Source organism: Sphingomonas sp., from assembly GCF_036402235.1.
Lineage (GTDB): Bacteria > Pseudomonadota > Alphaproteobacteria > Sphingomonadales > Sphingomonadaceae > Sphingomonas.
Genome location: NZ_DASWTG010000086.1, coordinates 1 through 47,872 on the forward strand (window position 1 = coordinate 1; position 47,872 = coordinate 47,872).

The 47,872-nt window shown below is 67.1% G+C and carries 39 protein-coding genes and 1 tRNA gene; 15 read left to right on the forward strand and 25 right to left on the reverse strand.

Annotated features, from left to right (window positions below):
• Nucleotides 1-38: 38 nt before the first annotated feature.
• Nucleotides 39-2,126, forward strand: coding sequence for an acetate--CoA ligase family protein (locus VGD28_RS17145; RefSeq protein ID WP_331029570.1), 2,088 nt, complete (start codon nucleotides 39-41; stop codon nucleotides 2,124-2,126).
• A 29-nt stretch (nucleotides 2,127-2,155) separates the two neighbouring features.
• Here the strand turns inward: VGD28_RS17145 and VGD28_RS17150 are convergent, their stop codons facing one another.
• The 13 genes from VGD28_RS17150 to VGD28_RS17210 form a co-directional block, all read right to left on the reverse strand.
• Entirely contained in the window at nucleotides 2,156-2,605 is a 450-nt protein-coding gene (locus VGD28_RS17150; protein WP_331029571.1) for a MarR family winged helix-turn-helix transcriptional regulator, read from the reverse strand.
• Between the two features lie 57 nt (nucleotides 2,606-2,662).
• Nucleotides 2,663-4,993: a GH92 family glycosyl hydrolase gene (locus tag VGD28_RS17155; protein ID WP_331029607.1), complete on the reverse strand. Its 2,331-nt coding sequence runs from the start codon at nucleotides 4,991-4,993 to the stop codon at nucleotides 2,663-2,665.
• 78 nt (nucleotides 4,994-5,071) lie between these two features.
• Complete coding sequence (locus VGD28_RS17160; protein WP_331029572.1) at nucleotides 5,072-5,980, reverse strand: ROK family protein; 909 nt, start codon at nucleotides 5,978-5,980, stop codon at nucleotides 5,072-5,074.
• 102 nt (nucleotides 5,981-6,082) lie between these two features.
• Nucleotides 6,083-8,410 carry a GH92 family glycosyl hydrolase gene (locus VGD28_RS17165; protein ID WP_331029573.1) on the reverse strand — a complete coding sequence of 776 codons (2,328 nt, stop codon included), beginning with the start codon at nucleotides 8,408-8,410 and terminating at the stop codon, nucleotides 6,083-6,085.
• 16 nt (nucleotides 8,411-8,426) lie between these two features.
• A complete protein-coding gene (locus tag VGD28_RS17170; RefSeq protein WP_331029574.1) occupies nucleotides 8,427-9,860 on the reverse strand; it encodes a glycoside hydrolase family 125 protein in 1,434 nt (477 codons plus the stop codon).
• Between the two features lie 14 nt (nucleotides 9,861-9,874).
• On the reverse strand, nucleotides 9,875-12,196 hold the full coding sequence (locus VGD28_RS17175; protein ID WP_331029608.1) for a GH92 family glycosyl hydrolase: 2,322 nt from the start codon (nucleotides 12,194-12,196) through the stop codon (nucleotides 9,875-9,877).
• Between the two features lie 44 nt (nucleotides 12,197-12,240).
• Nucleotides 12,241-13,287, reverse strand: a complete 1,047-nt coding sequence (locus VGD28_RS17180; protein ID WP_331029575.1) for a glycoside hydrolase family 43 protein — start codon at nucleotides 13,285-13,287, stop codon at nucleotides 12,241-12,243.
• Between the two features lie 129 nt (nucleotides 13,288-13,416).
• Nucleotides 13,417-16,428 carry a TonB-dependent receptor gene (locus VGD28_RS17185; protein ID WP_331029576.1) on the reverse strand — a complete coding sequence of 1,004 codons (3,012 nt, stop codon included), beginning with the start codon at nucleotides 16,426-16,428 and terminating at the stop codon, nucleotides 13,417-13,419.
• Nucleotides 16,429-16,720: 292 nt separating this feature from the next.
• Nucleotides 16,721-18,670 carry a glycoside hydrolase family 2 protein gene (locus tag VGD28_RS17190; RefSeq protein WP_331029577.1) on the reverse strand — a complete coding sequence of 650 codons (1,950 nt, stop codon included), beginning with the start codon at nucleotides 18,668-18,670 and terminating at the stop codon, nucleotides 16,721-16,723.
• Between the two features lie 101 nt (nucleotides 18,671-18,771).
• Complete coding sequence (locus tag VGD28_RS17195) at nucleotides 18,772-21,072, reverse strand: GH92 family glycosyl hydrolase (RefSeq protein WP_331029578.1); 2,301 nt, start codon at nucleotides 21,070-21,072, stop codon at nucleotides 18,772-18,774.
• Nucleotides 21,073-21,167: 95 nt separating this feature from the next.
• Nucleotides 21,168-22,430, reverse strand: a complete 1,263-nt coding sequence (gene gluP / locus VGD28_RS17200; RefSeq protein ID WP_331029579.1) for a glucose/galactose MFS transporter — start codon at nucleotides 22,428-22,430, stop codon at nucleotides 21,168-21,170.
• Nucleotides 22,420-23,253 carry a class I mannose-6-phosphate isomerase gene (locus tag VGD28_RS17205; RefSeq protein WP_331029580.1) on the reverse strand — a complete coding sequence of 278 codons (834 nt, stop codon included), beginning with the start codon at nucleotides 23,251-23,253 and terminating at the stop codon, nucleotides 22,420-22,422. The genes gluP and VGD28_RS17205 overlap by 11 nt, the downstream gene beginning before the upstream one ends.
• 457 nt (nucleotides 23,254-23,710) lie before the next feature.
• Nucleotides 23,711-24,952 carry an ROK family transcriptional regulator gene (locus tag VGD28_RS17210; RefSeq protein WP_331029581.1) on the reverse strand — a complete coding sequence of 414 codons (1,242 nt, stop codon included), beginning with the start codon at nucleotides 24,950-24,952 and terminating at the stop codon, nucleotides 23,711-23,713.
• A 431-nt stretch (nucleotides 24,953-25,383) separates the two neighbouring features.
• Between VGD28_RS17210 and VGD28_RS17215 the strand changes: the two genes are divergently transcribed.
• Nucleotides 25,384-27,486 (forward strand): TonB-dependent siderophore receptor, encoded by a 2,103-nt coding sequence (locus tag VGD28_RS17215; RefSeq protein WP_331029582.1) that lies wholly within the window; start codon nucleotides 25,384-25,386, stop codon nucleotides 27,484-27,486.
• A gap of 176 nt (nucleotides 27,487-27,662) precedes the next feature.
• Here VGD28_RS17215 and VGD28_RS17220 read toward each other — a convergent pair.
• Nucleotides 27,663-27,738: transfer RNA gene (locus tag VGD28_RS17220), tRNA-Ala, on the reverse strand.
• Nucleotides 27,739-27,978: 240 nt separating this feature from the next.
• Here VGD28_RS17220 and VGD28_RS17225 point away from each other — a divergent pair.
• Nucleotides 27,979-28,902, forward strand: a complete 924-nt coding sequence (locus tag VGD28_RS17225; RefSeq protein WP_331029583.1) for a DUF2171 domain-containing protein — start codon at nucleotides 27,979-27,981, stop codon at nucleotides 28,900-28,902.
• Nucleotides 28,903-28,942: 40 nt separating this feature from the next.
• Here the strand turns inward: VGD28_RS17225 and VGD28_RS17230 are convergent, their stop codons facing one another.
• The gene (locus VGD28_RS17230) at nucleotides 28,943-29,416 is read right to left on the reverse strand and encodes a GreA/GreB family elongation factor (RefSeq protein WP_331029584.1); all 474 of its coding nucleotides are present in this window, start codon (nucleotides 29,414-29,416) and stop codon (nucleotides 28,943-28,945) included.
• Between the two features lie 16 nt (nucleotides 29,417-29,432).
• A complete protein-coding gene (gene ypfJ / locus VGD28_RS17235; protein ID WP_331029585.1) occupies nucleotides 29,433-30,320 on the reverse strand; it encodes a KPN_02809 family neutral zinc metallopeptidase in 888 nt (295 codons plus the stop codon).
• A gap of 115 nt (nucleotides 30,321-30,435) precedes the next feature.
• Here ypfJ and VGD28_RS17240 point away from each other — a divergent pair, with 115 nt between their 5' ends.
• The 4 genes from VGD28_RS17240 to VGD28_RS17255 all read left to right on the forward strand — a co-directional run bounded on the left by VGD28_RS17240 (nucleotide 30,436) and on the right by VGD28_RS17255 (nucleotide 34,382).
• Nucleotides 30,436-31,596: a patatin-like phospholipase family protein gene (locus tag VGD28_RS17240; protein ID WP_331029586.1), complete on the forward strand. Its 1,161-nt coding sequence runs from the start codon at nucleotides 30,436-30,438 to the stop codon at nucleotides 31,594-31,596.
• Nucleotides 31,597-31,604: 8 nt separating this feature from the next.
• Entirely contained in the window at nucleotides 31,605-32,390 is a 786-nt protein-coding gene (locus VGD28_RS17245; protein ID WP_331029587.1) for a 3-hydroxybutyrate dehydrogenase, read from the forward strand.
• A 1-nt stretch (nucleotide 32,391) separates the two neighbouring features.
• Nucleotides 32,392-33,006, forward strand: coding sequence for a DUF4893 domain-containing protein (locus tag VGD28_RS17250; protein WP_331029588.1), 615 nt, complete (start codon nucleotides 32,392-32,394; stop codon nucleotides 33,004-33,006).
• A gap of 62 nt (nucleotides 33,007-33,068) precedes the next feature.
• Complete coding sequence (locus VGD28_RS17255; RefSeq protein ID WP_331029589.1) at nucleotides 33,069-34,382, forward strand: amidohydrolase; 1,314 nt, start codon at nucleotides 33,069-33,071, stop codon at nucleotides 34,380-34,382.
• Nucleotides 34,383-34,385: 3 nt separating this feature from the next.
• On the opposite strand, the gene VGD28_RS17260 is transcribed toward VGD28_RS17255, so the two are convergent.
• Both VGD28_RS17260 and VGD28_RS17265 read right to left on the reverse strand, forming a co-directional pair.
• On the reverse strand, nucleotides 34,386-34,658 hold the full coding sequence (locus VGD28_RS17260) for a hypothetical protein (protein ID WP_331029590.1): 273 nt from the start codon (nucleotides 34,656-34,658) through the stop codon (nucleotides 34,386-34,388).
• A gap of 125 nt (nucleotides 34,659-34,783) precedes the next feature.
• Nucleotides 34,784-35,530, reverse strand: coding sequence for a Bax inhibitor-1/YccA family protein (locus VGD28_RS17265; protein ID WP_331029591.1), 747 nt, complete (start codon nucleotides 35,528-35,530; stop codon nucleotides 34,784-34,786).
• 118 nt (nucleotides 35,531-35,648) lie between these two features.
• Here VGD28_RS17265 and thpR point away from each other — a divergent pair, with 118 nt between their 5' ends.
• On the forward strand, nucleotides 35,649-36,191 hold the full coding sequence (gene thpR / locus VGD28_RS17270; protein WP_331029592.1) for an RNA 2',3'-cyclic phosphodiesterase: 543 nt from the start codon (nucleotides 35,649-35,651) through the stop codon (nucleotides 36,189-36,191).
• A gap of 9 nt (nucleotides 36,192-36,200) precedes the next feature.
• On the opposite strand, the gene VGD28_RS17275 is transcribed toward thpR, so the two are convergent.
• On the reverse strand, nucleotides 36,201-36,794 hold the full coding sequence (locus VGD28_RS17275; RefSeq protein ID WP_331029593.1) for a superoxide dismutase family protein: 594 nt from the start codon (nucleotides 36,792-36,794) through the stop codon (nucleotides 36,201-36,203).
• Nucleotides 36,795-36,866: 72 nt separating this feature from the next.
• Complete coding sequence (locus VGD28_RS17280) at nucleotides 36,867-37,766, reverse strand: tyrosine recombinase XerC (protein WP_331029594.1); 900 nt, start codon at nucleotides 37,764-37,766, stop codon at nucleotides 36,867-36,869.
• Between the two features lie 103 nt (nucleotides 37,767-37,869).
• Here VGD28_RS17280 and VGD28_RS17285 point away from each other — a divergent pair, with 103 nt between their 5' ends.
• The 5 genes from VGD28_RS17285 to gloB are packed head-to-tail and all read left to right on the forward strand — an operon-like array spanning nucleotide 37,870 to nucleotide 41,687.
• On the forward strand, nucleotides 37,870-38,613 hold the full coding sequence (locus VGD28_RS17285; RefSeq protein ID WP_331029595.1) for an alpha/beta hydrolase: 744 nt from the start codon (nucleotides 37,870-37,872) through the stop codon (nucleotides 38,611-38,613).
• On the forward strand, nucleotides 38,610-39,362 hold the full coding sequence (locus VGD28_RS17290) for a tetratricopeptide repeat protein (protein WP_331029596.1): 753 nt from the start codon (nucleotides 38,610-38,612) through the stop codon (nucleotides 39,360-39,362). The genes VGD28_RS17285 and VGD28_RS17290 overlap by 4 nt, the downstream gene beginning before the upstream one ends.
• 49 nt (nucleotides 39,363-39,411) lie before the next feature.
• On the forward strand, nucleotides 39,412-39,864 hold the full coding sequence (locus tag VGD28_RS17295) for a VOC family protein (RefSeq protein ID WP_331029597.1): 453 nt from the start codon (nucleotides 39,412-39,414) through the stop codon (nucleotides 39,862-39,864).
• A gap of 21 nt (nucleotides 39,865-39,885) precedes the next feature.
• The gene (locus VGD28_RS17300) at nucleotides 39,886-40,962 is read left to right on the forward strand and encodes a nitronate monooxygenase family protein (RefSeq protein ID WP_331029598.1); all 1,077 of its coding nucleotides are present in this window, start codon (nucleotides 39,886-39,888) and stop codon (nucleotides 40,960-40,962) included.
• A complete protein-coding gene (gene gloB / locus VGD28_RS17305; protein ID WP_331029599.1) occupies nucleotides 40,959-41,687 on the forward strand; it encodes a hydroxyacylglutathione hydrolase in 729 nt (242 codons plus the stop codon). Before VGD28_RS17300 ends, gloB begins: the two co-directional genes overlap by 4 nt.
• Here the strand turns inward: gloB and VGD28_RS17310 are convergent.
• The 4 genes from VGD28_RS17310 to rsmI form a co-directional block, all read right to left on the reverse strand.
• Entirely contained in the window at nucleotides 41,684-42,283 is a 600-nt protein-coding gene (locus VGD28_RS17310) for a DedA family protein (RefSeq protein ID WP_331029600.1), read from the reverse strand. The genes gloB and VGD28_RS17310 overlap by 4 nt on opposite strands.
• Before the next feature lie 33 nt (nucleotides 42,284-42,316).
• Entirely contained in the window at nucleotides 42,317-43,279 is a 963-nt protein-coding gene (gene gshB / locus VGD28_RS17315; RefSeq protein ID WP_331029601.1) for a glutathione synthase, read from the reverse strand.
• 124 nt (nucleotides 43,280-43,403) lie between these two features.
• Entirely contained in the window at nucleotides 43,404-43,760 is a 357-nt protein-coding gene (locus VGD28_RS17320; protein WP_331029602.1) for a YraN family protein, read from the reverse strand.
• Between the two features lie 154 nt (nucleotides 43,761-43,914).
• Nucleotides 43,915-44,751 carry a 16S rRNA (cytidine(1402)-2'-O)-methyltransferase gene (gene rsmI, locus VGD28_RS17325; RefSeq protein ID WP_331029603.1) on the reverse strand — a complete coding sequence of 279 codons (837 nt, stop codon included), beginning with the start codon at nucleotides 44,749-44,751 and terminating at the stop codon, nucleotides 43,915-43,917.
• Between the two features lie 11 nt (nucleotides 44,752-44,762).
• Here rsmI and VGD28_RS17330 point away from each other — a divergent pair, with 11 nt between their 5' ends.
• The gene (locus VGD28_RS17330; protein WP_331029604.1) at nucleotides 44,763-45,953 is read left to right on the forward strand and encodes a penicillin-binding protein activator; all 1,191 of its coding nucleotides are present in this window, start codon (nucleotides 44,763-44,765) and stop codon (nucleotides 45,951-45,953) included.
• Between the two features lie 163 nt (nucleotides 45,954-46,116).
• On the opposite strand, the gene hemW is transcribed toward VGD28_RS17330, so the two are convergent.
• Complete coding sequence (hemW, locus tag VGD28_RS17335; RefSeq protein WP_331029605.1) at nucleotides 46,117-47,253, reverse strand: radical SAM family heme chaperone HemW; 1,137 nt, start codon at nucleotides 47,251-47,253, stop codon at nucleotides 46,117-46,119.
• A gap of 39 nt (nucleotides 47,254-47,292) precedes the next feature.
• Here hemW and VGD28_RS17340 point away from each other — a divergent pair, with 39 nt between their 5' ends.
• Nucleotides 47,293-47,841 (forward strand): CAP domain-containing protein, encoded by a 549-nt coding sequence (locus VGD28_RS17340; protein ID WP_331029606.1) that lies wholly within the window; start codon nucleotides 47,293-47,295, stop codon nucleotides 47,839-47,841.
• Nucleotides 47,842-47,872: the final 31 nt, after the last annotated feature.

The window sequence follows — 47,872 nt, forward strand, 5'->3', positions numbered from 1 at the left end:
ACCCCTCCCCTGAAGGGGAGGGGCTTGAAAGAAGATAGATGCCCGACCTTTCCCGCCTGCTCACCCCGCGCTCGGTCGTCATCGTCGGCGCTTCGCCGACGCCGGGCGCGCTCGGCAATTCGGTGCTGCGCAATCTCGAGCGGCACGGCTATGCGGGCGCGATCCACCTGATCAATCCCAAGCGTGACGAGATCGACGGGCGCAAATGCCTGAAGTCGATCGACGCGCTTCCCGCGGGCGTGGACGCGGCGGTGCTCGCGATCCCCGGGCCGGCGGTGCTGCCCGCGGTGCAGGCGCTGGCGGCGCGCGGCGTGGGCGCAGCGATCATCTTCTCGGCAGGCTTCGCCGAAGGCGGCGAGGAAGGGCTGGCGGCGCAGGCCGAGGTCGCGCGGATTGCCGCCGAGCACGGCATGGTGATCGAAGGGCCGAATTGCCTCGGCATGGTCAACTATGCCGCCGGCGTGCCGCTGACCTTCGTGGAGGCGCCGGTGCTTGAGCTGGAAGGCAGGCCCGCGGTGGGCATCGTCAGCCAGTCCGGCGCGATGGCGGTGGTGCTGGGCACCACGCTGATGGGCAAGGGGCTGGGCATCACCGTCTCGGTCTCCACCGGCAACGAGGCCGCGTCGGGGGTCGAGGACTATGTCGAGCATCTGATCGCCGATCCCGCCACACCGGCGATCGGGATGATCGTCGAGCAGTTCCGCAAGCCCGCGCGCTTCCTGACGCTCGCCGAGCGCGCGCGCGCCGCGGGCAAGCATATCGTGCTGCTGCATCCCGGCACCTCGAGCGCCGCGCGCGAATCCGCCGCGACGCATACCGGCGCGATGGCCGGCGACTGGCAGCTGATGAAGGCCAAGGTCGAGCACGCGGGCGTGGTGCTGGTCGACAGCCTGGAAGCGCTGGGCGACGTGCTCGAACTGGCAGTGCGCAGCAAGCCGGTGCGCAGGGGCGGGACCGCGGTGCTCACCGAATCCGGCGCGTTCAAGGCGCTGACCCTTGATCTGGCCGAGCAGATCGGCCTCGCCCTTCCCTCGATGGCCGGGGAGACGGCGGATGCGATGCGGGCTTCGATCCCCGATTTCATCCCCGTCTCCAACCCGATGGACCTGACCGCGCAGGCGCTGGTCGATCCCGACCTGTACCGCCGCACGCTGATCCCGCTGCTCGCCGACGACAATTTCGCGGCTCTGGTGTTCGGCATCATCCAGACCGACGAGGCGACGAGCGCGCGCAAATTCCCGGCGATCATCGATGCGGTGACGGCGCTGGAGCCGCAAAAGCCGGTGATCTTCGCCGGGCTGGACGAGGGTGCGCCGGTGCCGCGCGAATATGTGGACGGGCTGCGCGCGATCGGCGTCCCCTACTTTCCCTCGCCCGACCGCGCCTTCCGCGCGCTGCGGCATCTGGGGCGGTTCGCCGAGCGCGATTTCGCGCGGGCAGGTGCGGTGCCCGTCGCGCTCGACCTGCCGTCGGGCGTGATCCCCGAATATCGCGCAAAGGAGCTGCTCGCGCCGGTCGGCATCCCCTTTCCCGCGGGCGGCTTCGCGGCGAGCGCGGAGGAGGCCAAGGCCGTCGCCGCGCGCGTGGGCTATCCGGTCGCGATCAAGGCGCAGGCGGCCGCGCTCAGCCACAAGAGCGATGCGGGCGGGGTGATCCTGAACATCACCGGCGATGCCGCGCTCGATGCGGCGTGGGGCAGGCTCTACGACAATGTCTCGGCCTATGACGCGGGAATCGCGCTCGACGGCGTGCAGGTCGAGGCGATGGGCAGGCGCGGCGTGGAGCTGATCATCGGCGCGCGCAACGATCCCGACTGGGGCCCGGTGATCCTCGCCGGGTTCGGCGGGGTCACGGCGGAACTGTTGCACGACGTCCGCCTGCTGCCGGTGGATCTCACCCACGATGCGATCGTTGCGGAACTGCGCCGGCTCAAGCAGGGCGCGCTGCTCGACGGCTATCGCGGATCGCCAGCGCTGGATGTCGATGCGGCGGCAAAGCTGATCGCGGACCTGGGCCGCGTGCTGGCGGGAACCCCATCGGTCCGCGAGATCGACCTCAACCCGGTCGTGGTCTATCCCAAAGGCGAGGGCGTGGTCGCGCTCGATGCGCTGATCCTCGCGCAATAGCAGGCATGGGCGGCTAGCCTCGACGCGATCTAGGCGGCGGTCGTCTCGCGCCGCTCGATCCGGCCGAGCAAGTCGAGCAGGGTCGCTCGCTCCGCGTCGGTGAAGCCGGCCAGCATCTTCCTCTCGTGCGCCTCGATCCGCGCGAGGCAATCGGCGAGCGTCGCGCCCCCGGCATCGGTGGTGCTGAGCGAGAAGGCGCGCCGGTCACCCGGATCGACCGCGCGGTCCAGCAATCCGGCGTCGACCAGCTCGTTGATCAGCGAGACCATGTTGGCGCGCTTGATCCCCAGCACCCGGCCGACCGCGCCCTGATTGATCCCCGGGCTGCCCGCGACCACCGCAAGGATGCCGACCAGCACCTGGCGCATCCCGGTCCCTTCCACCGCCGCGGCGAAATCGGCCGCGAACGCGCTGGACGCGCGGCGCAGATGATAGCCGACCAATGGCCCGAGCGCCCCGACACTGTGATCTCCTGTCATAAACCCAGCGAGAGACACATTTTTCCGGGCCTCGTCAATCCGCGCGCATCGATCGGGTCAGGGCGCACGGCGGGGCGCGGTCGACAACGAATAGGGCCGCGCATCGGGCGTTTTTCCCCATGCGGCGTCGGGCTTTGCCTGCATGGTGAAGCGCAGCGTGCCGCCGCCGCGTATCTCGGCATCGGAGATCCAGCTGCGCGTCAGTCGCCGGCCGTTGAGTTCGACCTTGCCGACATAGCGATTGGCATCCGAGAGACCCGTCGTCTCGATCGTGAAACGCTTTCCGTCGGGCAGCTTGAGCACCGCGCGATCGACGAACGGCCGGCCGACCACATACTGGTTCGATCCCGGCGCGACCGGATAGAAGCCCAGCGCGGTGAAGACGAGCCACGCCGACATCTGCCCAAGGTCATCATTGCCCGACAGGCCATCGGGACTCGGCTTGTACTGGCTGTCCACAATCTGCTTCAGCCGCTCCTGCGTGCGCCAAGGCGCACCGGCATAGGCGTAGAGATAGGCGACATGGTGGCTCGGCTCGTTGCCATGGATGTACTGGCCGATCAGCCCGGCGATATCCTCGGCATGGCTGTAGTCGAGCTTCGAGATGTCATAGTCGAACATCGCGTCGAGCTTGGCGATCGCCTTCGCGTCGCCGCCCAGGATGCGGAAGAGCGCGGCCTGATCCTGCGGCACGAACCAGCTATACTGCCAGGCATTGCCCTCGGTATAGTCCGAGCCATAGTTGATCGCGGTCGGATCGAACGGCGTGCGGAAGCTGCCGTCGGCCTTGCGCGCGCGAAGCCAGCCGGTCTTGGCGTCGAAGCTGTTCCGCCAATTGTCCGCGCGATTGTAGAAGCGGGCGGCGATGTCCTTGCGGCCCATCTTCTCGGCCATCCGCGCGATCGTCCAGTCGTCATAGGCATATTCGACCGTCTTGGACGCGGCCTCGGGCTCGCGGTCGATCGCGACATAGCCGAGCTTCATATAGTCGCCGAGCCCGCCATAGGCCGCGTATTCGGCGCTCGCGACCATCGCATCCAAGGCTTCGTTCGCATCGAAATCGCCCACGCCTTTGAGATAGGCATCGGCGATCACCGGAACGGCGTGATAGCCGATCATCGTCCACGTCTCGCGCCCGTGGAATTGCCACACGGGCAGGATGCCGTGCGGGCTGTGCCGGCGGCTCGCGAGAAGCGATTTGACGATGTCGGTGTTGGTCTTGCGTGGCTGGACGAGCGTCAGCAGCGGGTGTTGCGCGCGAAACGTGTCCCAAAGCGAAAAGGTCGAGCGGAAGGTGAAGTCCTTCGCGATATGCACCTGATCGTCGGGTCCGCGATAGCGCCCGTCGACATCGCTCCATACGCTCGGCGCGAGCAGGCTGTGGTAGAGCGCGGTGTAGAGGTTGGTGCGCATCGGCGCAGGCGCCTCGATCTCGAGCGCGCCGAGCGCCTTGCGCCATTCACCCTCGGTGCGTTCGCGAATGCTGTCGAAGTCCGCACTCTCGGCGTCGAGATTGGCGACCGCCCCCGCCTCGTCGACGCCCGACAGCGCGACACGAACTTCGAGCGGGCCGCCCAACTCACCGAAATCCAGCCGCGCCTGAAGCGCCTTGCCGAGCTTTTCGGCGAGCGCATCGCTACCGCGGCCGGGTGCCTGGAAACCCTTGTAGGCGATCTTGTCATCGCGATCGAGAAAGGCATGGGATTTGAGTGGCGCCGAGAAGCGCATCGCGAAGAAGAGCTTGCGCCCGGGCGCCCAGCCGCGCGTCTCGCGAAAGCCGGTGAGCGTGCCGTCGGGGCGAAGATGCAGCCCCGACCACAGGATCTTGCCCGGATAGTCGTAGAGCGACGAGCGGAGATCGAGCAGCAGGTGCGCGTCCTTGCCCGCGGGAAAGCTGTAGCGGTGCACGCCGATGCGCGTGCCCGCGGTGAGTTCGGCGCGGATGCCGCTGTCTGCCAGCGTGACGGCATAATAGCCGGGGCTCGCCTGTTCGGTCGCGTGATCGAAGCGCTGGCGATAACCCGAACCCGGCTTCTTGGGATCGCCCGGATCAAGCTTCACCTCACCAACCTGCGGCATGACGAGGATGTCACCGAGGTCCGAATGCCCGGCACCCGAGAAATGCGTGTGGCTGAACCCCTGAATCGTCGGGTCGTGATAGCTGTAGCCGGCGGCATGGTCGTAGCAGTCGCGGATCTGGCACGTCGTGTCGGTGTCGGGCGACAGCTGCACCATGCCGAAGGGGGCGGTAGCGCCGGGGAAGGTATGTCCTTCGGGGCCGGTGCCGATCATCGGATCGACGAAGCTCAGCGGGTCCGGTGCCGATGACTGGGCAAGCGACTGAACCGGCAGGAGCGCGAGCAGCGCGGCAGCGGTCAGGCGTTTCATCGCGCCCTTGTGCCGTCCGGCACCGACGCTGTCCAATATCGCGAGGAAAGGCTTCGGCATCGGCGGCATATCCCCTCTTCAAGCGGCATCGACGCAATCCATCGCCAGCGCGATTGCCCCAAGCGGCCCCGCCATCGTTCCGAGTTTCGGCGCGATGACATAGGCGCCGTCGCCGGGAACTCGCATATAGCCCGCAAGACTGACCTCGAGCTTCGCGTTGATGCGCGGCAGCAGTTGCGGCTGGCCCGCAAGCACGCCCCCGCCCATCGCGACACGCATCGGCCCGGTGGTGCAGGCCAGCGCATGCACCATCGACGCCAACGTATGCACGACCGGCTCCCAGACCGGATCGTCGGCGCCGACCTCCGCCAGCGGACGGCCGTCCAGGCGCGCGTTGAGCGCCGTGCCCGAGGCCAGCCCTTCGACGCAATCGTCGTGGAAACGGCAAACGCTCGCCATGTGGTCTCCCGCCAGGCGCGGGACGAGGATGTGACCGATCTCGCTGTGGCTGAAGCCGCGCGTCGGCCTGCCATGGACGATCAGCCCGACGCCGACGCCCGTGCCCACGGTGACATAGGCGAAATCGTCGAGACCATGGCCGCTGCCCCACCGGATCTCGGCAAGCGCCGCGCCGTTGACATCGGTGTCGAACCCGATCGGCACCGCGAAAGCCGATCGCAGCGGGCCGAGCAGGTCGGCGCCCTCCCAGTCGGGTTTGTTCGTCGCACCCACCCGTCCATATCCGTCAGCGCCGGGGTCGACCGTGATCGGGCCGAATGACGCGACGCCGAGGCCGCGGAACCCATGCGTGTGCCACCAGCCCTCCAGCACCGCCTGGATCGCCGGAAGCGTTTCCCACGGCGTGGCCGTCGCGATCACTTGCCGGTCGCGGATATCGTCCGGCCCCGTCGCAAGGATGCAGACACATTTGGTGCCGCCGAGTTCGACGCCGACGAACAGGCGCGTGCCTTCGTGACGATCGGCCATCAGCGCCGCCCCTGCCCACAACGGAGACGGGATCGGCAAGGCGGCGTTGGTACGCGACGATTCACGAGGGCATTCCAATCTTTTCTGACACTGTTGACGGCTCTAGCGGGGCGTTATGCCGAACGAGGGCGGCCGATCGGCCTTTGCGGTGCCGAACGATGATGGGTCGGGACCCATCTCGAAAACGAGTTCGCCACCCCTCACCAGATCGGCATGGGCGATCCAGTTGCGGGTCCATGGCTTGTCGTTCCAGCGCACCGACTGGACATAAGGCCGATCGGGGGCGTTGTCCTCCGCCCGGATCGTGAGCTTCCTGCCATTGCCAACCGTCACCTCTGCCAAATCGAACAGCGGCGATCCGAAGACGTAGACCGCGCTCACCGGATCGACCGGATAGAAGCCGAGCGCCGAGAGGATGAACCACGCGCTCATCTGCCCGCAATCGTCGTTGCCGATCACCCCGTCGGGATCGTTCCTGTACATTTCGACGAGCAACCGCCGGACCATCGCCTGCGTCTTCGCCGGCGCGCCGCAATAGGCGTACATATAGGCGACATGGTGGTTGGGCTCGTTGCCATGCGCATATTGGCCGACCAGCCCCGAAATGTCGGGCGGCGCATTGTCGGGCAGCGTCGACGGGGCATTGAACAGCGCATCGAGCTGCTTCTCGAACGCCGCGTCGCCGCCGAAATGCTCGATCAGGCCATAGACGTCGTGCTGGTTGAGGAAGGTCGCCTGCCAGCCATTCGCCTCGGTATAGTCGCGCCATTTCTTGACGTTGTGGCCGATCTGAATCGGGTCGTAATCCTTCCACCAGCTCCCATCCTTGAAGCGGGGCCGGGCGAAGCGGGTTTGGGGATCGATGACGCCGCGATAGTTCTGCGCACGCTTGCGCAAGGCCGCGGCATCGTCCTTCGCGCCGACCGCCTCGGCGAGATGCGCCATCGCCCAGTCGTCATAGGCATATTCCTGGGTCCGGCTGACCGATTCCCAAACTTCGTCGCACGGAATGTAGCCGAGGTCGTAATAGAAGCCGCGGCCGAGCGTGCTGTCGATATCCTTGAAATCGCGGTCGAAGGCGCGGCGGCGGATGTTTGGCCACGCCGCGGCATAGTCGGCCTCGATCCCCTTGGCATGCGCCTCGGCGAGCACCGACACGCCGTGCCAGCCGATCATGCACGCGGTCTCCACCCCCTGCAGCGGCCAGACCAGCGGGCCGGCCGGGCTTTGCGCGGTCTGGCGGCAAAGGTCGCGCGTCAGCAGCGCCGCGCGGCCGGGATCGATCAGCGTCAGCAGCGGGTGGAGCGCGCGATAGGTGTCCCATAGCGAATAGGTGCTGAACGCCTCCTCGCCCTTCACCGCGCGGTGCACCTGCCGGTCGAGCCCGACATAGCGGCCGTCGCGATCGGTGAAGAGCGTCGGCGCGAGCTGCGCGTGGTAGAGCGCGCTCGCCATGATCACGCGCTGCGCCTCGGTGCCGCCCGACACGCGAATGCCGCCCAGCGCCTTCGCCCAGACGCTGCGTGCTGCCTTCACCGCGCCGTCGAAGTCCCAGCCCTGCACCTCCTGCGCCAGCGCGTCGCGGGCGCCCTGGACATCGACCGCCGAGAGGCCCGTCTTGACGAGGATCGGCTCGCTTCCAGCCTCGTCGAAGAAGAAGGCGACCTTCAGCCGGTTGCCCTTGATCGACGCCGTGCCGTCGGGCGCGGGCTTGCCGTCGTCGCCGAAGAACTGCACGCGATCCGGCTTGCGCGACAGCTGCATCGCGAAATGGATGCGCCGGCCCTTGGCCCAGCGATTGACCTGGCGGCCGCCGGTCAGCGTGCCGTCGCGGTCGAGCTCCAGCGAAGCGTTCTCGACGACGATGCCCTTGTCCCAATCGTCCTCGATCGCATGCGCGAAGTCGATCAGGATATGCGCCGGGCCGGGCTCAAAGCGATAGCGATGCAACCCGCAGCGCTCGGTGACGGTGAGCTCGGCGAGCACGCCCGTCTCGAGCTTCACGCGATAATAGCCCGGCTCGGCATGCTCGTCGGAATAGCGCTGGCGATAGCCCTCCCCCGGCTTTTCGACCGTGCCGGGCACCAGCTTCAGCTCGCGCCGCGTCGGGACCACCAGGATATCGAGCATGTCGCCGATCCCGGTGCCCGACAGATGGGTATGGCTGAACCCCATGATCGAGCCATCCTTCTGGTGATAGCCCGAACAGGCATCCCAGCCGTGCGTGTTGGTGTCGGGGCTGAGCTGCGCCATCCCGAACGGCAGCGACGCGCCGGGGAAGGTATGGCCGTGCCCGCCGGTGCCGATGAAGAGGTTGGGTTTGCCCGCGGCCGGCGCCTGTTCCGTGCCCAGCGACCAGGCCGGCCTGGCGCCGCCGAGAAGGAGCAGACCGGTGGTCGTGAGAAGCTGGCGGCGGCTGGTCGCGATCATTCGTCCCCCTCCCCGGTCACAGCGGCCGCGAGAGCAGCGCGGGGCGCTTGTCGGCGACCTCGACGATCAGCTGGCCGAACAGCGCGTTGGCCCAGGCGAACCAGCTGCGCGTGAAGTTCGCCGGATCGTCCTTGTGGAAGCTCTCGTGCATGAAGCCGGTGCCGCCATGCGTCGTCTTGAGCCAGCGCAGGCACTGGAGGATCGTCGCATCATCCTCGGCGTTCATCGCCCGGGTGATGAGCGACATCGGCCAGATCATGTCGAGGCCGATATGCGGCCCGCCGATCCCCTCGGCTGCCTTGCCCTTGAAGAAATAGGGATTGCGGTCCGACCAAGCGAGCGCCTCGGTGCGGCGGAACAGCGGGTCGTTGCGGTCGACGACATCGATCAGCGGCAGGCCCGACAGGCTCGGCACATTGGCGTCGTCCATGAACACCCAGTTGCCGAAGCCGTCGATCTCATAGGCCCAGACCTGTCCGCCCTTGCCGTCGGGGATCAGCGCATGCGCCTTGAGCGCCGCTTCGACCTCGGCCGCGAGCGCCTCGGCATCGGCCGCCGCCTTGCCATCGCCCCGCCCCTCGCGGTGCACCGTGGCGATCTTGCGCAGCACCGACACCGCGAACAGGTTCGACGGGATCAGGAAGGGATAGAGGCACGCATCGTCAGATGGGCGGAACATCGAGTGGATCAGGCCGATCTTCCGCGTCGGCGCGCCATAGCCGCTCAGCATCACGCTGTCGGTGGGCTGGAGCGCGGGGCGCTGGAACCGGTACGGCCCCGGCCCGTCCTTGCGCTGCTGGACGCGGAAGGTGTCGACCGCGAGCTGCATCGCGCGCGACCAAGTCTCGTCGAACGGCGCCTTGTCGCGCGTGCGCGTCCAATATTCGTGGGACAGGCGCATCGGATAGCAGAGCGAGTCGATCTCCCACTTCCGCTCGGCGACGCCCGGCTTCATCTCGGTCTTGTCGGTGGTCGACCATTCGAGCTTCGAGGGCGCGGCCGGATCCTTGTCGAACGCGTTGGCATAGGGATCGATCAGGATGCAGCGCGCCTGGCGCTGGATCAGCCCCTGGAACAGCCGCTTGAGCTTCGCATCCTGCGCGACGAGATGGATATAGGGCTGCACCTGCGCCGAGCTGTCGCGCAGCCACATCGCCTCGATATCGCCGGTGATGACGAAGGTGTCGGGCCGCCCGTCGAGCGTGCCCGTCTGCACCGTGGTGTCGAGCGTGTTGGGGTAGCAATTCTCGAACAGCCAGGCGAGCTCGGGGTCGGCGATCTTCGCCTTGACCCGCGCAATCTCGGCCTCGATCGCCGGGCTGGTGAAGTTGCGCTTGCCGGGCGCGGGGCGCTTGCTGACGAACGGCACGGCGCGCGCGGCGCCGGGCAAGGCGGCAGCCAGCGCCAGCGCGCCAGCGCCGGCCATGATCTCGCGGCGGCTGGGGGTCATGCTCATCTCCGAAGTCACTTGGAAGGCGCGCTGATCGAGAAGGGCGCATCGGCGGGCGCGGTGCCCCACACCTTGTTGGGCGCCGCGCCCATCACGAAGTCGAGCGTGCCGCCCTGCGACAGCGCGCGGTGCGTGAGATAGGTCTTCGCATGCGCCTGCCCGTTCAGCGCCACCGACTGGAGATAGACGTTCGCCGCACTGTTGTTGCGCGCGTTGATCGTCAGCGTCTTGCCGTTGGGCAGCGTCAGCTCCGCTTTCTGGAACAGCGGGCTGCCGATCGCATATTCCCCCGTCGCCGAGGCGACCGGATAGAAGCCGAGCGCCGAGAAGACATACCAGGCCGAGGTCTGGCCGTTGTCCTCGTCGCCCGGATAGCCGTCGGGTGCCGACGAGTAGAGCTTGGCCATGATGTCGCGCACGTGATGCTGCGTCTTCCACGGCGCGCCCGCCCAATTGTAGAGATAGGGCATGTGCTGGATCGGCTGGTTGCCATGGGCATATTGGCCCATGTCGACGATCTGCATCTCGCGGATCTCGTGGATCACCTGGCCGTAATAGCTTTCGTCGAAGATCGGCGGCGTGGTGAAGATCGCGTCGAGCCGCTCGACGAACTTCTGCCGCCCGCCCATCAGCTCCATCAGGCCGTGGACGTCCTGCATCACAGCCCAGCTGTAATGGAGTGCATTGCCCTCGGTGAAGGCGTCGCCCCATTTGTAGGGGTTGAACGGCGTCGCCCAGGATCCGTCCTGGTTGCGGCCGCGGATCCAGCCGCTCTCCTTGTCGTAGAGCCTGCGATAGTTCAGCGCCTGAAGCGTGTATTTCCGCGCATCGGCGTCCTTGCCGAGCGCCTTGGCGAGCTGGGCGATCGAGAAGTCGGCGGTCGCATATTCGAGCGTGCGCGCGGCATTCTCGTTGATGCCGACGTCATAGGGCACATAGCCGAGCCGGTTGTAATATTCGACGCCCTCGCGCCCGACCGCGCCGATGACCTTGCCCTTCTTGTCCGTGGGCCGGCCCGCGCTGGTCGTCGCGTTCTTGATCATCGCTTCGTACAGCGTCTCGACGTCGAAGCCGCGCACGCCGTTGAAGTACGCGTCGGCGATCAGGTTCGCCGAGTTCGACCCGATCATCACGTTGCGATAGCCGGGGCTCGCCCATTCGGGCAGCCATCCGCCCTGCTTGTAGGTGTTGACCAGCCCTTGCATGATCTGGCTGTCGAGCTCGGGATACATCAGCGCGAAGAAGGGGAAGACCGCGCGCCACGTGTCCCAGAAGCCGTTGTCAGTGAACATGTAGCCGTCGTGCACCTTGCCGTCATAGGGGCTGTAGTGGACAATCTTCCCGGTCGCGTCCTTCTCGTAGAAGGTCCGCGGGAACTGAAGCATCCGGTACAGCGTCGAATAGAAGGTGCGGATCTTCTCGGGGTCAGGATCGGTCACACGGATGCGCGACAATTCCCTCTCCCATGCCGCCTTCGCCTTGGCCTGCGTGGTATCGAAGCTGTCGTTCCCGATCTCGCTGCGCAGGTTGCGCAGCGCCTGCTCCGGGCTGATGAACGAGGAGGCCACTTTGACGTGGACCTTGTCGCCCTTCTTCGTCTTGAAGCTCAGCACCGCGCCGACATGATCGCCCTCGCGCGCCAGCTCGCTGGTCGGCGCCTCCTCGCCCGCCCAGGTGCGGGCGAGCGTGAAGTCGCGGTCGAACTCGGCGACGAAATAATTGTGGAAATTATCCGGCACGCCGCCGTGATTGTTGCGGACATAGCCCGTGATCCGGCGGTTCTTGGCGTCGACCCTGACCATCGATCCGCCCGCCAGCCCATCGAGCAAAATGTGCGCGTCGTTGCTTTCGGGGAAGGTGAAACGGAACTGCGCCGCGCGGGTCGTCGGCGTGACCTCCGCGGTCACGTCGTAATCGGCGAGATACACCTTGTACGAATAGGGGCGCGCCACCTCCGCCTTGTGGCTGAACCAGCTGCCGCGCTCCTGCTGCTTGACCTTCACCGGCCCGGTCTCCGCCATCAGCGCGAAGGCGGCATAATCGTTCATCCACGGGCTCGGCTGGTGCGTCTGCTTGATCCCGCTGATCTTCTCGCCGCCATAGGTATATCCCCAGCCGCTTCCGGGCTCGCCGGTCACCGGCGTCCAGCTGTTCATGCCGAACGGCACCGCGACCGCGGGATAGGTGTTGCCGTAGGACAGGCGATAGCTCGAATCGGTGCCCATCAGCGGGTTGACGAGATCGGCGAGCGCGCCGGCTTCCACCGACGCCGGTTGCGCCAGCGGCGTCCCGAAGCTGGTCAGCACGAGCGCGGCCGCCGCGGCGCCGAGCGTCATCTGCCGGATCGTCTTCACCGTTCGCTTCTCCCCCTTTTTGCCGGTCATTGCGGCAGCGGGCGCGGCTGGACGCCCTCATTGGTCATCTTCACCGGCGCGATCGTGCCGTCTTCGTTGAAGATCATGCGGTCGATCGCGAGCTGGCGCCGCTCGCCCGCGGTCTCGCTGAGCGGGCGGCGGTGATAGGCGATGTACCAGTCGTCGGTGCCCGGCACGTTCACCACCGAATGGTGCCCCGCCCCGCGCGCGATCCGGAAATCCTGGCTCAGTATCTTGCCCATCGGCTTGAACGGGCCAACGGGCGACGGCCCCATCGCATAGGCCACCGAATAGTCGGGGCCGGTCCAGCCGCCTTCCGACCACATGAGATAATAGACGCCCTTGCGCTTCACGACGAAGGAACCCTCGACATAGCCGGGCGGCGTGATCTCCTTGAACCTGGTGCCGTCCGGAAAGGGCACGATCGACGTCAGATCGTCGCCGAGCCGCACGACGTTGCAATGGCCCCAGCCGCCATAATAGAGATAGTGCTGCCCATCATCGTCGCGGAACACGAACTGGTCGATCGGCTGCGCGCCATTGTGAAACGCGCCGATCAGCGGCTTGCCGATCGCATCCTTGAACGGCCCCGCGGGACTGTCGCTCACCGCCACCCCGATGCCGCCGAGCTGCTCGTCCGACTGGATGTCGTTGGCGCCGAAGAAGAGGTAATATTTGCCATCCTTCTCGATCGCCGAGGGCGCCCATACGGCATAGGCCGCCCAGGCGACATTCTCGACGTCGAGCACATGGCGGTGCCTGGTCCAGCGGACCAGGTCGGGCGACGAGAAGGCGTTGAAGAAGGTCTGGAAATGGTAGGAAGGCCGCACCGCCTTCTGGTCGCGCAGCTTCTTCTGCTTCTCGCTGAAACGCGGCGAAACGTCGGGCGTCTCGGCGTGATCCGAATAGGTCGGATAGATCCAGTAGCGGTTCCCGAAGATGCGGATCTCGGGGTCGGCATACCAGCCGGGCACGATCGGGTTCTGCGCCCGGGCCGCGCCGCCCGCCAGCAACGCCGCGCCCAGCGCCAGTGATCTCAACCAGACACGCACGCCATACCTCCCCATGTCACTCAGGACGCGTGGCGCCCGCCACGCCGGCCCTCGCTCCGCCGCGCCCCGCGAAAGAGGCGGGTTGCTCCGTTCGGAGCCACCCCAGGGGGAGGAACGATATGCGCCACATCAGAACTTATAGGACAGGCCGATATAGGCGCGCCGCCCGAAATAATTGCTCCGGACGAAACGGGCGTCGGTGTCGTTGCCGAGATGCTGGCGCTCCACCTCCTTGGTCAGGTTGATGACCGAAGCGGACAGCAGCAGGCCGTCCATCAGCTCGTAGGAGGCATTGAGGTCGATCTGCTGGTAGGGCGCGTCATAGATGTTCAGCCCCGAGGAGAGCCCCTGCACCCGCTCGCCGCGCCGGTTGTACGATGCGCGCAGCAGCAGCCTGTCATTCTCGTAGAACACCGACGCGTTGATCTGGGTCTTGGCGCTGCCGACCAGCGGGGAATTGCCGACCACCTGGCCATCGAGCGTGATCTCGGCCACCGAGGTGTCGTTGTAGGTGAAGTTCACCTGCGCACCCAGGCCGAACGGCAGCGTGTGCTGGGCATAGAGCTCGATGCCCTGCGACACCGCATTCGATCCGTTCGCGTTGGTCGAATAAGGCTGGATCAGCACTTGCTGGCCGGCCACCTCGCGCGTCACGTCGAGCACCAGCGGCACGATGAAGTCCGACACCTCCTTGCGGAACAGCGTCATGCCGATCACCGAACCGCGCTTGAAATACCATTCGATGCCGACATCGTACTGCCATGCCGAGAAGGGCTTCAATTCGGCATTGCCGCCTTCGCCCGACCAGCCTTCGAACTCGCCGAACTGGCCGCGGTCGAACGCCCATGCCTCCGAGCGATAGGTGAGCGAGCGCTGCCGCCCGAGCTCGTGGATCGACGGGCGGGCGATCACCTTCGCAACCGCACCGCGCACCAGCAGGTTGGGGGTGATCTCGTAGGAGACGTTCAGGCTCGGCAGCCAGTCGGTGTAGCTCTTGGACTGGTCGACAGGGGTGTTGACCAACCGGCGGCGCTGTTCGAGCGGGATGACCAGACAGTTGCCGTCGGGGCCGAGCGGCTTGTTGGGGTCGAAATCCCCGCCCGGACCGTCGACGCAATAATCGTCGAGATATTCCAGCCGGTCCGTGCTGACGCCCGATTGCTTGGTGTTGGCGACGCGCAGGCCGATATTGCCGCGAAAGCCGCCGCTTTCGAAATTGGCCTGGACGTAGCCGGCCCAGACGCGCTCGCTCAGATTGTACACATTCTCCGGCTCGGGCACGCGCACCGACGGGCCGTAGGTCGTGTTGATATGGGCGAGATAGCGTTCAAAATCGATGCCGGGGAATGAGCTCGCGCCCACGCCGCGGGGAATGTTGCCGATCGGGCTCTCGTAGAAATATTCCGGACGCGCGATCGCGCCTTCGGGCGTGTCCTGATAACGCAGCTCGGTTGCCGGATCGGCGTACCATTCGTTGCGGCCGCGTTCGCGGTGGACGTTCAGCTCGCGCCACTTGGCGCCGACCTGGATCGAGTTCAGGAAGCCGTCGAAACGGCGGGTGAGGTCAAGCTGCGCGTAGCGCTGTTCCAGCTCGCTGTTGGTGAAGCCCGAACCGGTCGATCCGATATCGATCTGCGCGATGCCGTTCCGCAAATTCTCCTGCAGTCCGGGCGAGAACTCCATATTGAGATCACCGCCGGTGAAGTCCCAGGCGCTGAGGAAATTGCCGTTCCGTTCGGCGCCGGTGGTCGTCAGCCGCGGCTTCGCCGCGACGTTGAACCGCATCGAAGGCCCACCGGTCGCCCGCGTCTTGCCGAACTTCGCGACCGCGTGGAAACGGTCGCCTTCATATTTGACCTCGGTCTCGAACGTGTTGGAGACCTGCTTCTCGCGGCTGTAGGTGCCGGCGAGCTGGGGCGTTTCCATGGTGCATGGCGGGGTATTGGCGAGGCATTCGGTTCCCGCCGCCGGGACCTCGAACCGCGCCGATTGGAAAATGGTGCCGCTGGGATCGAAGGTCGGGCCGGTGAAGAAATTCCCATAACCCCATTCGGGAATCTTCAGCACGTTGCTGGTGAAGTCGCTGCTATACTGGAACCGGAAATAGTTGGAGGTCACGGTCACATTGTCGAACGGCTTGACCTGAACCGTCGCCTGAACGCCCCAGCGCTCGCGCTCCTGATTGAACACCTCCGCATTCACCGATTGCGGCGCCCAGTACCCGGTATAATGCGTCCCGTCGCGGGCGGTGACCCCTTCGCCCGGCCAATAGGAGATGGCATCGTCATTGGCGTAGGGATTGCCGTTGATGTCGGTCGCGGGGGTCAGCACGTTGCCGTCCGCGTCGCGGTCGCTCCACCAGCGCCAGGTCTCGGTGGTGCCGCGCAGTTCGCGGTTGGAACGCTTCTGATAGACGCCGCCGACCAGGATGCCGAACGTCTCGGCCTCGTTCTTCCAGGAAACCTGCCCGGAGAGTTGCGGCTCGAACTTCTCGGTGGTGTCCGAATAGGTGCCTTCGACCGATGCGAAGCCCGACCAGGCCGGCAGGTCGAGCGGGCGCCGCGTGTTGAGGATGATCGTGCCGCCGACGCCGCCTTCCTCGAGCCGCGCCTCTGGCGACTTGTACACCTCCGTGCTTGCGATGAAGTCGGACGGCAGCAGCACATAGTTGAACGATCGCTGCGGATCGCCGCTGTCCGCGCCCGCCAGGAAATTGCCGTTGAGCAGCGTCAAGGTCAGCCCTTCCTGCAGGCCGCGAATGCTGACGCGGCTGCCCTCGCCGCCATCGCGTGAGATGATCACGCCCGGCACGCGCTGCAGCGCATCGGCGACGTTCTTGTCGGGGAACTTGCCGATATCCTCGGCGGTGATGACATCGACGAACGCATTTGCTTCGCGCTTCTGCTCGAGGCTCGCCTCGATCGACCGGCGATAGCCGGTGACGACGATTGCTTCATCCTCCTGCGCGGCATCGCCTGCCTGAGGGCTTGCCTGGGGCTGTGCATCGGCGGGGGCCGGCTGGTCCTGGGCGTATGCGGGGACGGCGGACAGGCCGACCACGACACCGGCGGTCAGCATCAGGTCGCGCACCAGCCGCTCACGGCCGCGCACCTCTGGCGAACGGATTTGCCCTGCCTTCATGTGATCACTCTCCCTGTTGGAGGGGCTTTGCCCCGCTCATTATCCGGCTCCGCAGGAACCGAACTCCGGCCCTGTCCAGTGCGCGCAGCCTCAATTCAGAATATAAAAAACAATTTGTCAAATAAATCTTTCCGGCACCTGCGGAGGCTCGGCGAAGTGAGCCTAAATCGCTATGGAACGGCGATTTTTCGAGGATCGGGAAACCTTCGGGCGTGAGCCGCAACCACCCTTCTCGCGACGGCCTGTGCACCGGCGAGCACGGGAGACGGTGGCGCGTTCCGCCTGCGGCGAGTCAGTCCTGCGTTTCGACTCGCCAGAGCGGAGCAGCGATGTCCGACAGGCTTTCCGGAGGCGCCTTCGGCACCGCCCGATCATAGGTCAGAAGGCCGTTGATCTCGTCTTCGACATCGGTGGTCTGCGTATAGACCGATGCGCTGAGCCCGGCCTCCCTGGCCTGTCGGACGACCTCTTCCATCTTGCGCCGGTAGCGCGCGAGATAGTCCTTCTCGTCCCGCGCGACCTGATAGCTCCAATTGCCCTTGCCCGGCCGCCAGATATGCCCTGCGATCGGAAAGCCGACGCCGCCATATTCGCCGAGTACGATCGCGCGGTTCGCCTGGAGCGGCGGCGTCTTTGGCACATCCTCATAGGTGTGGATGTCGAGCACGTCGGACGCATCGGGCGCGACGTCGAGCCAACCCGAATTGGCATTGACCAGCCGCGACGGATCGAGGCCCTTCACGAAGCGCGTAAGGGTCGCCGAATCATACTGGCCCCATCCCTCGTTGTTGACGACCCACATCACGATCGACGGGAAGGCGCGTAGCTCGCCGATCATCTCGGACAATTGCTTCTGCTGCTCGGCCATGGTCTCCGACGGAAACACCGCCTGATACCGGCTCGTGCCGGCGAGATACTGGTCCTCGCCGCCCCCCGACGGCATGTCCTGCCAGATCAGCATGCCCAGTTTGTCGGCATCGTAGTAGTAGCGCGCGGGTTCGATCTTGATGTGCTTGCGCAGCATGTTGAAGCCAGCCTTTTTGAGGAAGACGATGTCACTCTTCATCGCCGCTTCGGATGGTGGCGTATAAAGCCCATCCGGCCACCAGCCCTGGTCGAGCGTGCCGTTCTGGAAGAGGGGCTTGTTGTTGAGCAGGATCGCGGGCTGCCCCTGCACCCGGCCGGGTCCGATCGAGATCTTGCGCATCGCGAAATAGGCGTCGACGCTGTCGCGCGGCGCGCCGCTCACCTGCGCGCGCGAATAGACCTGCTGCTCGTGGAAGGTGAAGCGCGAGTCATAGGCCTTGCGGTCGCGTTCCTTCTCCCCCGCATAGGGGTCGCGCACCGTCACCAGCTCGGCCTTGAGATCGTAGAGATGGGGATCGTCGGGCGACCACAGGCGCGCGCCGGGGACCTTTAGCGTCGCGCGCCGGTTGGCGCGGATGATCGTCGAGGCGATGACCTTGCCGCCCGCGCTCGCGGTCAGCCGGACCGCATCGGTGTCGTTCGCCCAGCCGCTCAGCGCCACCGCGACGTCGAGCGTACCGCGGTCGATATCGGGGATCGCGCGGACCTCGGTGATATGGAGCTTGGGCACCGGCTCGAGCCACACGGTCTGCCAGATGCCGCTGACCGCGGTGTACCAGATGCCCGAAGGGTCGAGGATCTGCTTGCCGCGCGGCTGGGTGCCGGCGCTGGTCGGATCGGTCACCTCGACGACAAGCTCGTTCGCGCCGGGCTTCAGATAGGGCGTGATATCGAAGCCGAAGGCGTCGAACCCGCCCTTGTGCGATCCCACGACCGATCCGTTGACGCGCACCGTCGCCTCGTAATCGACCGCGCCGAAATTGAGCATGACGTGCTCACCCTGCCATGCCGCGGGCACGGTGAAGCTGCGGCGATACCAGATGCGATCGTCGGGCGTGACCTTGCGCGCGACGCGGGAGAGCTTCGATTCCACAGGGAATGGCACGAGGATCTTGCCGTCCATCGCCGCCGGCTGTCCGGCGGCCTTGGGCGCGATGGCATAGTCCCACAGGCCGTTGAGGTTGAGCCAGCGCTCGCGCACCATCTGCGGGCGCGGATAGAGGCGCCACGCATTCTCCGGCGTCACCTCCCTGCCCCAGCGCGTGACCAGGTTGCTGGTATAGACGGCATCCCCGGCCGGTGGCGGCGCGGCCTGGGCCTGCGCCGCCGCCGGCGCGAGGGCAAGAAACGATGCGGTGATCAAGAAGCTACGCATGGTGCCTGTCCTTGTTGGGATGGGGGAGCCCAGGACCCGCGGGGGGAATGGCAGGTCCTGGGCTCCCGCCCCCGCGGGGGCGGCGGGGGCGTGAGGGCCGACTAACGTTTTTGCGACATCGATGGCGGCGCGGCACCGGGCGCGGCGCCCCACGCCTTGTTCGGCTTCGGCCCCATGGTGAAGACGAAGGTCGCCCCGTCCTTCACATCGTCATGGCGGAACCACGGCTTGTTCCACGGCCTGCCATTGAGCGTCGCCGATTGGATATAGACATTCGTTGCGGAGTTGTTGCGCGCAACGATGCGCAGCCGCTTGCCGTTGCCCATCTCGAGGCTGGCATCGTCGAACACCGGGCTGCCGATGATATAGTCCTGGCTCGACGGATCGACCGGATAGAAGCCAAGCGCGGAGAGCGCGTACCACGAAGAGGTCGCCCCCTGATCGTCCATCCCCGGATAGCCGTAGCCCGCCGCGTCGGTGGCATAGGTCTTTTCGAGGATCTGCCGCACCAGCGCCTGCGTCTTCCACGGCTGGCCGCTCCAGTTGTAGTAATAGGGCGCCTGCTGGTCGGGCTGGTTGCCATGGACATATTGCCCGATCACGCCGGTGCAGTCGCGGCAGATGCCCTTGGGATTGTACGGCTTGGTGAAGAATTCATCGAGCTTGGCGTTGAACGCGTCGCGCCCGCCGAGCAGATCGATCAGCCCCTGAACGTCATGCGGCACCAGCCACAGCGTGGACCAGCCCGACGCCTCCTTCATCATGAAGTTGTAATAAGGCTCCTGCGGATCGAACGGCGCGATCCACTTGCCGTCGGCGGTGCGCCCGCGCATGAAGCCGATCGCCTTGTCGAAGACGTTCGCGTAATTGCCCGCGCGCTTCAGGAACATCCGGTAGTCGGCATCCTTGCCCAGCTTCTTCGCGTAGAGCGCGAGCGCATAATCGTCCCATGCATATTCGAGCGTCTTGTCCACGCCCGCCTTGCCCCCGGCATAGGGTGGGCTGGGATCATGATCGGGCACGATGTCCGAGATCCAGCCCTGCTTCATATATTCGGCGAGATAGTCGCGAGGCCCCTTGGGGTCGGTCGCGTTCTTGCGCAGATACTCGTACGCGGCCTCATAGTCGAACTCGATCCCGCGCTCCCACGCGCCGAGATAGAGGAACACCGCATTGTCGCCGTGGAAAGAGGTGTTCATGAACCCCTTCTCGCGCGCCATCGCGAGCTCGGACGCCATGATATTCTTCACTGTCGCCTGCTCCATCAGCTCGAGCAGCACGATCTGGTTCCGCCCGGTATCCCAGAACGGCACCGGACCGTAGCGGTCGTGCGTCGCCGTCTGCACCTTGCCGTTGGTGTCGGCGAACGGCTCGCCCTTGGCGGCGATCAGGCGCGGCGACGCGAAGGACTGGAACAGCGTCGAGTAAAAGAGCTTGCGCTGCTTCTCGGTGCCGCCCGACACGCGCACGCGATCGAGCAGCTGCGCCCAGGTGCCACGGGCGGCGGCATGGACGCCGTCGAAATCCCAGCCCGGAATCTCGGCGGCGAGCCGCTGCGCGGCTTGCTCATAGCTGGTGCCGTGCGCGATCTTCATCAGCACCTGCTCGCCGGCCTTGGTGTTGAAGGTCACATAGCTGCCGGCATAGCTGCCCGATATGCCGCGCCCGCCGGGTCGGACGTCGCTGATGCCAATGCCCCAGCCCTGATTGTCCCCGGGTGATTTCCGGAACGTACCGAGCGCGGAGAAGGGCTTAGAGAACTCAGCGACGAAATAGCTCCCGCCGGTCTTGCCCCTGTCGTTCGACCGCCCGCGCACGATGCGGTCGCCGACGACTTCCACGGCCCCGCCATGCCGCGGCAGGTTGACGATGACGTTCGACCGCGCGCTTTGGGGAAAGGTGAAGCGCATCACGCTCGCCCAGCGCGTCGCGGTCAGCTCGGCGCGCGTGCGGAAAGTGTCGAGATAGACCGAATAATAGCCCGGCGACGCCTTCTCCCGCGCCTTGTCGTACCAGGACTGGCTATAGGCGGGCGGTGGCGACCAGTCCCCAACCACCGGCATGACGATCGGCTGGGCACCACCACCGTAAGTCGATCCCCCGCCGCCGGTGAAGCCGATCATCGTCGGGTTGGTGTAGTAATAGGGAACGGGGACGCCGTTCGGGTAGAGCAGCTCGATATTGTTGTTGACCGGCGCGGCCTCGACCGCACCGTGCGGCAGCCGCGCGCCCGGCGAGGTCTGCCCCGAATAGACCGGCTCGCCCGGCGGCGGGGCATTGCCGATCACCACCGGATCGTCGAGGGGCGCGGTGCCGACGAGCGGGTCGGCAAGCTCGACGGGCGCCGGGCCCTGCTGCGCCGCTGCGGAGGAAAAGAACAGCGCGAGCGGCAGCGCCGCCACAGAAGACGCAGCGGACGTCCTCCACCTTCGCGGGCTGCGCCTGCCAGGCAAAGGGTTCGCGATGACATTGTCTCTCATCAACATTTTGCGCCCCTTCAATGCGGTGAGATTTGCTGAGTCTCGATCTGCGCCGCCGGCACCCGCGCCGCGCGCCAGCCGAAGACCGCGATGACGAGGTAACAGGCCATCGGCACCAGGAACGCGAGGAAGCGGCTGCCGCTGGCATCGGCGATCTGTGCGAACAGCAACGGCACCAGCGCCCCGCCGACGATCGCCATGCACAGCAGCCCGGACGTCGCCGAAGCCAGCGCGGTCGAACGCTCGATCGTCAGCGAGAAGATCACGGGGAACATGATCGAGTTGAACAGCCCGACCGAGATGGCGAGCACGCCCGCTACCGGCCCGCTGATCTGGCTGACGGTCAGGCACAGCAGGGCGGCGGCGATCGCCGCCGCCGCGAGCAGCGGCCCCGCAGGCAGCTTGTAGAGCAGGCCCGAGCCCACGAATCGCCCGATCATCGCGCCCAGCCAGTAGAGGCTGACCAGCCCGCCCGCCTCCACCGCGCTGATCGCGAACACGTCGGGCTGCTCGAGGAAATTGACCATCGCGCTGCCGATCGCGACCTCGGCGCCGACATAGAGGAAGATCGACAGCGCCCCGGCGAGCGCCCAAGGCGAGGAGAATGCGCTGGCGACGCTGGCGCTCTTCTCGAGCGGCGGCGCCGCTGCGGTGATGTCGTGGCGGACCCGGTAGAGGAAGGTCGCGAGGACTGCGATCACCACGGCGATGAAGACATAGGCGACGTCGATCCGGCCTAGCGAATAGGCGATCTTGGCGTCGGTCACCGGCCCGCCATCGAACAATCCGCCCTGCAGCAGCGTCCGCGCGGCGAGGTACGGCGCAACGACCGTGCCGAACGAGTTGAACGCCTGGCTCAGCACCAGCCGGAAATGCGACCGCTCGGGCCGCCCGAGCGACGCCGACAGCGGATTGGCCGCGACCTGCAGCAACGTGATCCCCGATGCGATCACGAACAGGCCGACGAGCACGATCGGATAGGCGCGCACCACGGTGGCGATCGGCATGATCAGACAGCCCAGGATCATCGTCGCCAGCGCGAGGATGATCGAATTGGCCGCCCCGATCCGCCCCATGATCGCCGCGGCGGGCAAAGACACGACGCCATAGGCCATGAAGAAAGCGAACTGGGTCAGAAAGCTCTCGGTATCGGTGAGCGCGAAGATCGCCTTCACCGCCGGGATCAGGATGTCGTTGACCGCGGTTACCGCCCCCCACACGAAGAACAGCATCGTGACATAGGCGAACGTCCAGGCGGTGCCCGGCCGGCTATCGGTCATTTGATTGTCCTTCTTCGGGATATGCAAGCAGCAGATCGGCATCGGCATCGGCGGCGACGTGCACCGCACCGGTGAGCGCGAGGCATTCGCCCGCCTTGAAGGCGACGCCATCGGCCAGGCCCTTGCCCGCAATCGGGATCAGCCAGGCGGTGTCGCCGTCGGGGAGCGCGACCGTCCACCCGCCGCCGCTGAACCGCTCAAGCACGAACTTGGGTCCGTCGACCAGGACCACGCTGCCGTCATCGACGCGACCCGGCGGCGGCTGAGGCTCGTACGGCCGCGTATCGGCAACGGCGATGCCATCGTCCAGGTGCAGCTCGCGCGGGCGGCCATAGTCGTAGAGCCGGTAGGTCGTCTCGCTGTTCTGCTGCACCTCGATCAGCGTCAGCCCCGCGCCGAGCGCGTGCACCGTGCCCGAGGGGACGTAGAAGAAGTCGCCTGCCTTGACCGGCTTCCAGTCGAGCAGCTGCTCGATGCTGCCGTCCAGCGCCGCCGCGCGCAACGCCGCCTTGTCGACCGGCTCCTTCGTACCGAGCGCCATGGTCGCGCCGGGTTCGGCGCCGAGGATCAGCCAGCATTCGTCCTTGCCGCGGGGCAGCCCGCGGGCGTGCGCCTGCGCATCGTCCGGATGCACTTGAACCGACAGCTTCTCGCTGGTGAACAGATATTTGATCAACAGGTCGGGCGCCGCATTGCCGGGGGTCTGAAACCAGATCTCGCCCACGGGTCCACCGTCCACAGCACCGTCGTCGAACGGCGCCTGCAACCGACGCCGGCCCCAAGGCTTCTCCACCCGATGAGTCGCAAGCAACGTCGCCGGCACCATCCCCTCCTTCAAACCGCGTCCGCCGTTGCGGATCGGGTTTCACGGACGCGATCACACAGGGTGACACCGCCCGATTGCTTGCAACCTGCCCCGGCTCGGTCGAAGACGTCAAGATAATAATGAAAATTAATTTATTTGATTGGCGCCAGCTTCGTATCACATCTGTGCGTGATGCGCGCGCGACGCTCTGGCAAAAGAGATGGGATGGCTGGCGCGGTTCACGCTCGGCGCGGCACCCTCGCGGCGAAGATCGGCACGGCGCACTCACGGGACTCTGCTCCGCTGGCACCGCGGCCACGCTCCCGGTCGTGGTGGCCTGGTCGCCCGCTGCCCCCTCATGTTCGTCGCGACAATGATCCCGCAAGTCATCGTCGTGGCGGCGGTCTTCCCGGAAACCCGCGGCATCGACCTCGATAAGATGGACCATCGGATCCAGGGAAACGAGTCGCCGCGCCTACCGCCCGGCCTGCATCAGGATCGATTCCGACGGCAACAGCTGGTCAAGAAAGGGAATGATCGCCGCCCCGATTGCCGATGCATCGTCGGATGCACCCGCGCGCTGCACCGGCGCCACGACAGGAAGTTTGTGCCCCGCCATCCGGCGATTGAGCCGCTCGACCAAGCCATCGACCAATTTGCCCGGCAACCGTCCACCGATCAGGACGGCGGCGGGATTGATCAGACAGTTCACGGCAATCAGCGGCTGAACCAGCGTATCGGCGGCATCGTCGAGCCATTTGAGGATCACCGCCTCTTGCCCCGCCGGACCATCGATCAATGCTTCGGGACAATCCACCTGGTGCCCGTGCGCCTCCATCCGGGCATAGAGCGCCGACAGCGACACCGTGTCCTGCACATTCGCGCCTTCCCCGCGTTCGGGGTCGGGCATCGCCCAGATCTCGCCCGAGCGGGAATTCGCGCCGCGAACATAGCTTCGATCGATGACCAGACCACCGCCCAGGCCCGCGCTGATCAGCAGGTAGAAGAAGCTGGGATGCGCAATGCCGTTGCCGAGATGCACTTCACCGAGCGCGGCCGAGGCGGCGTCATTGTCAGCGTGAAGCGGCCAGGGCAGCACATCGCGAAGCAATACGCCAAGATCGATATCGTCCCAGGCATCATAGTCCTTGGGCCGGTGTGGCAGCGAAATGCGCCCAAGATCGTCGGGAAGCGCGACTCCGACACCAAGGATACGCGCCCGGTCGATCCCGCCTTCATCGAGCAACCGGGGCAGCATCTCGCGAACGTAGCCGACCACCGTTTCGGGAAGCGCAAACGCGATCTCGCGCGTGTGGCGGCTGCGGATCCTGCCCGCGAGATCGAGCGTCACCAGTGTGATGTGATCGCGATCGATGTTGAGCCCGATCGCGAAGGCGCCGTCGGGATCGATCACGATCCGCATCGCCGGCTGCCCGCGTTTGCCCTGCAGCCGCCCGGCCGGTTTGACAAGGCCAAGGTCGATCAGCCGCTTGGTGATGTTGACGATCGTCGGCGGCGTAAGACCGGTCACGCGCGCGAGTTCGCTTCGCGTCGTCTCGTCGGTCAGGCGGATAGCCTGGAGCACGATCCGCTGGTTATAGTCGCCCGCCCGTTCTAGATTGGTGCCCGAAAGACTAAGGGTCAGCCGGGCATCCCGCGCCTCGATTCCGCTCTTTGCCGTTTGCCGCTGATCAAAAGCCGGGAGACGGGGGGGCATCAGCGGGATCATCTCCGAATTGTCCATATGCCCGATAGCAGAGCACGGGCCGCAGCCCATAAGGATGAACGCTTTAATAAAGCGATTTTAGATAAAGCGCAGCGGAATATGCGTGTCAACGCCGGGTTGACCTGCTCCGTATCAGACCAAATGCTGCCCAGCGTCAGGCTGTCGTCGGCGGTTAGCTGAGTGACCGCTATTGGGACGTGTAGCGGAAGCAGCCCGACGCATAGACCGGGCGCCGGCAGCGGCCAGTGCCTACTTTGAGCCACGCGCCGTGGCGTTCCTGGCGCCTGTGGCGCGGTCGTGCTTCGCCATCGACACGCCGGGAACGGTTGATAATAGGCATTGCCGCAACGAAATGCTATTGATAATCCTTCTCAATTATATAGTAGGCGCCGCAAATCGAGCTAGATGCGAGGGCGGGAAGAATGGCCAAATTGATCATGGCGGCGGGCCTTGCGAGCGTGCTGCTGAGCCAGGCCGCGCATGCGGACGACAATGCGCCGGCAGCGCAGGATGAGGAGATCGTCGTCACCGGCTCGAATGCGGGCACCAAGACGGAAACCCCGCTGACCGAACTGCCCCAGCCGCTCACCGTCATTCCAGCGGAGCAGTATCTCGCTCAGGGGGCGATCAGCATCAGCGATACGGTAAAATATGCCGCCGGCGTGCTCGCCAACCCCTATGGGCGCGACACCCGCGTCGACGGTTTCAACGTGCGTGGAATCGATGCGCTTCAGTTCCGCGACGGCATGCGGGACATCTTCTCCTATTATGCCAGCATCACCTCCGATCCCTATAATTTCTCCCGGGTAGAGATCGTCCGCGGCCCCGCCTCGGTGCTGTTCGGCCAGGGCTCGATCGGCGGCCTCGTCAACCTCGTCTCCAAGACGCCGGAGTTCCGGACGGGCGGCGAGCTGAACCTCGTCTACGGCAGCTATGACCGCAAGGAAGCGCTCGGCGACGTCAATCTCGCGCTGACCAGCAGCCTGGCGATCCGGGCGGTGGCACGCGTGCGAGATGCCGACACCTATGTCGATCATGTCCCCGACGATCGCGTGATGTTCGCCCCCTCGATCCGCTGGCAGCCGACGGCGAGCACGGACATCATCCTGACCGGCCTCTATCAGGAGGACGATACCGGCTCGACCTCGCAGTTCCTGCCGATCGTCGGCACCTTCCGGCCGAACCCCGGCAATCCCGAGGGCCGGCTCGATCCCTATACCTTTGTCGGCAAGGCTGGCTGGGACCGCTATGCCGGGCGCTTGCTGCAGGGGGGCGGGTCGGTGGTCCACCGTTTCTCCGACAATGTCCGGATCAGCCTCAAGGCGCGCTACATCGATAGCGACCTGGAATATTTCACGCATTACGCGGACAGCTACACCAACCCGGCCGATCCGTTCGCGGTGTATGGCACGGACGGCCGCACGATCGGCCTCTATGCCGATGCGAGCGACGCGCGGATGAACGTCTTCTCGACCGACAACAATGTGCAGCTCAAGTTCAACACCGGCGCCGATGTCGAGCACACGCTGCTGGTCGGCCTCGACTATAGCTGGAACAAGGTCGGCAAGCGCTATGCCGCCACGACGATCGAGACGGTCGATCTCTACGACATCGATTACGATGCGCTGCAGACCTATGATCCGAGCGGCCCGTTCGCCTATGACTCGCAGAAGCAGCTCGGCGTCTATGTGCAGGATCAGGTCCGCTTCTTCGACCGCGTGTCGGTGATCGTCGGCGCGCGCCGCGACCATGTCACCAACTCGGCCGGCCAGACCGACAATGCCACAACGTTCCGCGCCGGCATCATCGGCGAGATCGGCGCCGGCTTCTCGCCCTTCTTCAGCTACACCGAGAGCTTCCTGCCGATCGCGGGCAGGCTGACCGGCCCGGGCGGCGCGCCGGGCGCTCCCTTCACCCCGCAGACCGGCACGCAATATGAGGTCGGCGTGAAGTGGCAGCCGAGTCCCGCGACGCTGGTCACCGTGACCGGCTTCCACATCAAGGAGCGCAATCGCGTCCTCTACCTCGCCAATGACGTGACGACCCAGTCTGGCGAGCTGACAACCAGGGGCATCGAGTTCGAGGCGAGCCACATCCTGCCCGGCAATTTCGAGCTGCTGCTCAACTATGGCTACAACGAGCTCAAGTCCGAGGTGAACACAAGCCTCGACTATATGCCGCGCCACACGGCGTCACTGTGGTCGACCAAGGTCTTCGGCCTCGCGAGCGGGCCGCAGCTCAAGCTTGGCGCTGGCGTGGTCTATAGCGGGGAGAGCAAGTCGACGGGACCGCTCGATCCCTATGGCCTCAATCCGTCGATCCCGGCCGGAACGCTCTACGCGCTCGTCACGCCGTCGCGCACCACGGTCGATGCGCTGGCGGAAATCAGCTGGGACAAGTGGCGATTGGCGATCAATGCGACCAACCTGCTGAACGAACGGGCCTTCGCCTCCTGCCTGGCGCGCGGCGATTGCTTCATGGCCGCACCGCGCAACGTGATGGCGACGGTGGGCTTCCGGTTCTGAGCCGGTTGAAGCCAGCCAAGTGGCGATGGCGCTCATGACCATGATAATCGGAGCATGGGATCCCCTCGAACGCACGGCACGGATCAGGTCGCCGACACGCCGTGCGAAGCCTTTGGGTTAGCTTTGCCCGCCTTTTGCCGGGCAAATCATGCAGGCGGACATGGGCTCATAGCGGCTGGTGGAGCTGAGGGGAATCGAACCCCTGACCTCTGCAGTGCGATTGCAGCGCTCTCCCATCTGAGCTACAGCCCCGCTCCACCCCGGCATTGCCGGAAGGCGGTTCCTCTAGCTTCCCTCCTGCCCCGATGCAACGGCCTGATGCGCTTTTTGCCGGTCGGCGCGCGCTTTTCCGGCCCGGCGGCGGATTGCTTCCCTTCACCGCAAGCCGTTCCCGATCCGCCGGAACAAATGCCCCTCCCGATCCTTCTTTCATCCGTGGGGGCGCGGGGCCGCTCCCGCGCCCGGAATTCCGATGAAAGAGGAGGATTTCCAATGGGCTACGAACCTTACCCCAATCACGGCAATGACGATGTCTGGGGCACGCGCGACCAGGAAGCGTCGCGCCGCTACGGCTATGGCTACGACCCCGACCGCGATCGCTATCGTTCGAGCGCGCGCGAATATGCCGCATCGGGCGAGCTGGATCGCGGGCGCGAAGCGTGGCGCAATCGCGACGATTACGGATCGGGTTACGGTCGCGACGAAAGCCGCCCATTCTACGGCGGGCGCGACTGGCGCGACGACCGCAGCGAAGCGCGTGGCTATCGCGGCTATGGCAGTGGCGGTTATGGCCGGCAGGCCGAACCGCGGAGCGACCGCGCCCGCCGGCCGGAAGGCTATTCCTATCAGGACCGCGACTTCTTCAGCCGCGCGGGCGACGAGGTCCGCTCGTGGTTCGGCGACGAGGAGGCCGAGCGGCGCCGGGCTGCGGATGCGCGCTATGACGAGCGCTACGGCAATCGCTGGAACCGCGACGACGACTATCAGGGCTGGCGCCGCCGCCAGATCGAGGAGCTCGACCGCGATTATGACGAGTATCGCCGCGAGAATGCGACGCGTTTCGAGAACGAATTCGGCAGCTGGCGCAGCGAACGCCAGACCCAGCGCGGCGCGCTCGCCCGCGTGACCGAGCATATGGAGGTGCTCGGCTCCGACGGTCAGCATGTCGGCACCGTCGACAAGGTACGCGGCGACCGCATCATCCTGACCAAAAGCGATCCCGATGCCGGCGGCCATCACCATTCGATCCCGTCGCGCTGGATCGATACGGTCGACGACAAGGTGACGATCCGCAAGACCGCGGACGAAGCCCAGGCCGCGTGGCGCGACGAGGAGCGCAGCGGCGCGCTGTTCGGCGAGCGCGACGACAATCGCGGCGCGCATTATCTCAACCGGAGCTTCTCGGGCACTTATTGAGCGGCTGAAGGCAAGGCCCGGACGGGTCGTCCGCGCCTTGCTATTCCGTTTCCGGGATAGCCTGCGTCGCGATCACCTCGATCGCCTCGGGCTTTCCGTTGAAATCCACCCGCTCGCCCGGCTCCGCGCCGATCAGCGTGGCGGCGAGCGGCGCCTGAAAGGCGATGCGGCCGGCGGCCGGATCGGCCTCGTCCGCACCGACGATGTCGATCCGCCGCTCGCGCCCGTTCAGGCGAAAGCGCACGCGCGATCCGATCGCAACGGCATCGCCGCCTGGCACCGGCGCCAGCTCGGCGGTGGTCTGGCGCGTGTGCCAGTAGCGCAGGTCGCGGCGCAACGCCTCACGCGCCGCATCGTCCGGCTCCGCCGCGACCGCCGCTTCCAGCTCGGCGACGCGCGCGTCGATCAGCTTCAGCCCACGCACCGTGACCAGATTGGGGCCGGGCGGGATCGGCAGCTCGAAGCGCGGTTCCTTGTGCTCCTCGTCGCTCTCCCTTCGGAACGCGACGCTCATGGCAGAGGATGCGACATCAGATCGCGCCGCTGAACGTATCGCACTGCGCGGGATCGCCCGTCTCCAGCCCGCGCCGCAGCCACTGCATGCGCTGCGCCGAGGTGCCGTGGGTGAAGCTCTCGGGCACCACCGTGCCCTGCGCCTGTTTCTGGAGCGTGTCGTCGCCGATCGCGTTGGCGGCGCGCATGCCTTCCTCGATATCGCCGGCCTCGAGCCGGTCCTTGTTTCGCGCGGCCCACACGCCGGCATAGCAATCGGCCTGAAGCTCGACGCGCACCGACATCTGGTTGCCCTGCGCGCGGCTCATCCGCGCCTGCGCGGCGCGCACCTTCTCCATCGTGCCGGTGATGTTCTGGATGTGATGCCCCACCTCGTGCGCGATCACATAGTAGCGGGCGAAATCACCCGCCGCGCCGAACCGGTTCTCGAGCTCGCGGAAGAAGCTGGTGTCGAGATAGACTCCCTGATCCGCCGGGCAATAGAAAGGCCCTGCCGCAGACGAGGCGTTGCCGCAGCCCGACTGGACGCTGCCCTGATAGAAGCTCAGCACCGGCGGCCGGTATCCCTGCAGCAGCTGGCTCCAGGTCTGCTCGGTGCTGCGCAGCATGCGGCACGACTGCAGTTCCTCGGGCGTATCACACGCCTTGTTCTGGCCGACCTGCTGCTGCCCCGTGCCGCCGGGCGCCACGCCGCCGCTGAGCAGCCCGCCCCCGCCGCCGATCGCCATGAAGATCGCGACGCCGATTCCGATCAGCGCGATCGTTCCGCAGCCCAGCCGGCTGCCCAGCAGCATCGGCAGCAGGCCGAGCAGGATATTACCCCCGCCCCCACCAAAGCCGCCACCACCGCTGCCTTGGCCGAGATCGCGGACATTTTCGCTGGGATCGAGATCGTCGAGCCGCATGACGGGCACCCCTTGTTCGTTTCCTGTCTGACAATGCCCCAGCTTGCCGCCCGTTGCACGCCGATTTGCAATATGCGCGATTGCCCTTCGCGCTGCACCGCGGCATGACCGGTATATGGCCGATGCCGAACCCCACCGCAGACCGGGGCGCAATTCGAAGGGCGAGCGTCCGCTGCCGCTTCCCGATTGCGTGGCGCTGGTGCTGCAGGGCGGCGGTGCGCTGGGCAGCTATCAGGCCGGGGTGATCGAGGAGCTGGCCGAGGCGGAGATCGAGATCGACTGGGTCGCCGGCATCTCGATCGGCGCGGTCAATGCCGCGATCGTCGCGGGCAACTCGCCCGAGCGCCGCGCCGAGCGGCTCGCCGCCTTCTGGGATCAGGTGACAAGCGCGCTGCCGAGCTTCCCGATCTTCCCGCAGGACGAGATCCGCGAGGCGGTGCACGAATGGTCCGCCGCAATGGTGCTGGCACAGGGCGTGCCGGGCTTCTTCCGCCCGCATCTGATCCCGCCGGTCTTCTCGCCGCCGGGAAGCTGCGAGGCGCTGAGCTTCTACGACAGCGGGCCGCTGAGGGCGACGCTCGATTCGCTGATCGACTGGGATCTGCTCAACAGCGGGCCGGTGCGGCTGTCGGTCGGCGCGGTCGAGATCGAGAGCGGCAATTTCCGCTATTTCGACACGACGCAGGAACGGATCGACGCGCGCCACATCATGGCCTCGGGCGCGCTCCCGCCGGGACTCCCGCCGGTCGAGATCGACGGCAAATATTATTGGGACGGCGGGCTCGTCTCGAACACCCCGCTTACCCATGTGCTCGATCACCAGACCGAGCCGATGCTGGTGTTCCAGGTCGACCTCTTCTCGTCCGCCGCGGTGATGCCGCGCACGATCACCGACGCGCTGGCGCGCGAGAAGGAGATCCGCTTCTCGAGCCGCACCCGCCAGGTCTCGGCCGAGCGGATGCGGCTGCGGCAGGAGCGCGAGGCGATCCGCAAGGTGCTGGCCAAGCTCCCGCCCGAGCTGCGCGACGATCCCGATGTCGCGGCGCTCCGCGAAGCGGCGGACGAGAAGCCGGTGAGTCTGGTCCACCTGATCTATCGCGCCAATGCCTGGGAAGGCGGCAGCCGAGACTTTGAATTCTCCGCGCGATCGATGCGCGAGCATTGGGAATCCGGCCGCCTGTCGGTCAGGGAGACGATGGCGAATGCCCGTCTCGTCGCCAGCAACATCATTGACGGGCACAATGCGGCGTTCGATCTGACGCCAAAGCGAAGCTAGGAGTCGACATGTTCCTTTCCGGCAAATCCGCCATCGTCACCGGCTCGACCTCGGGCATCGGCCTCGCCATCGCGAAGGCGCTTGCCGCCGAGGGGGCGAGCGTGATGATCAACGGCTTCGGTGACGCCGCCGCGATCGAGACCGAGCGCGCCGGGCTCGCGGCGCTGAGCGGGGCGAAGGCGCTGTACGACGGCGCCGACATGTCCAAGCCCGACGCGATCTATGCGATGGTCGAGCGCTGCCATGCCGAGCTCGGCGGGCCCGACATCATCGTCAACAATGCCGGCATCCAGCATGTCGCTGCGATCGAGGATTTCCCGCCCGAGAAATGGGACGCGATCATCGCGATCAACCTTTCCGCTGCCTGGCACATGATGCGCGCCGCGGTGCCGCACATGAAGGCCGCCAAATGGGGACGGATCATCAACACCGCCTCCGCCCACAGCCTCGTCGCCAGCCCCAACAAGTCCGCCTATGTCGCCGCCAAGCACGGCATCGCCGGCCTGACCAAGACGATCGCGCTGGAGACCGCGACCGATGGCGTGACGGTCAACTGCATCTCCCCCGGCTATGTCTGGACGCCGCTGGTGGAGAACCAGATTCCCGACACGATGAAGGCGCGGAACATGACGCGCGAGCAGGTGATGAACGACGTGCTCCTCGCCGCGCAGCCGACCAAGCAGTTCGTCCAGCCGGAACAGGTCGCCGCGCTGCTGGTTTTCCTCTGTCGCGATGAAGCGAGCGCGATCACCGGCGCGAACTATGCGATGGACGGCGGCTGGACGGCCGCCTGAGATGCGTATCGCCCCCACCGCGCTGATCGCCCTCTCGCTCGCCGCCTGCGCAAAGGACGGAACCCTCCAGCTCGTCAAGGAAGCACCCGAGACGCGCTGGCGGATGATCACCACCGATCAGGACCGCGAGCGGCTGCGCAACTGGCGCAAGGCGTGGGTCGCGGCATTGCCCGAGGCGCGCAAGGCCGACGCCGCGGCGATCGCCGAGCAGGGGCCGTTGTTCGAGCCCGATCAGGCGCTGAGCCGCGCGATGCCGCCCGCGGGGGACTATAAGTGCCGCACCTTCAAGCTGGGTGGCCAGCTGCCGGAGATGCGCGACTTCACCGCGCTCCCCTGGTTCAGCTGCCGCATCGGCGAGGGCGAGCTGCCGAGCTTCGCCAAGCTCGACGGATTGCAGCGCCCCATGGGCAGGATCTACGCCGAGAGCGACACCCGGGTGATCTTCCTCGGCGCGCTCGAGCTGGGCGATGAGACCATTCCGCTGACCTACGGGCAGGACATCAAGCGCGACATGGCGGGCTATATCGAGCGCGTCGGCGCCACGCGCTGGCGGCTGGTGCTGCCATGGCCGACCTTTGAATCGCAGCTCGACGTGATCGAGCTGGTCCCCGCCTGAACCCGCCGCTTACCCGCGATTGGGCATTGCGCCGTCCTGCGCTCTCCTTAGGCTAACTAGTCATGAAGCATTTCCTCATCGCCGCCGCGAGCAGCCTCGCCTTCGCCCTTCCCGCCGCCGCCGATCCGGTCCGCGATGCCACCGCGAAGGAGCTGCCGTCGCTGATGGCGCTCTATCGGGAGCTGCACGCCGCGCCCGAGCTCAGCCAGCATGAAGTGAAGACCGCCGCGCGCATGGCGGCCGAGGCGCGCAAGGCGGGCTATGCCGTGACCGAGAAGGTCGGCGGGACGGGCGTGGTCGCGGTGATGAAGAATGGCGAGGGGCCGACGATCCTGATCCGCGCCGACATGGACGGGCTGCCGGTGACCGAGGAGACCGGCCTGCCTTTCGCATCCAAGGTGCGCGGCAAGACCCCGGAAGGCGTGGAGACCGGCATCATGCATGCCTGCGCGCACGACACGCACATGACCGCCTGGGTCGGCACGCTGCGCAACCTGGCGGCGATGAAGGACAAGTGGAAGGGCACGATCGTCATGGTCGCCCAGCCCGCCGAGGAGAACAGCGCGGGCGCGATCGCGATGCTCAATGACGGGCTCTATGCCCGCTTCGGCAAGCCGAGCCACGCCATCGCCTTCCACAACAGCGCCGCGCTGCCCGCGGGCACGATCGGCATCCGCTCCGGCCCGACCTTCGCCAGCGTCGATTCGGTCGACATCGCGGTCAAGGGCGTGGGCGGGCATGGCGCCTATCCCGCGACGACCAAGGACCCGATCGTGCTCGGCGCGCGGATCGTCTCGGCGCTGCAGACGCTGGTCAGCCGCGAGATCGACCCGCTCGAGTCCGCGGTGGTGACCGTCGGCAGCTTCCAGGGCGGTACGCGGCACAACATCATCCCCGAGCAGGCGCTGCTGCTGCTCACCGTGCGCGCCTACACGCCCGAGGTGCGCAAGCAGCTGCTCGACGGCATCGCGCGCATCGCCAGGGGCGAGGCGATCGCCGCGGGGCTTCCCGATGCGCAGATGCCGGTGGTGACGATCCGCGAGAATTTCACCCCGCCGACGGTGAGCACCGATCCGTTCGCGGGGGAACTCAAGACGCTGTTCACCGCACGCTTCGGCAAGGATCGGGTGACCGACATCGCGCCGACCATGGCGGGCGAGGATTTCGGCCGCTACCATATCGCCGATCCGTCCATCCAGAGCGTGATCTACTGGGTCGGCGGGGTGCCGCAGGACAAATGGGATGCGGCGAAGGCGTCGGGGGGCAAGGGATTGCCCTCGCTGCACAGCTCGAAATGGGCGCCGGATGCCGAGAAGGTGATCGGCACCGCGGCGGAAGCGATGACCGCCGCGGCACTCGACCTGCTCAAGCCCTGAAGGCTACTCGCTTTCCGCCTTCTGGCGGCGTTCCTCGGCGAGCTTGCGCTCCTTTTCCTCGTCATAGCCCGAGGAAGGCGGGGGCTGGTGCGAATGGACCGGCTGAGTCGTCGCGGGCGGATCGGAAGCATCCATCGATTCGTCAAGCGCACGATCAAGCCGCGCCTGCTTGCTCTCCGGATTCTTCTCGAGCCGTTCCTCGATCGAAGCATCGGTGCCTGCGTCGCCGGGCTTCACGGCGCTCTTGTCCTCGTCCTTCTGTGCGTCGTCGTGCATGTTCCAACTCCGGGTCTATCGAGTTGAAAACGCGCGCGTCGAACCCGTGTTCCTTTGCGCATCCGCAACGAAAAAGGCCCGGCCATCACTGGCCGGGCCTTCCCGTTTCCGTCGTTCCGCAACGATCAGTCGCGCGAGCTGCCCATGATGCTGAGCAGGAGCTGGAACATGTTGATGAAGTCGAGATAGAGCGACAGCGCGCTCATGATCACGACCTTGCCCACCATGTCGGTGCCCGCGACATAGGCGTACATGCTCTTGATACGCTGCGTGTCATAGGCGGTGAGGCCGGCGAAGATCAGCACGCCCGCAAAGCTGATGATCAGCGACAGCGTGCTCGACTGGGTGAAGATGTTGATGATGCTCGCCACGATCAGGCCGATCAGGCCGACGATCAGGAAGCTGCCCATGCCCGACAGGTCGCGCTTCGTGGTATAGCCGTAGAGGCTGAGGCCAGCGAAGCCTGCCGCCGTCGCGAAGAACGCCTGCGCGACCGAGGCGCCGGTATAGCGCAGCAGCAGCGTCGAGAGCGACAGGCCCATCAGGACCGCGAAACCCCAGAACAGCGCCTGCAGCGTGCCGGTGGACATCTTGTTCTGGCCGAAGCTCATCGCGAACACGATGGCGAGCGGCGACAGGATGATCAGCCAGGCGAGCGGTCCGCCATTGGCGAACACCGAATAGGCCATCGAGCTTTCGCCGCCCCAGGCGAAGAGCAGGGCGACGACGCCGCTGAGCAGCACGCCCGACGCCATGTAGTTGTAGACCGAAAGCATGTAGGACCGCAGCCCCGCATCGTACGCGGCATCGCGCGTACCTGCGGCCGTCGCGTACGGCGCGGCGGTCGTCTGGGGGTCAGACCAATTAGCCATCTCAAACTCCTTTGCCCGGTGCATCTCACCGGATATGACCGAATATCATGGTTTGGCGCCCCGTTTTCAAGGAAAACCGGCATCGCGCCGCGGGACGTAAAGGGTTAAGGTTGTCGTCATGCATCGCCTGTTCGTCGCGCTGCGCCCGCCGCGGGCGATCCGCGAGCGCCTGCTCGGCCTGATGGGTGGCGTGCCGGGCGCGCGCTGGCAGGACGACGAGCAACTCCATTTGACGCTGCGCTTCATCGGCGAGGTGGGGACGCATGCGGCGGAAGATGTCGCGGCGGCGCTGCAATCCGTCCGCTATGCCCCGATCGAGCTGCGGCTGGCCGGTTGCGGGCTATTCGACGACAGGCGGGGCAAGCCCAATGCGGTCTGGGCCGGCGTAGCGCCGCGCGAGCCGCTCGCCGCGCTCCACCGCAAGGTAGATTCCGCGGTCGTGCGCGCCGGGCTCGAGCCGGAGCGACGCGCCTATCTCCCGCACATCACGCTGGCGCGCATGTCGGCATCGGCAGGACCGGTCGATCGCTGGCTCGCCGAGCATGCAGCGCTCGCCAGCGAACCCTTCACGATCGACGCGACGATCCTCTACGAGAGCCGCCTCGGCCATGGCGGCGCACGCTACGAGCCGGTCGCGCGCTACCCGCTGACCGGCCCATAGCGCATCAATTCAGCCCGCCGCGAACACGCCGCAGGCGACGCGATCGCCACTGTTGCCCGACGGGTCGGTCTTCTGGTCGTCCGGCCCGGCATGCACCACGAACGCCGAGCCGTCGGCATCTAGCAACTGCGCCAGCGTGCCCGACTTGAGCACGAAGGTCAGCGTGCCGGTGCCGTCGTCGGCAACGGTGAGGTTGGGCATGTCGCCGGCATGCGCGCCATCGGGATTCTCGAGGCCGTGCTTGGCGTTGCCGGGATTCCAGTGAGGACCGGCGCTGGTGAAGGCCGGACCTTCGCACTTGCCGGTCATGTGGACGTGAACGCCATGCTGTCCGGGCGTGATCCCGGTGACCGAGACCGAGACGCTGAGCCCCTCGGGCGTCACGCTCGCGATCGCGCTGCCTGCCGCGGTCCCATCTGCCTTCTGCAGCGTCGCGGTAGCGGTGTCGGCGGCCTCTGAGCCGTTCTCGATCGGAAGCGCCTCATTCTCGACCGGCAGCGCGGTATTGCCGGGCTCGCCGGTGTTCGCGGGCGGGGTGGTCACGCCGCCACATGCGGTGGTCGCAAGCGCCAGCGCGGCAAGCGCGCAGCCATATCGAATCATTCAAGGCCTCCTGTTTCAAACCGAACAAACGCAATGGCCAAGATGCCGCGAAGGTTCCCTGACCCATGATCCTCACGCCCGGGGATGAGCGTTGCGATAGACGTCGAGCAAATGCGCCGCATCGACCGCGGTGTAGATCTGCGTCGAACTGAGACTCGCATGACCGAGCAGCTCCTGCAAGGCGCGAAGATCGGCACCGCGGCCGAGAAGATGGGTCGCGAAGCTGTGACGCAACGCGTGCGGCGTGGTGCGCGGCGGCAGCCCCAGCCTTGCCCGCGCCGCGCGCACCGACCGGCGGATGATCGCGGGCGAGAGCGGCCCGCCCCGCGCGCCGCGGAACAGCGCTTCGCCCGGCGCGGTGCCATAGGGAGACCGGCGGACATAGTCCTCGATCGCGTCCCGCACCTGCGGAAGCAGCGGCACGATGCGGGTCTTGCCGCGCTTGCCGGTCACGCGCATCGTCTCTCCCAGCGGCAGCACGGCCCCGGTCAGCCCCATCGCTTCGCCGATGCGCAGCCCGGCGCCGTAGAGGAGCAGCAGCACGGCCAGATCGCGCGCGGCGATCCATGGCTCGCGTGCGTCGTCCGCGACCTCTTCGGCCAGCGCCACCGCCTCGTCGGGGGCGATCGGGCGCGGGATGCCCTTTTTGACGCGCGGGCCGCGCAGCCGCGGTAGGTCTGCTGCCCCCTCTGCGCCGGCCGCGAATTTGAGGAAGGCGCGGACCGCGGAAAGCTCGCGCGCCGCGGAAGCGTTGGAAAGGCCGTCACTGCGCCGGTGGGCGAGATAGGCGCGCAAATCCGCGGCGGTCACCCGCCCGAGCGCCGCCCGCGTCACCGACTCGCCCCAATGCGCGGCCAGAAACGCGACCAGCCGCACCGCGGTCGCCTCATAAGCGCGCACGGTATGCGCCGAGCGCCGCCGATCCCGCGCGAGATGCGCGGCGAACAGCAAGGGCAGCGGGCGCTCGTCCATCGCGCGACCCTATCGCGGGGGATTTGCCCAGTCACCTTTATCATCGGTCACTTCTCTATCGGTCACGGTTCAATCGCGCCGCGTTCCGCCCTATGCACTCCGGATGCAGACCATCGACCGCAACGGCAACGCCCTCGCTTACGCCTACGTGCCGGGCAGCGGGCCGACGATCGTTTTCCTGCCCGGCTATGCCTCCGACATGAGCGGGAGCAAGGCGGTGGCGATCGACGCCTGGGCGCGCGGGACGGGGCGCGCCTGCCTGCGCTTCGACTATGCCGGCTGCGGGGCGAGCGGCGGCGCGTTCGAGGCGCAGACGCTGGCGAGCTGGCGCGACGATGCGCTGGCGGTGATCGACAGGGTCACGTCCGGCCCGGTGGTGCTGGTGGGATCGTCGATGGGCGGCTGGATCATGCTGCTCGTCGCGCTGGCACGGCCCGAGCTGGTGGCGGGACTCATCGGCATCGCCGCCGCACCCGACTTCACCGGCTGGGGCTTCACGCCCGGGCAGAAGGCGATCCTGCAGAAGGAGGGCCGGCTCGAGCAATTCTCGATCTACGCGCCCGAGCCGACCGTCACGACGCGCGGCTTCTGGGAATCGGGCGAGGCCAACCGGCTGATGGACGGGCCGATCGACCTCGCCATCCCGGCCCGGCTGATCCACGGCCAGCGCGATCCCGACGTGCCGTGGGAGCACAGCCTCAAGCTCGCCGGCCTGTTGCGTTCAGACGATGTGCAGACTGTGCTGGTCAAGGACGGCGATCACCGCCTGTCGCGCCCGCAGGATATCGCCCTGATCCTGCGCGTGCTTGAAGAGCTGCTGGGCACGGATCCCGCGACCCCCTCATGATGCTGTTCCTGCTTGCCCAGATCGCCGTGCCGCCGGCACCCGTCACCGGCCCGCCCGCGCCGGTGGAGCAGCGCTGGGAGAATTGCGTCGAGCTGGCGGTCGGCGACCCGGCAAGCGGGATCGCCGAAGCGGAGCGCTGGAAGCTCGCCAATGGCGGGTTCCTCGCCCAGCAATGCCTCGGCATGGCCTATGCCGCGCAGCGCCGCTGGATCAGCGCGGCCGGCGCCTTCCAGAATGCCGCGCACGAGGCCGAGGTGGCGCGCGACATCCGCGCATCGAAATATTGGGCGCAAGCCGGCAATGCCTGGCTCGCCGCGGCCGATCCGGCCAAGGCGCGCGCCGCGCTCGACGCCGCGCTCGCGACCGGGAACCTGACCGGGCTCGAGCTGGGCGAGGCGCATCTCGACCGCGCGCGCGTGCTGGTCGCGTCGGGCGATCTAGGCGGCGCGCGCGCCGATCTCGATCAGGCGGTGCTCAAGGCGCCGGGCGACCCGATGGCCTGGCTGCTCTCGGCAACGCTCGCACGGCGCACCGGCGACCTCCCGCTCGCCCAGCGGCACATCAAGGAAGCCGTCACGCGGGCAGCCGACGACGCCTCCGTCCAGCTTGAGGCGGGTAACATCGCTGCGATGTCGCGCGACGAGGCTGGCGCCAGAGCCGCATGGGAGAAGGCCGCCCAGCTTGCCCCCGGCACCCCACAGGCCGACGCCGCGCGCGCCGCGCTCAAACAATTCGATACGCCGCAATAGACTCTCGCGGCCCGCATCCTATCTGGGGACCGAAACGAAAGAGGGTCCCATGAAATATCTCCACACGATGATCCGCGTCACGGATCCCGATGCCACGATCCGCTTCTTCGAGCTGATGGGCTTGAAAGAGGTGCGGCGGATGGAAAGCGAGCAGGGCCGCTTCACGCTGATCTTCCTCGCCGCGCCCGAGGACATCGAGGCGAATGGCGAGCGCGCGCGTGCCGAAGTCGAGCTTACCTACAACTGGCCGCCCGAGGACGGCAGCGCGCCGGAGCAATATTCCGGCGGCCGCAATTTCGGGCACCTCGCCTATCGCGTCGACGATATCTATGCGACCTGCCAGCGGCTGATGGACGCGGGCGTGACGATCAACCGCCCGCCGCGCGACGGCCATATGGCGTTCGTGCGCACGCCCGACGGCATCTCGGTCGAGCTGCTGCAGGACGGCCATCTCGCGCCTGCCGAGCCCTGGGCGTCGATGCCCAATACCGGCAGCTGGTGAGCTGACATGGCCGGAGGGATCATGGCGGGTTGGCCCGTCCAGGAATTCCTCCGGCTGACCGGGGCGCGGGTGCCGATTATCCAGGCCCCGATGGCAGGCGCGGGCGGGGTCGCGCTCGCGACCGCAGCGATCCGCGGCGGCGCGGTGGGATCGCTGCCCTGCGCGATGCTGACGCCCGATCAAGTGCGGGCGCAGGTCGCCGAGGTGCGGGCGCAGGCGGAGGGGCCACTCAACCTCAATTTCTTCTGTCACGCGCTCGGCGAGCCGCCGGACGACAGCGAGTGGCGCGCAGTGCTGGCCCCCTTCTACGCGAAGGAAGGCGTCGGGCCGCCTGAGACGCCGCCACCCCTGCGCGCGCCGTTCGACGAGGCGATGTGCGCGGTGGTCGAGGAAGTGCGCCCCGAACTCGTGAGCTTCCATTTCGGCCTGCCGGAAACCCGCCTCGTGGACCGAGTGCGCCGCGCCGGAGCGCTGATCATCGGCAATGCGACCACAAGGGCCGAGGCCAGCTTCCTGACGGATCACGTCGACCTGATCATCGCGCAAGGCTTCGAGGCTGGCGGCCACGCCGGCTATTTTCTCGACGGCTACCGGCCCGAGGGGACGTTGGCCTTGGTGCCCAAGGTCGCGCTCGATGCCGATATTCCGCTTGTTCCCACGATTGCCGCGGGTGGGATCGCCGATGCTGAGGGCATTGCGGCAGTGCTGATCGCGGGTGCAGGCGCGGCCCAGCTCGGCACCGCCTATCTGCATACGCCCGAGGCGACGATCTCGGCTGCGCACCGCGCGGCACTGGGGGAAGAGACGGTGGTCACCAACCTCTTCTCCGGCGGTCTCGCTCGCGGGATGCGGAACGCGCTGATCGACGCGATCGGCCCGGTCCATCCGAGCGCACCCCGCTTTCCCTATGCCTCCGCCGTCCTCGCCGACCTTCGACGAGTTGCCGAGGCGGACGGGCGTGGCGACTATTCGCCGCTATGGGCCGGGCAAGCCGCAGCGCTCGGGAAACCGCTCGCCGGCGATCCGCTGGAGAGCGCACAGGCGCTCACTGAGCGGCTGGCGCGTGAGGTGGTCGAATTGCTAGGAGAGCTGCCGTGATCGAGGTCGTCCGCATCTCCGCGCTCAGCGACAACTATATCTGGCTCGTCCATGACGATGCCTCGGGCGAGACGATCGTCGTCGATCCGGCGCAGGCCGAGCCGGTGCTCGCCGCGGCGGAAGCGCGCGGGTGGACGATCGACGCGATCTGGAACACCCACTGGCATCCCGATCACACGGGCGGCAATGCGGCGATCAAGGAAGCGACCGGCTGCACCGTGATCGCCCCCGCCGCGGAGGCTGCGAAGATCCCGACCGCCGACCGGCTCGTCGCCGAGGGTGATGTCGTCAAGCTGGGCGCGCACGCAGCGCAGGTGCTGGAAGTGCCCGCGCATACGGCCGGTCACATCGCCTATCACCTCGCCGACGATGAGATCGTCTTTGTCGGCGACACGCTGTTCGCGATGGGCTGCGGCCGGCTGTTCGAGGGCACGGCGGCGCAGATGTTCGCGAACATGCAGCGGCTGGCCGCGCTGCCCGGCGACACGACCGTCTATTGCGCGCACGAATATACTCAGTCGAACGGCCGCTATGCGCTGGTCGCCGAGCCGGACAATCAGGCGCTGGCGGAGCGGATGGCCGAGGTGGATGCGATGCGTGCGCAGGGGCTGGCCACGGTGCCGACCACGATCGCGCTCGAGCGCGCGACCAACCCCTTCATGCGCGCGCGCAGCGTCGCCGAGCTGGCCGAGCGCCGCGCCGCCAAGGACAGCTTCAAGGCCTAGCGGCGTTCCTGCCAGGTGACGACGCGCCACAGATAATAGGCCAGCGCCGCCACCGTGAAGCCGATCGCGACGGGGCCGACATAGTCCTGCAACCGCTCGAACTGCGACCCCAGCAGCAGCCCGGCATAGGCCAGCACCGCGTTCCAGATCGCGCTGCCGGCAAAGGTCGCGATCAGGAAGCGCGGCAGCCCCATCTTCGCCATCCCCGCGGGCAGCGAGATCATCGTGCGGAAGGTCGGCATGAAGCGGAACACGAACACCACCCACAGGCCGTGCCTGCGGAAGAAGCGGTTGAGCCCCTGGACATCCTGCCAGCGCAGCGTCAGCCAACGGCCATAGCGATCGACGAAGGGCTTCAGACGCGCGACCCCGATCCAGCGTCCCACACCGTACCAGAACATGTTGCCCAGCGTGGTGCCCAGCGTGCCCCAGATCAGCAGCGGGGTCATCGCCATGTCGCCGCGCGCCACCGCCATGCCGCCGAACCCCATGATCACCTCGGACGGGATCGGCGGGCACACATTCTCGAGCGTCATCAGGATGAAGATCCCGACATAGCCGCCCCAGGCGATCAGGTTGAGGATGAATTCGGTCACTGACTGGAATGAACCCGCGAACCGCCCAAAGGATCAGCCGCGTTCAGCCACGCGCCGCTCGATCGCGTCCCAGATCATGCCCGCTGTATCGGTGCCGTTGAACGTGTCGATCGCGACGATTCCGGTGGGCGAGGTCACATTGATCTCGGTCAGCCACTCGCCGCCGATCACGTCGATGCCGACGAAGATCAGCCCGCGCGCCTTGAGCTCCGGGCCGAGCGCGGCGCAGATCTCCTGCTCCTTCGGCGTCAGCTCGGTCTTTGCCGCCTTGCCGCCGACCGCGAGGTTGGAGCGGATCTCGCCCTCGCCCGGCACGCGGTTGACAGCGCCCGCGACCTCGCCGTCGACCAGCACGATGCGCTTGTCGCCCTTTGCCACGTCGGGGAGGAAGGCCTGGATCATGTGCGGCTCGCGATAGGCGGTGTTGAACACCTCGATCAGCGAGGACAGGTTGGCGCCGTCCGCGTCGATCTTGAAGATCGCCTTGCCGCCGTTGCCGTGCAGCGGCTTGACCACGATCGCGCCGTGCTTCGCCAGGAACGCCTTCGCCTCGTCGAGGCTGCGGGTGACCAAGGTCGGCGGCATGAAGCGCGCGAAATCGAGCACCCACACCTTCTCCGGCGCGTTGCGCACGCTGGCGGGATCGTTGACCACGAGGGTCCGGTCGGCGATCCGCTCGAGCAGGTGGGTGGCGGTGATGTAGCCGAGATCGAAGGGCGGGTCCTGGCGCATCAGGACGACATCGGCCTCCTCGCCGAGATCGAGCTTCACCGGGTCACCGAAGCTGAAATGATTGCCCGCGACGCGCTGCACGCTCACCGGATGCGCGGTGGTCCAGACCCGGCCGTCGGCATAGTTGAGCGCCTCGGGCGCATAGTGGAACAGCCGGTGCCCGCGCGCCTGGCCCGAGAGCATCAGCGCGAACGTCGAATCACCCGCGATGTTGATCGCATCGAGCGGGTCCATCTGGACGGCGACGGTGAGGGGCTTGGTCACGTATCCTGAACTCCGTTCGCCCTGAGCTTGTCGAAGGGCTGTTCTGTCTGGGGTGGGGTAAAGGGAAGGACGGCGCTTCGACAAGCTCAGCGCGAACGGAACATGGGGGTGCCCCCATCAAATGTCACCCGATCCAGGCATTCTCGATGTAGCGAGGGCGCACGCCGGGGGCGAGCAGCAAGACATCGACGCGGATATCCTCGCCGTTCGCGGCGTAGCGCGGCATGAGATACTCGGCCGCCGCCGCGACGCGGGCGAGGCGGCGCTCGTCGATCGCGAAGTCCAGCTCGGCCTCGGTCGCGCGGGCCTTGACCTCGACGAAGGCGACGAGCTTGCCGCGCCTCGCCACCAGATCGACCTCGCCCGCCGGCGTGCGCACGCGACGGTCGAGGATGCGCCAGCCGCGCAGCCGCAGATACCAGGCCGCGCGCGTCTCGCCGTCGCGCCCGGATTTTTCCGCGAGGCGGCGGTCGCGCGCCACCTAATCCTCCCCCGCCAGGGGGAGGTGGCAGCCGAAGGCTGACGGAGGGGGAGGATTCCAGAACGCTGCCGGCCTGTTTCCTCCCCCTCCGTCGCGCTGCGCGCGCCACCTCCCCCTGGCGGGGGAGGATTGAAGATCGGAATGCTGAGCCGCTCTAACCACCCTTCATCTCCATCGCCCGCGCGTAGAGCGCCTTGCGGTCGAGGCCGAAGCGCTTCGCCACCTCACCCGCGGCCTTGGACACGGGCAAACGGGTCAGCGCCTCGGCGAGGGCGGCGTCGGCATCCTCGGCGCTGGCGGGCGGGGCCTCGCCGGGCGGGGCGACGACCACGACGATCTCGCCCTTGGGCGGGGCGTCGGCATAGCGCGCGGCGAGTTCGGCGAGGGTGCCGGTGACGCATTCCTCGAACTTCTTGGTGATCTCGCGCGCGACCGCCGCCTCGCGATCGCCCAGTCCCTCAGCCAGCGCCGACAGTGCGGCCGAGATGCGCGGGCCCGATTCGTAGAAGACCAGGGTGGCGCGGACCGCGGCGACCTCGGCGATCGTCTCGGCGCGGGCCTGTTGCCTCGAGGGCAGGAAGCCCATGAACAGGAAGCGGTCGGTGGGGAGGCCCGCCAAGGTCAGCGCGGCGATGCCCGCGCAGGGGCCGGGGATGGTGGTCACCGCATGCCCCGCCGCGCGGGCGTCGCGCACCAGCTTGAAGCCGGGATCGGAGATCAGCGGGGTGCCCGCGTCGGACACCAAAGCCACCGCTTCGCTCGCCATCCGCGCCACGAGGCCAGGTCGCACCGCCTCGGCATTGTGATCGTGGTAGGGGGTCATCGGCCGCCTGGCGCCGAGGTGGCGGAACAGCCCAGCCGTCACGCGCGAGTCTTCGACTGCAACAATATCGGCGTTCAGGAGTATATGGGCCGCGCGCGGGGAAAGGTCGCCGAGATTGCCGATCGGCGTCGCGACGATGTAGAGGCCGGGGGCAAGAACGAGTGTCATTGGGGAGCGTCATGGCAGAGGCAGCAGTGAAACCGCAACGGGGCATCGCCTTGCTGCTCCGGGGTCTCGTGATCGCGGGGGCGCTGGCGGTCTCCGCCTGCGTGCGCCCGTCCGGCCCGCCGCCCGCCCCGACTCGCCCCGAGCCCGCCCCCGTCCGCCCCGCGCCCGGCCCGGTCCGCCCCGGCCTGCCCGAGGAGGATGGCGCGCGCCATCGCGTCGCGCTGCTGGTGCCGCTGTCGGGCGGCAATGCCGGGGTCGGCCGCAGCCTCGCCAACGCCACCCAGCTCGCCATCCTCGACCTCAAGGCCGAGGATGTCCGCATCACCACCTATGACACCGCGACCGGCGCCGCCGCCGCGGCGCAGCGCGCGCTGGCCGACGGCAACAAGCTGATCCTCGGCCCGCTGCTCGCCGAGGATGCGCGCGCCGTTGCGCCGATCGCGCGCGGCGCCGGGGTGCCGGTGCTGAGCTTCTCCAACGACACCAGCGTGGCGGGCAACGGCACCTATCTGATGGGCTATGCCCCCGCCCAGTCGATCGAGCGCGTGGTCGATCACGCCCGGCGCAGCGGCGTGACCGAGTTCGCCGGCCTGATGCCGACCGGCCTCTATGGCGAGCGCGCCTCGACCGCCTTCCTCCGCGCGGTCGAGGGTGCGGGCGGCAAGGTCACCGCGCTCGAGACCTATAACCGCGGCGCGGTGAACCAAGCCGTGGCGCGGCTCGCGCGGTCGCCGTTCCAGGCGGTGCTGATCGCCGACGGCGCGACCGGCGCGGTCGCCGCGGTCCCCGGCATCCGCCGCGCCAGCCCCGGCGCGCGCATCATGGGCACCGAGCTGTGGAACAGCGATTCGGGAATCGGCGGGGTCACCGCGCTCAACGGCGCGTGGTTCGCCAGCGTGTCGGACACCTATTACCGCACCTATGCCGCCAAATACCGGGCGCGGTTCGGCGCGGCGCCCTATCGCCTCTCGACGCTGGGCTATGACGCCGTGCTGCTGACCGCGCGAATCGCGCGCGACTGGCGGCCGGGCACGGCCTTTCCCACCGCACGGCTGAGCGACCGCGACGGCTTCGCGGGCCTCGACGGCGCGTTCCGCTTCGGCCGCGACGGCATCGCCGAGCGCGCGCTGGAGGTGCAGGAGATCCGGGGCGGCACCACCGTCACCGTTTCCCCCGCACCGCAGGGATTTGGCGGGCGGTAGGAGAAGTTTGACGCGCGCGTTGTTGCGCGTGTCAACTTGTTCCACCTTGCCTGTTTGTCAAAGAGCCGGGCCACGACCCGATCCATTGATGCCAGCAAATGAAATCCAACATTGCAAGAGCGCGTGAATTCATGTGCCCTTGCAATGACTTGGGAGATATGGGCTAGCCGCGGACGATCTCTCGGAGCAGGGCTTCGAGGACCGGCATGCCGGCGTCGGTGACAGCGAGGCGATTGCCGGAGCGGAACAAGTAGCGGTCGAAGTTCGGACTCGTGACTTTCGCCATGTCCACCATTCCCCCCGGAATGTCCGAAAGGTCGATCCCTTCCGTCAAGCGCAGGCCCATGACGAGCCGCTCCGTCGCCACCTCCTTGTCCGAAAGCGGCGTCTCCTCCTGAAGCCCGCTGCCGTTGCGCTCCACCGCGGCGATCCAGTTCTCGGGCTTCTTGTGGCGCAAGGTCGCGAGACCGCCGCGGCGGCCATGCGCGCCGGGGCCGACCCCGGCATAGTCGGTGTAGCGCCAGTAAGCGAGGTTGTGGCGGCTCTCCGCGCCCGGGCGGGCATGGTTCGACACCTCGTAGCGCGGCAGGCCGGCGGCCTGGGTGAGCGCCTGCGTCACGTCCCACAGATCGGCGGCGGCATCCTCGTCGGGGATGGTCAGCTCGCCCTTCGCCGCGAGCGTGGCGAAGCGCGTGCCCGGCTCGATCGTGAGCTGGTAGAGCGAGAGATGCTCGGTGCCGAACGACAGCGCGCGGGTCAGCTCTGCTTCCCACGCCGCGACGCTCTGGCCCGGGCGGGCATAGATCAGGTCGAAGCTGACCCGGCGGAACGCGCGCTGGGCGGTGGCGAGCGCGGCGAGCCCTTCATCGACGCCATGGGCGCGGCCGAGGAAGCGCAGCGCCGTATCGTCGAGCGCCTGGAGCCCGAGCGAGACGCGGTTGACCCCGGCGGCGGCGAGATCGGCGAAGCGCGCCGCCTCGACCGAGGAGGGGTTTGCCTCCAGCGTGACCTCGAGATCGCCGGCGGGCGCCCACGCCGCCGTCGCCGCATCGATCACCGCGGCGACGGTCTGGGGCGGCATCAGCGAGGGGGTGCCGCCGCCGAAGAAGATCGACCCCAGCCGCCGCCCGGGCAGCAGCGCGGCCTCATGCGCGAGGTCGGCGAGCAGCGCCTTGCGCCACGCATCCTGGTCCACCACGTCGCGGACATGGCTGTTGAAATCGCAATAGGGGCATTTGGAGACGCAGAAGGGCCAGTGGACGTAAAGGGCCAAAGGCGGCTGCGGTCGGGAAGCGTTCATTTGCGGCGCGCTATGCGCCCGAACGGAGGTTTGCGAAAGATGCTGCTGCCGTTGCTGCTGCTCACGGGATGCTCGGCGCCGCAGGAGGCGCCCGAGCGCGTGGTCGAACCGCGCCGGTTCGAGGACAATGCGCCGCGCGGCGGCGAGCGGCTGCGTGAGACGATGCTGGACATGCACAATGAAGCGCGCGCGAACGTGCGGATGCCGCCGCTGAGCTGGGATCCGGCGCTGGCAGAGGATGCGGAGCGCTATGCGAAGGAGCTCGCCCGCCGCGGCGTGTTCAAGCATTCAAAGCAGCCGCGCGGCCCGGCGGCGCAGGGCGAGAATCTGTGGACGGGCACGCGCGGCGCCTATCGCTACGAGGAGATGGCGCAGCACTGGATCGACGAGCGGCGCGACTTCGTGAACGGGCCGGTGCCGAACGTGAGCCGGACGGGGAAGTTCGGCGACGCCGGCCACTACAGCCAGATCATCTGGTCGACGACGGCGCGCGTCGGCTGCGCGCTCGCGAGCAACCGGCGCGACGATTATCTGGTGTGCCGCTATTCCCCCGCGGGCAATGTGTGGGGACAGCGGGCGCTGCCTTAGGGCGGATCGACATTTAGCGATTCCTCCCCTT

Coding starts and splice junctions, on each gene's coding strand:
- VGD28_RS17145 (WP_331029570.1), top strand. CDS start 39: ATGCCCGACCTTTCCCGCCTGCTCACCCCGCGCTCGGTCGTCATCGTC.
- VGD28_RS17150 (WP_331029571.1), bottom strand. CDS start 2,605: ATGACAGGAGATCACAGTGTCGGGGCGCTCGGGCCATTGGTCGGCTAT.
- VGD28_RS17155 (WP_331029607.1), bottom strand. CDS start 4,993: ATGAAACGCCTGACCGCTGCCGCGCTGCTCGCGCTCCTGCCGGTTCAG.
- VGD28_RS17160 (WP_331029572.1), bottom strand. CDS start 5,980: ATGGCCGATCGTCACGAAGGCACGCGCCTGTTCGTCGGCGTCGAACTC.
- VGD28_RS17165 (WP_331029573.1), bottom strand. CDS start 8,410: ATGATCGCGACCAGCCGCCGCCAGCTTCTCACGACCACCGGTCTGCTC.
- VGD28_RS17170 (WP_331029574.1), bottom strand. CDS start 9,860: ATGACCCCCAGCCGCCGCGAGATCATGGCCGGCGCTGGCGCGCTGGCG.
- VGD28_RS17175 (WP_331029608.1), bottom strand. CDS start 12,196: ATGACGCTCGGCGCCGCGGCGGCCGCGCTCGTGCTGACCAGCTTCGGG.
- VGD28_RS17185 (WP_331029576.1), bottom strand. CDS start 16,428: ATGAAGGCAGGGCAAATCCGTTCGCCAGAGGTGCGCGGCCGTGAGCGG.
- VGD28_RS17190 (WP_331029577.1), bottom strand. CDS start 18,670: ATGCGTAGCTTCTTGATCACCGCATCGTTTCTTGCCCTCGCGCCGGCG.
- gluP (WP_331029579.1), bottom strand. CDS start 22,430: ATGACCGATAGCCGGCCGGGCACCGCCTGGACGTTCGCCTATGTCACG.
- VGD28_RS17210 (WP_331029581.1), bottom strand. CDS start 24,952: ATGCCCCCCCGTCTCCCGGCTTTTGATCAGCGGCAAACGGCAAAGAGC.
- VGD28_RS17215 (WP_331029582.1), top strand. CDS start 25,384: ATGGCCAAATTGATCATGGCGGCGGGCCTTGCGAGCGTGCTGCTGAGC.
- VGD28_RS17225 (WP_331029583.1), top strand. CDS start 27,979: ATGGGCTACGAACCTTACCCCAATCACGGCAATGACGATGTCTGGGGC.
- VGD28_RS17230 (WP_331029584.1), bottom strand. CDS start 29,416: ATGAGCGTCGCGTTCCGAAGGGAGAGCGACGAGGAGCACAAGGAACCG.
- ypfJ (WP_331029585.1), bottom strand. CDS start 30,320: ATGCGGCTCGACGATCTCGATCCCAGCGAAAATGTCCGCGATCTCGGC.
- VGD28_RS17240 (WP_331029586.1), top strand. CDS start 30,436: ATGGCCGATGCCGAACCCCACCGCAGACCGGGGCGCAATTCGAAGGGC.
- VGD28_RS17245 (WP_331029587.1), top strand. CDS start 31,605: ATGTTCCTTTCCGGCAAATCCGCCATCGTCACCGGCTCGACCTCGGGC.
- VGD28_RS17250 (WP_331029588.1), top strand. CDS start 32,392: ATGCGTATCGCCCCCACCGCGCTGATCGCCCTCTCGCTCGCCGCCTGC.
- VGD28_RS17255 (WP_331029589.1), top strand. CDS start 33,069: ATGAAGCATTTCCTCATCGCCGCCGCGAGCAGCCTCGCCTTCGCCCTT.
- VGD28_RS17260 (WP_331029590.1), bottom strand. CDS start 34,658: ATGCACGACGACGCACAGAAGGACGAGGACAAGAGCGCCGTGAAGCCC.
- VGD28_RS17265 (WP_331029591.1), bottom strand. CDS start 35,530: ATGGCTAATTGGTCTGACCCCCAGACGACCGCCGCGCCGTACGCGACG.
- thpR (WP_331029592.1), top strand. CDS start 35,649: ATGCATCGCCTGTTCGTCGCGCTGCGCCCGCCGCGGGCGATCCGCGAG.
- VGD28_RS17275 (WP_331029593.1), bottom strand. CDS start 36,794: ATGATTCGATATGGCTGCGCGCTTGCCGCGCTGGCGCTTGCGACCACC.
- VGD28_RS17280 (WP_331029594.1), bottom strand. CDS start 37,766: ATGGACGAGCGCCCGCTGCCCTTGCTGTTCGCCGCGCATCTCGCGCGG.
- VGD28_RS17285 (WP_331029595.1), top strand. CDS start 37,870: ATGCAGACCATCGACCGCAACGGCAACGCCCTCGCTTACGCCTACGTG.
- VGD28_RS17290 (WP_331029596.1), top strand. CDS start 38,610: ATGATGCTGTTCCTGCTTGCCCAGATCGCCGTGCCGCCGGCACCCGTC.
- VGD28_RS17295 (WP_331029597.1), top strand. CDS start 39,412: ATGAAATATCTCCACACGATGATCCGCGTCACGGATCCCGATGCCACG.
- VGD28_RS17300 (WP_331029598.1), top strand. CDS start 39,886: ATGGCGGGTTGGCCCGTCCAGGAATTCCTCCGGCTGACCGGGGCGCGG.
- rsmI (WP_331029603.1), bottom strand. CDS start 44,751: ATGACACTCGTTCTTGCCCCCGGCCTCTACATCGTCGCGACGCCGATC.
- VGD28_RS17330 (WP_331029604.1), top strand. CDS start 44,763: ATGGCAGAGGCAGCAGTGAAACCGCAACGGGGCATCGCCTTGCTGCTC.
- hemW (WP_331029605.1), bottom strand. CDS start 47,253: ATGAACGCTTCCCGACCGCAGCCGCCTTTGGCCCTTTACGTCCACTGG.
- VGD28_RS17340 (WP_331029606.1), top strand. CDS start 47,293: ATGCTGCTGCCGTTGCTGCTGCTCACGGGATGCTCGGCGCCGCAGGAG.